The 54,841-nt window shown below is 58.2% G+C and carries 59 protein-coding genes and 1 pseudogene (1 of these 60 running past the window's edge); 36 read left to right on the forward strand and 24 right to left on the reverse strand.

Going from position 1 to position 54,841, the window contains the following annotated elements; translation table 11 throughout:
• The 5 genes and pseudogenes from HMPREF1024_RS20110 to HMPREF1024_RS20100 form a co-directional block, all read left to right on the forward strand.
• Positions 1 to 275 (forward strand): IS1 family transposase (locus tag HMPREF1024_RS20110; RefSeq protein ID WP_009307897.1); only part of this gene is annotated, 275 nt, incomplete at its 5' end.
• Positions 276 to 284: 9 nt separating this feature from the next.
• Positions 285 to 503, forward strand: a complete 219-nt coding sequence (gene iraP, locus HMPREF1024_RS20105) for an anti-adapter protein IraP (protein ID WP_032442389.1) — start codon at positions 285 to 287, stop codon at positions 501 to 503.
• Positions 504 to 598: 95 nt separating this feature from the next.
• Positions 599 to 970, forward strand: coding sequence for an alkaline phosphatase (locus tag HMPREF1024_RS31955; protein ID WP_267195261.1), 372 nt, complete (start codon positions 599 to 601; stop codon positions 968 to 970).
• A gap of 38 nt (positions 971 to 1,008) precedes the next feature.
• Positions 1,009 to 2,021: pseudogene (gene phoA, locus HMPREF1024_RS0125860) on the forward strand (alkaline phosphatase).
• 91 nt (positions 2,022 to 2,112) lie between these two features.
• Complete coding sequence (locus HMPREF1024_RS20100; RefSeq protein ID WP_002890225.1) at positions 2,113 to 2,430, forward strand: PsiF family protein; 318 nt, start codon at positions 2,113 to 2,115, stop codon at positions 2,428 to 2,430.
• Between the two features lie 67 nt (positions 2,431 to 2,497).
• On the opposite strand, the gene proC is transcribed toward HMPREF1024_RS20100, so the two are convergent.
• Positions 2,498 to 3,307, reverse strand: a complete 810-nt coding sequence (gene proC / locus HMPREF1024_RS20095; protein WP_004177276.1) for a pyrroline-5-carboxylate reductase — start codon at positions 3,305 to 3,307, stop codon at positions 2,498 to 2,500.
• A gap of 116 nt (positions 3,308 to 3,423) precedes the next feature.
• Between proC and HMPREF1024_RS20090 the strand changes: the two genes are divergently transcribed.
• Positions 3,424 to 3,882, forward strand: a complete 459-nt coding sequence (locus HMPREF1024_RS20090) for a YaiI/YqxD family protein (protein ID WP_002890230.1) — start codon at positions 3,424 to 3,426, stop codon at positions 3,880 to 3,882.
• On the opposite strand, the gene HMPREF1024_RS20085 is transcribed toward HMPREF1024_RS20090, so the two are convergent.
• On the reverse strand, positions 3,879 to 4,589 hold the full coding sequence (locus tag HMPREF1024_RS20085; protein ID WP_009307902.1) for a DUF2076 domain-containing protein: 711 nt from the start codon (positions 4,587 to 4,589) through the stop codon (positions 3,879 to 3,881). The genes HMPREF1024_RS20090 and HMPREF1024_RS20085 overlap by 4 nt on opposite strands.
• Before the next feature lie 328 nt (positions 4,590 to 4,917).
• On the opposite strand from HMPREF1024_RS20085, the gene aroL reads away from it, so the two are divergent.
• From aroL to ppnP, 4 genes are all read left to right on the forward strand, one after another.
• Entirely contained in the window at positions 4,918 to 5,451 is a 534-nt protein-coding gene (gene aroL, locus HMPREF1024_RS20080; protein WP_002890276.1) for a shikimate kinase AroL, read from the forward strand.
• Between the two features lie 71 nt (positions 5,452 to 5,522).
• On the forward strand, positions 5,523 to 5,714 hold the full coding sequence (locus HMPREF1024_RS20075; RefSeq protein ID WP_002890278.1) for a YaiA family protein: 192 nt from the start codon (positions 5,523 to 5,525) through the stop codon (positions 5,712 to 5,714).
• A gap of 250 nt (positions 5,715 to 5,964) precedes the next feature.
• On the forward strand, positions 5,965 to 6,645 hold the full coding sequence (locus HMPREF1024_RS20070; protein WP_004144619.1) for an AroM family protein: 681 nt from the start codon (positions 5,965 to 5,967) through the stop codon (positions 6,643 to 6,645).
• 77 nt (positions 6,646 to 6,722) lie between these two features.
• Complete coding sequence (ppnP, locus tag HMPREF1024_RS20065) at positions 6,723 to 7,007, forward strand: pyrimidine/purine nucleoside phosphorylase (RefSeq protein WP_009307903.1); 285 nt, start codon at positions 6,723 to 6,725, stop codon at positions 7,005 to 7,007.
• Between the two features lie 71 nt (positions 7,008 to 7,078).
• Here ppnP and rdgC read toward each other — a convergent pair whose 3' ends face one another.
• Complete coding sequence (rdgC, locus tag HMPREF1024_RS20060) at positions 7,079 to 7,990, reverse strand: recombination-associated protein RdgC (protein WP_002890285.1); 912 nt, start codon at positions 7,988 to 7,990, stop codon at positions 7,079 to 7,081.
• 91 nt (positions 7,991 to 8,081) lie between these two features.
• Between rdgC and mak the strand changes: the two genes are divergently transcribed.
• Positions 8,082 to 8,996 (forward strand): fructokinase, encoded by a 915-nt coding sequence (gene mak, locus HMPREF1024_RS20055; protein ID WP_002890286.1) that lies wholly within the window; start codon positions 8,082 to 8,084, stop codon positions 8,994 to 8,996.
• Between the two features lie 73 nt (positions 8,997 to 9,069).
• Here mak and sbcC read toward each other — a convergent pair whose 3' ends face one another.
• Together sbcC and sbcD are read right to left on the reverse strand one after the other, a co-directional pair.
• Entirely contained in the window at positions 9,070 to 12,207 is a 3,138-nt protein-coding gene (gene sbcC / locus HMPREF1024_RS20050) for an exonuclease subunit SbcC (RefSeq protein ID WP_009307904.1), read from the reverse strand.
• Positions 12,204 to 13,409 carry an exonuclease subunit SbcD gene (gene sbcD, locus HMPREF1024_RS20045; RefSeq protein ID WP_009307905.1) on the reverse strand — a complete coding sequence of 402 codons (1,206 nt, stop codon included), beginning with the start codon at positions 13,407 to 13,409 and terminating at the stop codon, positions 12,204 to 12,206. The genes sbcC and sbcD overlap by 4 nt, the downstream gene beginning before the upstream one ends.
• A gap of 182 nt (positions 13,410 to 13,591) precedes the next feature.
• On the opposite strand from sbcD, the gene phoB reads away from it, so the two are divergent.
• The 5 genes from phoB (at position 13,592) to malZ (ending at position 20,760) form a co-directional block, all read left to right on the forward strand.
• Positions 13,592 to 14,281: a phosphate response regulator transcription factor PhoB gene (gene phoB / locus HMPREF1024_RS20040; RefSeq protein WP_002890343.1), complete on the forward strand. Its 690-nt coding sequence runs from the start codon at positions 13,592 to 13,594 to the stop codon at positions 14,279 to 14,281.
• 21 nt (positions 14,282 to 14,302) lie between these two features.
• Entirely contained in the window at positions 14,303 to 15,598 is a 1,296-nt protein-coding gene (phoR, locus tag HMPREF1024_RS20035; RefSeq protein ID WP_002890344.1) for a phosphate regulon sensor histidine kinase PhoR, read from the forward strand.
• A gap of 414 nt (positions 15,599 to 16,012) precedes the next feature.
• Complete coding sequence (gene brnQ, locus HMPREF1024_RS20030; protein WP_004144627.1) at positions 16,013 to 17,332, forward strand: branched-chain amino acid transporter carrier protein BrnQ; 1,320 nt, start codon at positions 16,013 to 16,015, stop codon at positions 17,330 to 17,332.
• Positions 17,333 to 17,417: 85 nt separating this feature from the next.
• Complete coding sequence (proY, locus tag HMPREF1024_RS20025) at positions 17,418 to 18,791, forward strand: proline-specific permease ProY (RefSeq protein WP_002890348.1); 1,374 nt, start codon at positions 17,418 to 17,420, stop codon at positions 18,789 to 18,791.
• A 151-nt stretch (positions 18,792 to 18,942) separates the two neighbouring features.
• Positions 18,943 to 20,760, forward strand: coding sequence for a maltodextrin glucosidase (malZ, locus tag HMPREF1024_RS20020; RefSeq protein WP_009307906.1), 1,818 nt, complete (start codon positions 18,943 to 18,945; stop codon positions 20,758 to 20,760).
• Here malZ and HMPREF1024_RS20015 read toward each other — a convergent pair.
• On the reverse strand, positions 20,757 to 21,659 hold the full coding sequence (locus HMPREF1024_RS20015; RefSeq protein WP_002890353.1) for a LysR substrate-binding domain-containing protein: 903 nt from the start codon (positions 21,657 to 21,659) through the stop codon (positions 20,757 to 20,759). The genes malZ and HMPREF1024_RS20015 overlap by 4 nt on opposite strands.
• A gap of 266 nt (positions 21,660 to 21,925) precedes the next feature.
• Here HMPREF1024_RS20015 and HMPREF1024_RS20010 point away from each other — a divergent pair, with 266 nt between their 5' ends.
• The 3 genes from HMPREF1024_RS20010 (at position 21,926) to HMPREF1024_RS20000 (ending at position 25,192) form a co-directional block, all read left to right on the forward strand.
• The gene (locus HMPREF1024_RS20010; protein WP_002890357.1) at positions 21,926 to 22,567 is read left to right on the forward strand and encodes a hydrolase; all 642 of its coding nucleotides are present in this window, start codon (positions 21,926 to 21,928) and stop codon (positions 22,565 to 22,567) included.
• Between the two features lie 186 nt (positions 22,568 to 22,753).
• The gene (locus tag HMPREF1024_RS20005; protein WP_002890365.1) at positions 22,754 to 23,299 is read left to right on the forward strand and encodes an antibiotic biosynthesis monooxygenase; all 546 of its coding nucleotides are present in this window, start codon (positions 22,754 to 22,756) and stop codon (positions 23,297 to 23,299) included.
• 24 nt (positions 23,300 to 23,323) lie between these two features.
• Positions 23,324 to 25,192 carry an amidohydrolase gene (locus HMPREF1024_RS20000; RefSeq protein WP_009307907.1) on the forward strand — a complete coding sequence of 623 codons (1,869 nt, stop codon included), beginning with the start codon at positions 23,324 to 23,326 and terminating at the stop codon, positions 25,190 to 25,192.
• Positions 25,193 to 25,250: 58 nt separating this feature from the next.
• On the opposite strand, the gene fba is transcribed toward HMPREF1024_RS20000, so the two are convergent.
• From fba to HMPREF1024_RS19975, 5 genes are all read right to left on the reverse strand, one after another.
• Entirely contained in the window at positions 25,251 to 26,105 is an 855-nt protein-coding gene (gene fba / locus HMPREF1024_RS19995) for a class II fructose-1,6-bisphosphate aldolase (protein WP_004218830.1), read from the reverse strand.
• 35 nt (positions 26,106 to 26,140) lie between these two features.
• On the reverse strand, positions 26,141 to 27,103 hold the full coding sequence (locus HMPREF1024_RS19990; protein WP_002890372.1) for a carbohydrate kinase family protein: 963 nt from the start codon (positions 27,101 to 27,103) through the stop codon (positions 26,141 to 26,143).
• Positions 27,104 to 27,168: 65 nt separating this feature from the next.
• Entirely contained in the window at positions 27,169 to 28,560 is a 1,392-nt protein-coding gene (locus HMPREF1024_RS19985; protein ID WP_004151345.1) for a PTS ascorbate transporter subunit IIC, read from the reverse strand.
• Positions 28,561 to 28,580: 20 nt separating this feature from the next.
• Complete coding sequence (locus HMPREF1024_RS19980) at positions 28,581 to 28,868, reverse strand: PTS sugar transporter subunit IIB (RefSeq protein ID WP_002890376.1); 288 nt, start codon at positions 28,866 to 28,868, stop codon at positions 28,581 to 28,583.
• Positions 28,869 to 28,873: 5 nt separating this feature from the next.
• The gene (locus HMPREF1024_RS19975) at positions 28,874 to 29,317 is read right to left on the reverse strand and encodes a PTS sugar transporter subunit IIA (RefSeq protein WP_002890380.1); all 444 of its coding nucleotides are present in this window, start codon (positions 29,315 to 29,317) and stop codon (positions 28,874 to 28,876) included.
• A 55-nt stretch (positions 29,318 to 29,372) separates the two neighbouring features.
• Between HMPREF1024_RS19975 and HMPREF1024_RS31140 the strand changes: the two genes are divergently transcribed.
• A complete protein-coding gene (locus HMPREF1024_RS31140; RefSeq protein ID WP_016946561.1) occupies positions 29,373 to 29,540 on the forward strand; it encodes a hypothetical protein in 168 nt (55 codons plus the stop codon).
• A gap of 123 nt (positions 29,541 to 29,663) precedes the next feature.
• On the opposite strand, the gene HMPREF1024_RS19970 is transcribed toward HMPREF1024_RS31140, so the two are convergent.
• Entirely contained in the window at positions 29,664 to 30,266 is a 603-nt protein-coding gene (locus HMPREF1024_RS19970; RefSeq protein ID WP_002890386.1) for a peroxiredoxin, read from the reverse strand.
• Between the two features lie 127 nt (positions 30,267 to 30,393).
• On the reverse strand, positions 30,394 to 30,975 hold the full coding sequence (gene acpH, locus HMPREF1024_RS19965; RefSeq protein ID WP_009307908.1) for an ACP phosphodiesterase: 582 nt from the start codon (positions 30,973 to 30,975) through the stop codon (positions 30,394 to 30,396).
• 74 nt (positions 30,976 to 31,049) lie between these two features.
• Between acpH and HMPREF1024_RS31145 the strand changes: the two genes are divergently transcribed.
• From HMPREF1024_RS31145 to HMPREF1024_RS19930, 8 genes are all read left to right on the forward strand, one after another.
• Positions 31,050 to 31,166, forward strand: a complete 117-nt coding sequence (locus tag HMPREF1024_RS31145) for a hypothetical protein (RefSeq protein ID WP_004218831.1) — start codon at positions 31,050 to 31,052, stop codon at positions 31,164 to 31,166.
• A gap of 64 nt (positions 31,167 to 31,230) precedes the next feature.
• Positions 31,231 to 32,295: a tRNA preQ1(34) S-adenosylmethionine ribosyltransferase-isomerase QueA gene (gene queA, locus HMPREF1024_RS19960; protein ID WP_002890390.1), complete on the forward strand. Its 1,065-nt coding sequence runs from the start codon at positions 31,231 to 31,233 to the stop codon at positions 32,293 to 32,295.
• A gap of 108 nt (positions 32,296 to 32,403) precedes the next feature.
• Positions 32,404 to 33,531 (forward strand): tRNA guanosine(34) transglycosylase Tgt, encoded by a 1,128-nt coding sequence (tgt, locus tag HMPREF1024_RS19955; protein WP_002890395.1) that lies wholly within the window; start codon positions 32,404 to 32,406, stop codon positions 33,529 to 33,531.
• A gap of 22 nt (positions 33,532 to 33,553) precedes the next feature.
• Complete coding sequence (gene yajC / locus HMPREF1024_RS19950) at positions 33,554 to 33,886, forward strand: preprotein translocase subunit YajC (protein ID WP_009307909.1); 333 nt, start codon at positions 33,554 to 33,556, stop codon at positions 33,884 to 33,886.
• A gap of 26 nt (positions 33,887 to 33,912) precedes the next feature.
• On the forward strand, positions 33,913 to 35,760 hold the full coding sequence (gene secD / locus HMPREF1024_RS19945; RefSeq protein ID WP_002890400.1) for a protein translocase subunit SecD: 1,848 nt from the start codon (positions 33,913 to 33,915) through the stop codon (positions 35,758 to 35,760).
• Positions 35,761 to 35,770: 10 nt separating this feature from the next.
• On the forward strand, positions 35,771 to 36,742 hold the full coding sequence (secF, locus tag HMPREF1024_RS19940; RefSeq protein WP_002890403.1) for a protein translocase subunit SecF: 972 nt from the start codon (positions 35,771 to 35,773) through the stop codon (positions 36,740 to 36,742).
• A 136-nt stretch (positions 36,743 to 36,878) separates the two neighbouring features.
• On the forward strand, positions 36,879 to 37,244 hold the full coding sequence (locus HMPREF1024_RS19935; RefSeq protein ID WP_002890404.1) for a VOC family protein: 366 nt from the start codon (positions 36,879 to 36,881) through the stop codon (positions 37,242 to 37,244).
• A gap of 23 nt (positions 37,245 to 37,267) precedes the next feature.
• Positions 37,268 to 37,963 carry a YafY family protein gene (locus HMPREF1024_RS19930; RefSeq protein WP_009307910.1) on the forward strand — a complete coding sequence of 232 codons (696 nt, stop codon included), beginning with the start codon at positions 37,268 to 37,270 and terminating at the stop codon, positions 37,961 to 37,963.
• A gap of 54 nt (positions 37,964 to 38,017) precedes the next feature.
• On the opposite strand, the gene HMPREF1024_RS19925 is transcribed toward HMPREF1024_RS19930, so the two are convergent.
• Both HMPREF1024_RS19925 and HMPREF1024_RS19920 read right to left on the reverse strand, forming a co-directional pair.
• The gene (locus tag HMPREF1024_RS19925) at positions 38,018 to 38,902 is read right to left on the reverse strand and encodes a nucleoside-specific channel-forming protein Tsx (RefSeq protein WP_002890412.1); all 885 of its coding nucleotides are present in this window, start codon (positions 38,900 to 38,902) and stop codon (positions 38,018 to 38,020) included.
• Positions 38,903 to 39,200: 298 nt separating this feature from the next.
• On the reverse strand, positions 39,201 to 39,740 hold the full coding sequence (locus HMPREF1024_RS19920) for a DUF3251 domain-containing protein (protein WP_009307911.1): 540 nt from the start codon (positions 39,738 to 39,740) through the stop codon (positions 39,201 to 39,203).
• Between the two features lie 147 nt (positions 39,741 to 39,887).
• Between HMPREF1024_RS19920 and nrdR the strand changes: the two genes are divergently transcribed.
• The 6 genes from nrdR (at position 39,888) to pgpA (ending at position 43,980) form a co-directional block, all read left to right on the forward strand.
• A complete protein-coding gene (gene nrdR, locus HMPREF1024_RS19915; RefSeq protein WP_002890417.1) occupies positions 39,888 to 40,337 on the forward strand; it encodes a transcriptional regulator NrdR in 450 nt (149 codons plus the stop codon).
• Positions 40,338 to 40,340: 3 nt separating this feature from the next.
• Complete coding sequence (gene ribD, locus HMPREF1024_RS19910) at positions 40,341 to 41,444, forward strand: bifunctional diaminohydroxyphosphoribosylaminopyrimidine deaminase/5-amino-6-(5-phosphoribosylamino)uracil reductase RibD (RefSeq protein ID WP_009307913.1); 1,104 nt, start codon at positions 40,341 to 40,343, stop codon at positions 41,442 to 41,444.
• Between the two features lie 87 nt (positions 41,445 to 41,531).
• The gene (ribE, locus tag HMPREF1024_RS19905; RefSeq protein ID WP_001021161.1) at positions 41,532 to 42,002 is read left to right on the forward strand and encodes a 6,7-dimethyl-8-ribityllumazine synthase; all 471 of its coding nucleotides are present in this window, start codon (positions 41,532 to 41,534) and stop codon (positions 42,000 to 42,002) included.
• Positions 42,003 to 42,021: 19 nt separating this feature from the next.
• Positions 42,022 to 42,441 (forward strand): transcription antitermination factor NusB, encoded by a 420-nt coding sequence (gene nusB, locus HMPREF1024_RS19900; RefSeq protein ID WP_002891356.1) that lies wholly within the window; start codon positions 42,022 to 42,024, stop codon positions 42,439 to 42,441.
• Positions 42,442 to 42,512: 71 nt separating this feature from the next.
• Complete coding sequence (thiL, locus tag HMPREF1024_RS19895; protein ID WP_004177267.1) at positions 42,513 to 43,484, forward strand: thiamine-phosphate kinase; 972 nt, start codon at positions 42,513 to 42,515, stop codon at positions 43,482 to 43,484.
• Positions 43,477 to 43,980, forward strand: a complete 504-nt coding sequence (gene pgpA / locus HMPREF1024_RS19890) for a phosphatidylglycerophosphatase A (protein ID WP_004178738.1) — start codon at positions 43,477 to 43,479, stop codon at positions 43,978 to 43,980. Before thiL ends, pgpA begins: the two co-directional genes overlap by 8 nt.
• A gap of 45 nt (positions 43,981 to 44,025) precedes the next feature.
• On the opposite strand, the gene HMPREF1024_RS19885 is transcribed toward pgpA, so the two are convergent.
• The 4 genes from HMPREF1024_RS19885 to xseB are packed head-to-tail and all read right to left on the reverse strand — an operon-like array spanning position 44,026 to position 48,084.
• Positions 44,026 to 45,000: an aldo/keto reductase gene (locus HMPREF1024_RS19885; RefSeq protein ID WP_004147313.1), complete on the reverse strand. Its 975-nt coding sequence runs from the start codon at positions 44,998 to 45,000 to the stop codon at positions 44,026 to 44,028.
• Between the two features lie 60 nt (positions 45,001 to 45,060).
• On the reverse strand, positions 45,061 to 46,923 hold the full coding sequence (dxs, locus tag HMPREF1024_RS19880) for a 1-deoxy-D-xylulose-5-phosphate synthase (RefSeq protein WP_009307920.1): 1,863 nt from the start codon (positions 46,921 to 46,923) through the stop codon (positions 45,061 to 45,063).
• An 18-nt stretch (positions 46,924 to 46,941) separates the two neighbouring features.
• The gene (gene ispA, locus HMPREF1024_RS19875) at positions 46,942 to 47,841 is read right to left on the reverse strand and encodes a (2E,6E)-farnesyl diphosphate synthase (protein WP_004144656.1); all 900 of its coding nucleotides are present in this window, start codon (positions 47,839 to 47,841) and stop codon (positions 46,942 to 46,944) included.
• Positions 47,842 to 48,084 carry an exodeoxyribonuclease VII small subunit gene (gene xseB, locus HMPREF1024_RS19870; RefSeq protein ID WP_009307923.1) on the reverse strand — a complete coding sequence of 81 codons (243 nt, stop codon included), beginning with the start codon at positions 48,082 to 48,084 and terminating at the stop codon, positions 47,842 to 47,844. It lies immediately after the preceding gene.
• Between the two features lie 181 nt (positions 48,085 to 48,265).
• Between xseB and thiI the strand changes: the two genes are divergently transcribed.
• Positions 48,266 to 49,714 carry a tRNA uracil 4-sulfurtransferase ThiI gene (gene thiI, locus HMPREF1024_RS19865; RefSeq protein WP_004144657.1) on the forward strand — a complete coding sequence of 483 codons (1,449 nt, stop codon included), beginning with the start codon at positions 48,266 to 48,268 and terminating at the stop codon, positions 49,712 to 49,714.
• Between the two features lie 66 nt (positions 49,715 to 49,780).
• Here the strand turns inward: thiI and HMPREF1024_RS19860 are convergent, their stop codons facing one another.
• Genes HMPREF1024_RS19860 through panE form a run of 3 tightly spaced genes read right to left on the reverse strand, consistent with a single transcriptional unit; the run spans position 49,781 to position 51,775 of the window.
• The gene (locus HMPREF1024_RS19860; protein ID WP_009307926.1) at positions 49,781 to 50,257 is read right to left on the reverse strand and encodes an SRPBCC family protein; all 477 of its coding nucleotides are present in this window, start codon (positions 50,255 to 50,257) and stop codon (positions 49,781 to 49,783) included.
• Positions 50,258 to 50,307: 50 nt separating this feature from the next.
• A complete protein-coding gene (gene yajL / locus HMPREF1024_RS19855) occupies positions 50,308 to 50,901 on the reverse strand; it encodes a protein deglycase YajL (protein WP_009307928.1) in 594 nt (197 codons plus the stop codon).
• Positions 50,864 to 51,775 carry a 2-dehydropantoate 2-reductase gene (gene panE, locus HMPREF1024_RS19850; protein ID WP_004183164.1) on the reverse strand — a complete coding sequence of 304 codons (912 nt, stop codon included), beginning with the start codon at positions 51,773 to 51,775 and terminating at the stop codon, positions 50,864 to 50,866. Before panE ends, yajL begins: the two co-directional genes overlap by 38 nt.
• A 191-nt stretch (positions 51,776 to 51,966) precedes the next feature.
• Between panE and HMPREF1024_RS19845 the strand changes: the two genes are divergently transcribed.
• Entirely contained in the window at positions 51,967 to 52,458 is a 492-nt protein-coding gene (locus HMPREF1024_RS19845) for a YajQ family cyclic di-GMP-binding protein (RefSeq protein WP_002891465.1), read from the forward strand.
• Between the two features lie 43 nt (positions 52,459 to 52,501).
• On the opposite strand, the gene HMPREF1024_RS19840 is transcribed toward HMPREF1024_RS19845, so the two are convergent.
• Positions 52,502 to 53,866, reverse strand: a complete 1,365-nt coding sequence (locus HMPREF1024_RS19840; protein WP_009307931.1) for an MFS transporter — start codon at positions 53,864 to 53,866, stop codon at positions 52,502 to 52,504.
• A gap of 159 nt (positions 53,867 to 54,025) precedes the next feature.
• Positions 54,026 to 54,841 carry the 3' portion of a Gfo/Idh/MocA family protein gene (locus HMPREF1024_RS19835; protein ID WP_009307933.1) on the reverse strand. The gene runs 363 nt beyond the window's last position, so 816 of the gene's 1,179 nt are visible here — the last part of the coding sequence; the start codon falls outside the window, past its right edge — the gene reads right to left on this strand; the stop codon is at positions 54,026 to 54,028.

A 54,841-nucleotide genomic window follows, 5' to 3' on the forward strand; every position in this document is an offset into this window, starting at 1 on the left:
AACGCACTCTGGCCACACTGGAGCGACTTCTGAGCCTGCTGTCGGCCTTTGAGGTCGTGGTATGGATGACGGATGGCTGGCCGCTGTATGAATCCCGCCTGAAGGGAAAGCTGCACGTTATCAGCAAGCGTTACACTCAGCGCATTGAGCGACATAACCTGAATCTGAGACAACATCTGGCAAGGCTGGGACGGAAGTCACTGTCGTTCTCAAAATCGGTGGAGCTGCATGACAAGGTCATCGGGCATTATCTGAACATAAAACACTATCAGTAAGTTGGAGTCATTACCGAAGAAGCAAAGGAACTGACGGTGCAGGTTGAAGCGCTGGAGATCGTGGTCACCGCATTATTGCGCCATATGGAGCATGATGCCCAGCAGGCATTGATTCAGGATATAGAACAGGCGATTGACCAGGTGACGCCCTGTCCGCCGGTCAACGACCATGATGCGATGCTGCTGCAGCAATATCTAAAGAAGCTGTTGCGGCATCCTCGTAGCTAGTCTTTGTGACACGACAAGGATGCCGTCATTTTTCTGTCATCTCCCTTTTATAAAGTCTCCCTCGTTTTGTTTTTTTAAGTATTTTTTACATGGAGATGACAAAAGTGAAATTAAGCGCCCTGTTTATTGCCCTGATTCCTCTACTGGGCTCGCCGGTTATTCATGCAGAAACTACTGCTGCGCCGGTTCTGGAAAATCGCGCTGCGCAGGGAGATATCACCACTCCTGGCGGCGCGCGTCGTTTAACAGGCGATCAAACCGAAGCGCTGCGCGCCTCGTTAATCAATAAGCCAGCTAAAAACGTTATTCTGCTGATTGGCGATGGCATGGGTGATTCGGAAATTACCGCTGCGCGAAACTATGCCGAGGGGGCGGGCGGTTTCTTTAAAGGAATTGATGCTCTGCCGTTAACCGGGCAGTACACGCATTATTCGCTGGATAAAAAACCGGGAAACCGGACTACGTGACCGACTCGGCGGCCTCCGCCACCGCCTGGACCACCGGCGTGAAGACTTATAACGGCGCGCTGGGCGTCGATATTCATGAGAATGCGCATCAGACCATCCTCGAGCTGGCGAAAGCGGCGGGGCTGGCCACCGGCAACGTTTCCACCGCCGAGCTGCAGGACGCCACCCCCGCGGCGTTGGTAGCGCATGTGACATCGCGTAAATGCTACGGCCCGACGGTCACCAGCGAAAAATGCCCCAGCAATGCGCTGGAAAAAGGGGGCAAAGGCTCCATTACCGAACAGCTGCTGAACGCCCGACCGGATGTCACCCTGGGCGGCGGCGCGAAGACCTTTGCCGAAACGGCGACGGCGGGCGAGTGGCAGGGCAAAACCCTGCGCGAGCAGGCGCAAGCGCGCGGCTACCAGATTGTGACCGACGCGGCTTCTCTTGCCGCCGCGACGGAAGCCAGTCAGGTAAACCGCTGCTGGGACTCTTTGCCGATGGCAATATGCCGGTACGCTGGGAAGGACCGAAGGCGTCTTATCACGGTAATATCGATAAGCCGCCGGTGACCTGTACGCCAAACCCGAAGCGTGACGCCTCGGTGCCGACGCTGGCGCAGATGACCGAGAAAGCGATTGACCTGCTGAGTCGCAACGAGAAAGGTTTCTTCCTGCAAGTCGAAGGCGCGTCAATCGATAAGCAGGACCATGCGGCCAATCCGTGCGGCCAGATCGGCGAAACGGTTGATCTTGACGAAGCGGTGCAGAAGGCGCTGGAATTCGCGCGAAAAGACGGTAATACCCTGGTGATCGTCACCGCCGACCATGCGCATGCCAGCCAGATCATCCCGGCGGATAGCAAAGCCCCGGGGCTGACCCAGGCTCTGAACACGCACGATGGCGCGGTGATGGTGATGAGCTACGGCAACTCTGAGGAAGAGTCGATGGAGCACACCGGCACCCAACTGCGCATTGCGGCCTACGGTCCGCATGCGGCTAACGTCGTCGGCCTGACCGATCAGACCGACCTGTTCACGACCATGAAAGCTGCCCTGAGTCTCAAATAAGTCGCAGCCGGTGGCGAAATTGCGTCACCGGCTGGTTTTTTTTCTATCTGCGTCCAGACTTACAACGTTCCACTCACAGAAGGATGGTGCGATGAAAATAACTTTATTGATGACCCTACTGTTTGGCTTGATCTTTATCAGCGCGGTTGGCGCGGCAGAAAAAACGCCCACTCCTCAGCAGCAAAGGATGACGGACTGCAATCAGCAAGCGTCAGCCAAAATGCTGAAAGGTGAGGAGCGCAAAACCTTTATGAGCCAGTGTCTGAAAAAAGAGACCACGACCTCGCAGGGAAAGGCGCTCACCCCTCAGCAGCAGAAAATGAGCGACTGCAGCAAAGCGGCCACGGCGAAATCACTGAAGGGCGATGAACGCAGTACCTTCATGAGTAGCTGCCTGAAGAAAGCCTGAAAAAAAGGGAGCGCTCGCGCTCCCTTGTTCTTTAACCTCTCAGGGCTTGAAGCCCGCCGGCTCAGCTTCAGGAGCGGCTCAGTTTCTCTGATTTTTCCATACACTGGGTGATGGCTTCGATTACCGCCGAGCGGAACCCTTTCTCTTCCAGCACGCGCACGGCTTCGATGGTGGTCCCGCCAGGGGAACAGACCATATCTTTCAGCGCCCCTGGGTGTTCTCCGCTCTCCAGCACCATTTTGGCGGAGCCCATCACCGCCTGGGCGGCGAATTTATAGGCCTGAGCGCGCGGCATTCCGCCGAGGACGGCGGCATCGGCCATCGCTTCGATAAACATAAAGACATAGGCCGGCGCCGAACCGCTTACCCCCACCACCGGATGGATCATCGGCTCGGCAATTTGCTCCGCCTGGCCAAAGCAACGGAAAATAGTCAGCACTTCGGCAACATCTTCGCTGCTCACCAGGGCGTTAGGCGTGACGGAGGTCATACCGGCGTTAACCAGCGACGGCGTATTCGGCATCGCGCGAATGATTTTGCGATCGTGGCCAAGGGCGCGCGCCAGCTGCTCAAGCGTAACGCCGGCGGCGATAGAGACCACCAGCGACTCTTTATTCAGGCTGGAGGCGATATCGCCCAGCACTTTGGTCATGATCCCCGGTTTAACCGCGCCGAAGACGATATCGGCAATCTGCGCCACTTCCTGGGCGCTGTCGGCGGCGTTGATGCCATACTGGTCGCGCAGAGCTGCAACCTTGTCCGGCGACGGGGTGTAGACCCAGATTTGTCCCGGCTGTACCTGACCGCTGGCGATCAGCCCGCCCAGAATGGCCTTACCCATATTGCCGCAGCCGATAAAGCCAATTTTCTTATCCATCACCATTCCCCTCTGCTTTTTTCGTTACGATCTGATTAGCTTACCATCCTGGCGCTTTCCTGGGGGAGAAAAGCAGGTAACATTGGCGTCACTTATTGCAGGTAACAGGAGCTGGCATGGCCATTTGGGTGGATGCGGACGCGTGTCCGAACGTGATTAAAGAGATTTTGTTCCGCGCGGCAGAGCGGACCCAGACTCCGCTGACGCTGGTGGCGAACCAGCCGCTGCGCGTGCCGCCGTCGCGTTTCATCCGCACCCTGCGGGTTGAGCAGGGTTTTGACGTGGCGGATAATGAAATCGTTCGCCAGTGCGCGGCGGGAGATTTAGTGATCACCGCCGACATCCCGCTGGCGGCGGAGGTGCTGGCGAAGGGCGGGGCGGCGCTGAATCCGCGCGGGGAACGTTACAGCGAGGCGACGATCCGCGAGCGGCTGACAATGCGGGATTTTATGGAGACATTACGGGCCAGCGGCGTTCAGACCGGCGGCCCGGATAGTTTATCGCAGCGCGATCGGCAACAGTTTGCCGCCGAGCTGGAGAAGTGGTTGCTGGCGGTTAAGCGTCGCCAGGGTTAAACCCAGCTATCGTCATCGCTGCCAAAATCATCGTCGCCAAAGCCGGTGTCGAAGTCGTCGTTCCAGGTATTGTCGGCAAGGAACTGATCGTCTCCCTGGCGGAACGGATCGTCACCTGCGGTGGTGTCCTGCGCGATGCTGTCCTGCGCGGAGGCGGCATCAGGCTGCGGCTTCTCTTCGATGATATTGACTATCTCCTGCGGGTGCGAGCCGCTGAACATATTGGTCAGCATATTGCCCAGCACCACGCCGCCTGCCACGCCAGCGGCCGTTTGCAGCGCGCCCGCCATAAAGCCGCCGCCGCGTGCGGCAGCCTGCGGGGCATAGTTCTGCTGCGGTGGTGGCGTATACTGCGGCTGAGCGCTGGCCTGCGGGCGACCATATTGCTCCGCGCCCGGGATAGGGTCAGAACCGCGTGACGAGCCGCCACCGCCAAACAGGCCGGAGAGGAAGCCGCCGCTGCTGGGCTTTGCCGCCTGCAGTTGGCTGACCTGACTCTCCAGCGCCTGGATGCGATCGTTAAGCTGTTTAATCGCGGCTTCCTGGATAAGAATGGTTTGCGCCATATAGTAGGGGGCCGCCGGCTGCGCGCTCACGTGTTGGGCAATCCGCTCCTCGGCGCTGGCATCGCGCGATGCGCTGTGCGCCTCAGCCTCTTTCAGCCGGGAAAACAGTCCATCAATAAGGCGTTGTTCTTCAGATTGCATGTTACATTCCTCTGTCACACTGTCGAATAGGCATCAGGGTGCTTCTGAAACATGATGTTGTAAATATGTTGCTTCGTAAAGCTATGCATAAATGTGTTACCGTTTACGCCAGCGGTGGATAAAAAATAACGCCAAGCGGAAAGTAAAGCTGGTTAAACACTAAATGCAATGATAAGTTTACATTAATAGCCCCTCTTCTCACCGTGGTAATGGGGTGTAAAGAAGTTGTGTAATTTTTTCTTTACGTATGCATTGCGGGACAGACAGCGATAATACGTGCTTTCGTTTTCATTTTTTTGCGACAGACGGAACCAGGGGGTCTTCGGTTATGACACAGCCTATCTTTCTTATTGGGCCACGCGGCTGCGGTAAAACCACCGTCGGCCATGCGCTGGCGCGAGCGCGGCATTTTCAGTTCTCCGATACCGATCATCGGCTACAGGCCCATGAGCAGCGGACGGTGGCTGAGATCGTGCAGGCGGAAGGGTGGGCGCGTTTTCGCGAACTGGAGACCCTGTCGCTGAAGGCCGTGACCCTGCCGAATACGGTAATCGCCACCGGCGGCGGCATTGTGCTGGCGGAAGGTAACCGTCAGTTTATGCGGGAGAATGGCGTGGTGATTTATCTGCAGGCCTCGGTGTCGGCGCTGATTGACCGTCTGGAAGCCTACCCGAAAGCTGAACAGCGGCCGACGCTGACCGGAAAACCGGTGCGCGAGGAAGTGGGCGAGGTGCTGGCGCAGCGCGAAGCGTTATACCGGGACGCTGCCCACCATATTGTGGATGCCACGGCCTCGCCGGATCGGGTGGTGGAGCAGATTATGTCCATGCTATGCAGCGCGACGGCAACCCCGGTAAGTTAAGAATTTACTTACATTAAGGCGGCGAGGGGCGCCTATACTTAATAGTTCTGCTACCAGAAGAAGGAAGAACTATGCCAAACAGGCCCCCATATCCGAGAGAAGCGCGCGTGGTTGCGGTAGAGAAAGGTCCTCAGGGTCAGACGGTGACCTGGTATCAGCTCCGTGCGGATTATCCTGAGCCTGATTCGCTTATCAGCGAACATCCTACCGAGCAGGAAGCCGTGGATGCCAAACGGCGTTATGAAGATCCTGACAAGTCGTAACCCCCTGAGCCCGAATTGCCCGCCATGCTGGCAATATCGGGCGTATCTCACATTTTTTATTTATCAGTCGTACTAATGAATATCTAACACACGGATTTTTCAGGCACGGCGCCGCCGCCCGGCAATCTTTACATTCAACCGCGGCGTGGAGCTGCTACGCTTCTCGACGGTTGATTTTTACTCACCAGGGGGGCGGATGCTGTGTGTGGAAAGCCTGTGTTGAAGCAGTGGTTGTGAAAAGGTACATGATATGAGTAGTGCAACGATGGCAATTTTGACCATCGGCGTTGTGCCGCTGGCGGGAGTATTGCCGCTCCTGACCGAACATATCAGGGAAGAACAGATCGCCCACATCAGCCTGCTGGGCGAGATGACGCCTGACGAGGTAATGGCCGAGTACGCCGTAGGTGACGGCGAGAAAGGACTCCTGACCTTGCTCAGTAATAACCAGTTGGTGATGGTGTCGCGACAGAAAATTGAACGCGATGTCCGCAGCGCGATCGCGATGCTGGATCGACAACATTATGATGTGATCCTGCTGCTCAGTTCCGAACAGCTGACCGGTTTTACCACCCACCACGCGATCCTCCTCGAGCCGCAGCGGATCATCCCGCCGCTGGTGGCATCGATCGTCGATGGGCACCAGGTAGGGGTGATCGTGCCGGTGGAAGAGATCATGCCCATGCAGCGGCAAAAGTGGCTCTCGCTGGAAAAGTCGCCATACTACGCGCTGGCCAATCCGTTTACCGGCAGCGACAGCGAGCTATTAACCGCCGGCAAAACGTTGCTGGAGCAGGGCGCCGACGTGCTGGTCCTCGACTGTCTCGGTTACTATCAGCATCATCGCGATGTGTTACAAAAAGCCCTCGATGTTCCGGTTTTGCTGTCGAATGTGCTGGTTTCCCGACTGGCGGCAGAACTATTGGTCTAATGTGTTAATTTCGCGTGACAGGGGCAAGGAGCGCCCCCTATATTGAGCCTTTAACCGACGATCAGAAGGGCTTGTTTATGCTTCAAAGCAATGAATACTTTGACGGAAAAGTGAAATCCATTGGCTTCACCAGCAGCAGTACCGGTCGCGCCAGCGTTGGCGTGATGGCGGAAGGGGAATACACCTTTGGTACGGCGCAGCCGGAAGAGATGACGGTAGTCAGCGGGGCGCTGAATGTCCTGCTGCCGGGTGAGACTGAGTGGAAAGTTTACGCTGCCGGCGAAGTTTTCAATGTGCCAGGCAACAGCGAATTTCATCTACAGGTGGCTGAGCCAGCCTCTTATCTGTGCCGCTATCTGTAAGCCAGCGTGACGCCCGGCGCCTGCCGCCGGGTTGTTTTTTCCTTCCTGCCCGGCAGGAAGGAAAGCGGCGCTTAGCGCTGCGCTTCGCCGCCGAGCCCTTCCACCAGGCTTTGGATCAGGGCAGCCAGCTCGCCGGTCATTAAGATAAAGTCGGCGTCAAAGCGCTGGGCGAAATCTTCCCGATCGATATCTTCGTTTTGGTCGCGCAGTTCATCACAGAACTTGAGGCGCTTAATTGACGCGTCGTCGCAGATCACAAACTGAATACGCTGCTGCCAGTCCAGCGCCAGCTTGGTGACGACCTTCCCGGCCTCAATGTGTACAGCGATTTCGTCGCTAACCAGATCCTGCTTCTTGGCGCGGATCACGCCGCCATCTTCCAGCATCGCTTTCAGCTCGGCTTCGTCCAGCAGCTGGAAGCCCTGCGCCACGGTGCCGGAGCGAACCCACTCGGTCAGCGTTAGCTCAATCGGATTCTCCAGGGTCAGCGGCACCACCGGCAGCGAGCCGAGGGTTTTACGCAGCAGGGCCAGAGTATCTTCCGCTTTCTTCGCGCTGGCGCAGTCGACCATGATCAGGCCGTTGACGGTGTCGATCCACATCATTGTCTGGCTGAAGCGGCTGAAGGCGCGCGGCAGTAGCGAGTGCAGCACTTCATCTTTCAGGGAATCTTTCTCGGTCTTCTTCAGCTTGCGCCCCTGATCGGCTTCCAGCTTCTGGATCTTTGCCTCCAGCGCCTGCTTAATCACCGGCGACGGCAGGATCTTCTCTTCTTTACGCGCGCAGATAATGATCTGGCCGTTTGCCGTATGCGTCAGCGCGTCGCTGTGCGATCCCATCGGCGACACCCAACCGGTTTTCGCCATATCCTGGCTGCCACAAGGGGTAAATGTCAGCTCGGCCAGCTGTTTTTCCATCTCCTCGGCGCGCAATTCGATATCGCGGCTGAGACGGTAAACCATTAAATTTTTGAACCACAGCATGATAATTTCCACGGCTTTGTCGTTAAATCAGGCGGGCATGATAGCGAATTGTCGCTATGCTTGCATTGTTAATCGGGGTGAGGAGCTGAGCGTGCGTATTGGTATTGATTTAGGTGGAACAAAAACCGAAGTGATAGCCCTGAGCGACCAGGGAGAGCAGCTGTTTCGCCACCGGTTACCCACGCCGCGGGAGGACTACCGGCAAACCATCGAGACCATCGCCACTCTGGTGGCGATGGCCGAGCAGGCGACCGGACAGCAGGGTACCGTGGGGATGGGCATTCCTGGCTCAATTTCGCCTTATACCGGGGTGGTGAAAAACGCCAACTCGACCTGGCTCAACGGCCAGCCCTTTGATAAGGACCTCAGCCTGCGCCTTGAGCGGGAAGTCCGGCTGGCTAACGATGCCAACTGTCTGGCGGTGTCGGAAGCGGTGGACGGCGCGGCGGCGGGGGCGCAAACGGTATTCGCGGTGATTATCGGCACCGGCTGCGGCGCCGGGGTGGCGCTCAACGGGCGGGCGCATATCGGCGGCAATGGTAACGCTGGCGAATGGGGACATAACCCATTGCCGTGGATGAACGACGATGAGCTACGCTACCGTGCGGAAGTCCCTTGCTACTGCGGCAAACAGGGGTGTATCGAAACCTTTATCTCCGGCACCGGTTTCGCCACCGACTATCAGCGGCTGAGCGGCAAAGGGTTAACCGGCAGCGAGATTATGCGCCTGGTGGGAGAAGGTGACGAAAAGGCTGAACTGGCGCTGAGCCGCTATGAACAGCGGCTGGCGAAATCGCTGGCCCACGTGGTGAATATCCTCGACCCGGACGTTATCGTGCTGGGCGGCGGGATGAGCAACGTCGAACGACTGTATCAGACGGTGCCGGACCTGGTGAAGCAGTGGGTCTTCGGCGGCGAGTGTGAAACGCCGATCCGCAAAGCGATGCACGGCGACTCCAGCGGGGTACGCGGCGCGGCCTGGCTGTGGCCGCTCCAGGGGACCTGAACCGCTTCCCCGCACCCGGACCCTCTCCCTCGGGAGAGGGTTAGGGGGCGGGGACATCGCCATAATTCAGACCTCACTCCACCGCAAACGCTTTGTCCAGCCGGCTATAGCCCAGGCCGTTAATCTTCTTCACTTTGATCTGCACCGGAATGCGGTCTTTCATCGCCTCCACGTGGCTGATCACCCCGATAATCTTACCGCTGGCGTTAAGGGCATCCAGGGCGTCCAAGGCCGTGTCCAGCGTTTCGCTGTCGAGGGTGCCGAAGCCTTCATCAAGAAACAGGGAGTCAATCCGCGTCTTATGGCTCACCAGGTCTGACAGCGCCAGGGCCAGCGCCAGGCTGACGAGGAAACTTTCGCCGCCGGAGAGGGTGCGGGTGTCGCGCACGGCGTCGGCCTGCCAGGTATCGACAACCTCCAGCTCCAGCGCCTCGCTGGCCTTGCGCTGTAGCAGATAGCGGCCATGCAGGCGGTTGAGCTGCTGGTTTGCCAGCCAGACCAGATTATCCAGCGTCAGCCCCTGGGCGAATTTGCGGAACCGGTCGCCGGTGCTGGAGCCGATCAGCGAATTGAGATAGCCCCAGTCGTCCGCCAGCTGCGCCGCCTCTGCAATCTGCTGCCCCAGCGCCTGCTGCTGTTGACGGCTCTCTGCGTCCTGCCTGAGCTGCTGGCGGATCTCACCCTGGCGGGTAGTGTTATCCCGCAGCCGCTGGGCCAGGGCGTGCAGCTGGGTTTGCAGGGTGGGGACGTCAGCGTCCACCCCTTGCGGACGCAGCGCCAGGTGCGCCTCATGTTGCCGGGTCGCCTGCTCGCAGAGCGCGACCGCCTGCTGAAGCTGCTGCTCCAGCGTCTGTTTTAACTGCGTCAGCCGCTGGGCGGTCTCGTCATCCAGCAGCGCGGCGAGGAACGCCTCCCGATCGCTAAAGCGGCTGGCGGCCAGGGCGGAGGTGAATTGCGCCTGCGACTGGTCCAGACGCGCCTTTTCCTGGGTTTCCTGCTGCTGCTGGGCGACAAGCTGGCTGTGCAGCGACAGGCATTCCTCGTGGATTTCGCGCCAGTTGTCCGGGATGGCCGACTCAGCTTCAACCTCTGTCTCGTCGCTGGTCGGCAGTGTCTCCAGCAGTGGCCGCAGAGCAGCGATTTGCTGCTGAATGGCATCATGTTGGGTCTGTTGCGCCTGCCACTGGGCAAATTCGCTTTCGCGAGCGTGCAGCCAGGCGGCTTCTGTCCCTTCTACCGGCAGGCTCAGGGCCAGGGCCTGCAGGGCGCTCTCCAGTCCCTGGCGCGTGGCCGCCAGCTGCTGCTCGGCCTGGCGCTCCAGCGCCTGCTGATCGTTAAGCTGACTCTGCAACATCAGGCGCTGGCTGAGCTGATAGAGCTGCTGCTCGTAGCGCTCCTGCTCCTGCATCCAGTCGTTTATCTCTTGCGCAATATCCCGCGCGATGTGCAGAGAGGCGCAGGTCTCCTGCCACGCTTTAGTAAGCGCTTGCTCTTCCTCTGCGAGCCGCCCGGCCGCTTCGGTGTCACGCTGAAGCTGTTGCGTCAGGGCCTTGACCTGCCCGAGGATCAGTAGGCCTTCTTCTTTCAGCGCGGCGACCTCCTTTTCCAGCGCATCGCGGCGGCGCTGATTATCCGTGAGCGTCAACGAGGCGTATTGTTCAATCGCCGGGTGTTCACAGGCGCCGCACAGCGGACAGGGCTTACCCGCCTCGAGCCGGTCGCGGTAGCTTTCCAGGTCTTTAATCGTTTCTTCCCGCTGGCAGAGCGCCTTCAGGTCGAGATAGTGCTGGTTTTTGTCTTTATATTGTTCCCGGCGCAGCGTCAGGGTGGCGTTAAGTTTTACCTGCTCCGCCTGCGCCTGCTGGACGCTCTCGGCGTTCTGGCGCAGACGCTTGCGCAGCAGCTGATGCTGCTCATGCAGGGAGATCAGGCGCTGGCGCAGCGGCCGCGATTGGGTTTGCTGTTCTATCGCTGCGGCAACGTCATCCGCGCTCAGGGTGATAGGGCTGGCTGGCAGCGTGGCCAGCTTCTGGCGTAGCGCGTCCAGGCGGGTGCTCTGAGCCGTTAGCTGTTGTTTATCCCGCGTCAGTTGCGAGAATTGCGCTCGCCAGCCGGCGATCTCCTGACCCCATAAGCGGAAACGCTCATGGGCGGCCAGCCACTGCGCCAGATCGGCCAGTTCAGCCTGACGCTGCTGCTGAGCGCGCAAGGCGCCCTGGCGGATGCGCGCGCGCAGCGCCGTGCTGGCAAGTAAGCGAGCATTTACTTCACTGATCCGCTGCCGGGTTTGCGCCAGGCCTGCCGTCTGCTCCTGCTGGCGCTCCCACAGGGGACGCAGTTGGGCGGCGGGCTGGGCCAGCTCAAGCTTCGCCAGCGCCGGGGCGGCGTCCGCCAGCGCCTGGCGGGCCTGCTGCTGCCGGGTGGCGGCCTGCTGCTGCTGCTGCGCCAGCTCGTCGCGGCGGGTCAGCCACTGGAGCTGCTGCTGCTGGCTCTGCTGCTGGGCCAGCAGGGCTTTTTCTTCGTCAGTAAGTACCTGCAAACTTTCCTGCAGCGCCTGCTGCTGGGCCTCCGTCAACAGGACGATGCCCGCCGCCTGGGCTTCGAACTTCTCCAGCGCATGGCGAGCGGCTTTGTGCTGTTCGTAGACCATGGCAGAAATCTGGCCGTAGATTTCCGTGCCGGTCAGCTCCTCCAGCAGCTCCGCGCGATCGCTCGGCTTCGCGTTCAGGAAGGCGGCAAATTGCCCCTGGGAAAGCAGCATCGAGCGGGTGAAGCGGCCATAGTCGAGGCCGGTAAGCGTCGCGGTTTGCTCCAGCTTGTCCGAGACTTTATCGGCGAGGATTTTGCCGTCAGCGCAGCGCGCCAGCTCGACGCGGGGCGCCTGCAGATTGCCATCCGGCTGGTTACGGGCCCGGTTCTGGCTCCAGAAAGCGCGGTAGGCGATGCCTTTTACTTCAAACTCGACTTCCGCCAGACACTCGGCGGTATCGCGGGTCATCAGGTCGTTTTGCGACTGGGAGACTTTATTCAGGCGCGGCGTCTCATGATAGAGCGCCAGGCAAATGGCATCGAGCAGCGTGGTTTTCCCGGCCCCGGTGGCGCCGGTAATGGCGAACAGGCCATTGCTGGCGAACGGCTCGGCGGTAAAGTCTATCTTCCATTCCCCTTTCAGGGAGTTGAGGTTTTTCAGACGCAGACTGAGGATTTTCATGCGTTTTCGTCCTCCGCGGTGAGCGTATGCACCGTATGGGCGAACAGCTCATGCAGCCGGGCGCGCTTCATCTCGTCAATTTCGGTCAGCGCCAGCCGGCGCTCGAATACCTCCTCCACCTTCAGTTCACTGAGCGTCTCCCGCTGGGCGTTGAGCAGTATTTTCTCGCGCTGCTCGCGGCTGCGGCGCACCAGCAGCACTTCCACCGGCAGATCCTCCGTTAGCGCCTGAATATGCCGTTGAATATCGTGCAGATAGTCCTCGGTGGTGATTTCGATATCCAGCCACACCGGCGGGTCCTGCTCGACGCCGCGCCACTGCTCCAGCTGGGCGGTGATGGCGGCCAGATCGCATTTGATTACCGCCAGAGGCTGGGTCACGGGCACCTCCAGGGTTTCCACGGCGCTAAGTCGCCCCTCGCTAAAGCTCACCAGATGCACCGATTTCGCTTTGCCGGTTTCATCGAAGCTCAGCGGCAGCGGCGAGCCGCTGTAGCGGATATGCTCGCAGCCGCCGACCATCTGCGCCCGGTGAATATGGCCCAGCGCAATGTAGTCGGCAGGGGGGAAGTGTTGCGCCGGAAAGGCATCCAGTGTGCCGATGTAAATGTCGCGGACGGCATCGCTTTTGCTGGCGCCGACGGTGGTCAGATGGCCGCTGGCAATGATGGGCAGCGGCCGATCGCCGCGCAGCGCGCAGGCCTGCTGATACTGCTCCTGATAATAGTCGCTGATGGCGTGCAGCAGCAGCTGCTGTTTTTCCCGACCGGAGTGACCGGCCTGGCTGGTCACCAGCTCGCGCGGGCGTAAAAACGGCACCGGACAGAAGATGGCGCCCGGCGTGCCGTCGCGCAGCGGCAGCTCAATCGGCGCGTAGCCGGCGTTCGCCACCACGGTGGTGTGTAAAAAGGCGAGGATATCGCGGGATTCATTGAGCATCGCCACCGAGTCGTGGTTGCCCGCCAGCACCACCAGGCGACAGCCGGTCTGCTGCAACTGGACGACGAAACGGTTATACAGTTCGCGGGCGTAGCTCGGCGGCGAGCCGGTATCAAAAATATCGCCAGCCACGATAATGGCGTCGACTTCATGCTCCTGCGCGCGGTCCAGTAGCCAGGTAAGAAAAGCGTCGTGTTCGGCCGCGCGGCTTTTGCTGTAAAAATTCTGGCCCAGGTGCCAGTCGGAGGTGTGAAGGAGGCGCATAAATCTTCCCTAGCGAAAAAAGCATGGGCGGCAGTATACCACTTGTTAGTGAGGGGTAAGTCCGCGTCGTGCTTCAAAATACCCGATCATCAGACGGTCATTTTTTTCATAAATCTGTCACAAAAGTGACGCATAATGACGCCGCACTTCTATACTGATGGCTAAAAAACACAGGGTAAATAATGGCGAGAAGAATTCTGGTCGTTGAAGATGAAGCTCCAATCCGCGAAATGGTCTGCTTTGTTCTGGAGCAAAATGGCTTTCAGCCTGTCGAAGCGGAAGATTATGACAGCGCGGTGAATCAACTCAATGAACCCTGGCCTGATTTGATTCTCCTGGACTGGATGCTGCCGGGCGGTTCGGGGCTGCAGTTTATTAAACTGCTCAAGCGCGAGGCGATGACGCGGGATATTCCGGTAGTGATGCTGACCGCGCGTGGAGAAGAAGAGGATCGCGTTCGCGGCCTGGAGACCGGCGCGGATGACTACATCACCAAGCCTTTCTCTCCGAAAGAGCTGGTGGCGCGAATCAAAGCGGTGATGCGCCGTATTTCACCGATGGCGGTGGAAGAGGTGATCGAAATGCAGGGGCTGAGCCTCGACCCTTCATCGCACCGGGTAATGACCGGCGACAGTCCGCTGGATATGGGACCGACGGAATTTAAATTATTGCACTTCTTTATGACCCATCCGGAGCGGGTGTACAGCCGCGAACAGCTGCTGAACCACGTCTGGGGGACCAACGTTTATGTGGAAGACCGCACGGTGGACGTCCATATTCGCCGCCTGCGCAAAGCGCTGGAACACAGTGGCCATGATCGTATGGTGCAAACGGTTCGCGGCACGGGGTATCGTTTCTCCGCCCGTTTCTGAATTTTGACAGGAGTGTGACCCGTGCTGGAACGGCTGTCATGGAAAAGGCTGGCGCTGGAGCTCTTTTTAGCGTGTATTCCGGCCCTGATTCTGGGGGCGTTTGTGGGTCATCTGCCGTGGTTTTTACTGGCGGCAGTGACCGGTTTGCTGATCTGGCATTTCTGGAATTTGATGCGCCTGTCGTGGTGGCTGTGGGTGGACCGGAGCATGACTCCTCCGCCTGGCCGCGGCAGTTGGGAGCCGCTGCTGTATGGTCTGCACCAGATGCAGATGCGTAATAAAAAGCGTCGGCGCGAGCTGGGAAGCCTGATTAAACGCTTTCGCAGCGGGGCGGAATCGCTGCCGGATGCGGTCGTCCTGACCACGGAAGAGGGGGCTATTTTCTGGTGTAATGGCCTGGCGCAGCAGATTCTAAACCTGCGCTGGCCGGACGACAGTGGCCAAAACATTCTTAACCTTCTGCGCTATCCTGAGTTCGCCAACTATCTGAAACAGCGCGATTTTTCAAAGCCGCTCAATCTGGTGCTGAATAACGCCCGTCATCTGGAAATTCGCGTGATGCCCTACAGCGACAAGCAGTGGCTGATGGTGGCGCGCGACGTGACGCAGATGCATCAGCTGGAAGGGGCGCGGCGGAACTTTTTCGCCAACGTCAGCCATGAGTTGCGCACCCCACTGACGGTGCTGCAGGGCTATCTGGAGATGATGCAGGAGCAGGTGCTGGAGGGGGCGACCCGAGAAAAAGCCCTGCACACCATGCGGGAGCAAACTCAACGTATGGAAGGCCTGGTGAAGCAGCTGCTGACGCTGTCGCGTATTGAAGCCGCGCCGGCGCTGGCGATGAATGATCGCATCGACGTGCCGATGATGCTGCGGGTGGTGGAGCGCGAGGCGCAAACTCTCAGCCAGGAGAAACAGACGCTGATCTTCACCGTCGATGAGCAGCTCAAGGTGCTGGGTAATGAGGAGCAGCTGCGCAGCGCCATCTCCAACCTGGTCTATAACGCGGTGAACCACACCCCGCCGGGGACCGAAATTCGCGTCAGCTGGCAGCGAACCCCGCAGGGAGCGCTGTTCAGCGTCGAGGATAACGGGCCAGGCATTGCGCCGGAGCATATTCCCCGTCTGACCGAGCGTTTTTATCGGGTGGATAAAGCCCGTTCCCGGCAAACGGGGGGCAGTGGCCTGGGACTGGCGATCGTCAAACACGCGGTTAACCATCATGACAGCCGGCTGGAAATCGACAGCACGGTGGGCAAGGGAACCCGCTTTAGCTTCCTGCTCCCGGAACGATTAATTGCCAAAAATGACGCCTGATCGACGCGCTGTCAGTTTATCTTGCCAATGACCAGCTTCAGCTGGTCATTTTCATTGGCAGTCGTTTTTTCTCGCCTATTTAATGAGCGCGCGCTGCTTTTTTGTTCGCATGATAAGCCACGGGTTTTCTATCAATATGGTAAATGATTCTGGTGTGAAAGACATAACCAGCATAATCATCTGCTTTTGCGATCGTGCCTTGCTTTAAAACGTTATAAGCGTTTAAATTGCGCCTGCGCAGTCGATGACAGACTGCTTTTGCGTGGTAATACCAAAAACAATTCTTTCCCACGCCGCTTCGGGAGCATATCTCGCTGAGTTTACCGGCAATGGCCGCTGTATCGTCCCTGAGAGGGGAGCGCGGTATTTTTCCATTTTTTTTACAACACCACATCCACAGGCAGTAATGAATTTATGACCCATCAGTTAAAATCTCGCGACATCATAGCGTTGGGCTTTATGACCTTCGCGTTGTTCGTTGGCGCAGGCAACATTATTTTCCCTCCGATGGTTGGCTTACAGGCGGGCGAGCACGTCTGGACGGCGGCGATCGGCTTCCTGATCACTGCGGTGGGTCTGCCGGTGCTGACGGTGGTGGCGCTGGCGAAAGTCGGCGGCGGCGTTGAAAGCCTGAGCACCCCGATTGGTAAAGTGGCCGGTATCCTGCTAGCGGTGGTGTGCTATCTCGCGGTAGGACCGCTGTTCGCGACGCCGCGTACCGCGACCGTCTCCTTTGAGGTCGGTATTGCGCCGCTGACCGGCGACGGCCCGCTGCCGCTGCTGATCTACAGCGTTATTTACTTCGCGCTGGTGATTCTGGTCTCCCTCTATCCGGGCAAACTGCTGGACACCGTGGGCAATTTCCTTGCGCCGCTGAAAATTATCGCCCTGATTGTGCTGGCGGTCGCCGCCATCATCTGGCCAGCGGGCCCGATCAGCGACGCGCTGGAAGCGTATCGTACGGCGCCATTCTCCAATGGCTTCGTCAACGGCTACCTGACCATGGATACCCTCGGCGCGATGGTATTTGGCATCGTGATTGTTAATGCCGCTCGCTCACGCGGCGTCAGCGAAGCGCGTCTGTTGACCCGTTATACCGTCTGGGCTGGCCTGATGGCGGGCGTCGGCCTGACCCTGCTGTATCTGGCGCTGTTCCGTCTGGGCTCTGACAGCGCTACTCTCGTGGATCAGTCCGCCAACGGCGCGGCGATCCTCCATGCCTACGTGCAGCACACCTTCGGCGGGGCGGGCAGTTTCCTGCTGGCGGCGCTGATCTTCATCGCTTGCCTGGTGACGGCGGTGGGCCTGACCTGCGCCTGCGCTGAGTTCTTTGCCCAGTATCTGCCGTTCTCCTATCGCACGCTGGTCTTTGTTCTCGGCCTGTTCTCCATGGCGGTCTCCAATTTGGGCCTTAGCCATCTGATCCAGGTATCGATTCCGGTGCTGACCGCTATCTATCCGCCGTGTATCGCACTGGTTGTATTAAGCTTTACCCGCAGTTGGTGGCATAATTCGTCCCGCGTTATCGCGCCGGCCATGTTTATCAGCCTGATGTTTGGTATCATTGACGGGATTAAGTCATCAGCATTTGCCGCGATTCTGCCGGACTGGACCGCGCGTCTGCCGCTGGCGGAGCAGGGCCTGGCCTGGCTGATGCCCACCGCCGTGATGACCATTCTCGCGGTGATCTGGGATCGCGCAGCCGGACGTCAGGTGACTTCCAGCGCGCATTAACCGGCGGTGAGGACAAGCGTTTAACCACGGGACTTCGGGTTCCGTGGTTTTTTATTTTTGTGTTAAACGGCATTGAAAAACCACGATGGAAAGTAGTAACAAGCTTAAGCGCGGGCTAAGCACCCGGCACATTCGCTTTATGGCCCTGGGTTCCGCCATCGGCACCGGGCTTTTTTACGGCTCGGCCGACGCCATTAAAATGGCCGGACCCAGCGTACTGTTGGCCTACATTATCGGCGGCGTCGCGGCATATATCATTATGCGGGCGCTCGGTGAGATGTCGGTGCATAACCCTGCCGCCAGCTCATTCTCCCGCTATGCCCAGGAAAACCTCGGCGGACTGGCGGGCTATATCACCGGCTGGACCTACTGCTTTGAAATCCTGATCGTCGCCATCGCCGACGTTACCGCCTTCGGCATCTACATGGGCGTCTGGTTCCCGACGGTGCCGCACTGGATCTGGGTGCTCAGCGTGGTGCTGATCATCTGCGCCGTCAACCTGATGAGCGTCAAGGTGTTTGGCGAGCTGGAGTTCTGGTTCTCGTTCTTCAAAGTGGCCACCATTATCATCATGATCCTCGCCGGGTTCGGCATCATTATCTGGGGGATCGGCAACGGCGGCCAGCCGACGGGGATTCATAACCTGTGGAGTAACGGCGGCTTCTTCAGCAACGGCTGGCTGGGAATGGTGATGTCGCTGCAGATGGTGATGTTCGCTTACGGCGGCATCGAAATCATCGGCATTACCGCCGGTGAGGCGAAGGACCCGGAGAAATCCATTCCGCGCGCCATCAACTCGGTGCCGATGCGCATTCTGGTGTTCTACGTCGGCACGCTGTTCGTCATTATGTCCATCTACCCGTGGAATCAGGTGGGAACCGACGGCAGCCCCTTCGTCCTGACCTTCCAGCATCTGGGCATTACCTTCGCGGCCAGTATTCTTAACTTCGTGGTCCTGACGGCTTCGCTGTCGGCGATTAACTCCGACGTGTTCGGCGTGGGCCGTATGCTGCACGGCATGGCTGAGCAGGGCAGCGCGCCGAAGGTGTTCGCTAAAACGTCGCGTCGCGGTATTCCGTGGGTGACGGTGATGGTGATGACCATTGCGCTGCTGTTTGCGGTATACCTAAATTACATCATGCCGGAGAACGTTTTCCTGGTGATCGCCTCCCTGGCCACCTTCGCCACGGTGTGGGTGTGGATTATGATCCTGCTGTCACAGATAGCCTTCCGCCGCCGTCTGTCGCCCGAAGAGGTTAAGGCGCTGAAATTCAAAGTCCCTGGCGGGGTGGTGACCACGGTGATCGGCCTGCTGTTCCTGGCCTTTATTATCGCCCTTATCGGCTATCATCCGGACACCCGCATCTCGCTGTACGTCGGTATGGCGTGGATTGCGCTGTTGCTGCTCGGCTGGGTCTTTAAGACCCGCCGTGAGCGCCGCCTGGCGCAGGCTCAGTAATCGACATCGCCCCGGTCAGCATCGCGCGGCCGGGGCGGCTTGCGGTCCCGCGTCCTCCCCCGTTATCCTCCCCCAAAAAGTTCTGAGATGATGAGTTCTGCGCCCGGCGGCTATGGCAAGGTGTGCCCATTCTGCACAATGAGGATTCACGATGTTGAAGGCATGGCACCTTCCGGTTGCACCCTTTATCAAGGTGCAACAGGACCGACTGTTTATTACTCTGTGGTTAAGCGGTGAGTCGCTGCCGCAGCGGATCACGCTGCGCGCGGAAGAGGATAACGAAGAGCTGTCGCTGCCGATGCAGCGGCTCCGCCAGGCGCCGCAGCCAGGCGTGGTGGCATGGCGCGGCGAAATCTCTCTCGCCAGCGGCCAGCCGCGCCGCCGCTACAGCTTTAAGCTGCTGTGGGCCGACCATCAGCGCTGGTTTACGCCACAAGGCTTCACCCGATTCCCGCCGGCCCGACTGGAGCAGTTCGCCATTGACCTGCCGGACGCCGGCCCGCAGTGGGTGGCCGATCAGGTGTTCTATCAAATTTTCCCCGATCGCTTTGCCCGCAGCGCCGCGCGTGACGCCGACCAGGATGCGGTCTATTACCATCACGCGGCGGGACGGGAGATTGTGCGCAAGGCGTGGGACGACCCGCTTACCGGCGAGGCGGGCGGGTCGACGTTCTACGGCGGGGATCTCGACGGCATCAGCGAAAAACTTCCCTACCTGAAGCAGCTCGGCGTAACCGCTCTGTATCTGAACCCGGTTTTCGCCGCCCCCAGCGTGCATAAATACGATACCGAGGATTATCGGCGCGTCGATCCGCAGTTTGGCGGCGACGCGGCGCTGCTCCGGCTGCGCCACAACACCCAGCGGGCGGGAATGCGCATGATCCTCGACGGCGTGTTCAACCATACCGGCGATTCCCATCCCTGGTTCGATCGTCACCAGCAGGGCAGCGGCGGCGCCGGCCACGATCCGGACTCCCCGTGGCGCGACTGGTTTACCTTCTCAGAGGAGGGGCAGGCGCACAACTGGCTGGGCTATGCCAGTCTGCCGAAGCTCGACTATCGGTCGACCAGCCTGGTCAACGAGATCTATGCCGGTGAAGACAGTATCGTACGCCACTGGCTGAAGGCGCCATGGAGCATGGACGGCTGGCGTCTGGACGTGGTGCATATGCTGGGCGAAGGCGGCGGGGCGCGGAATAACCTGCAGCATATCGCCGGCATTACCCAGGCAGCGAAGCAAGCGCAGCCGGAAGCTTTTGTCTTTGGCGAACATTTTGGCGACGCGCGCCAGTGGCTGCAGGCGGATGCCGAAGACGCGGCGATGAACTATCGTGGCTTCACCTTCCCGATCTGGGGATTCCTCGCCAATACCGATATCTCTTACGATCCGCAGAAAATAGACGCCCAGACCTGTATGGCGTGGATGGATAATTATCGCGCCGGGCTGTCGCATCAGCAGCAGCTGCGGATGTTCAACCAGCTCGACAGCCATGATACGGCGCGTTTTAAATCTCTTCTTGGCAAAGACGTAGCGCGCCTGCCGCTGGCGGTGGTGTGGCTGTTCAGCTGGCCGGGGGTACCGTGCATCTACTATGGCGACGAGGTGGGCGTGGATGGCAATAACGATCCGTTCTGCCGCAAACCGTTCCCGTGGGATCCGGCGCTGCAGGATACCCAGCTGCTGGCGCTGTATCAGCGGATGGCGAAACTGCGTAAGACCCACCAGGCGCTGCGCTACGGCGGCTGTCAGGTGATTTACGCCGAGGATAACGTGGTGGTGTTTGTCCGCGTCTACAAACAGCAGCGGGTGCTGGTGGCGATTAACCGCGGGGAAGCCTGCGAGGTGGTTATTGAAGATTCCCCGCTGCTGAACGTGGCCGGGTGGACGCTGCAGGAGGGCGCCGGCGCCTTCCAGGACGGGGTGCTGACCCTCCCGGCCATCTCCGCCAACGTCTGGTCCGGCCGTTAATGGTAGAGCTGGCTCAGCAGGTCGCCGCGGAGGAGCGCCTCCCGCCACCAGCGCTGAGCCAGCCCATCATTCCCGCTGCGCCAGGCCATATAGGTAATATCCTTTTCCCGCCAGCAGGCGACGCTTTTCTCCACCAGACTGCCTTTTACCAGCCACGGGCGAGCGATATGGCGCGGCAGAAAGCCGCAGCCCAGCCCGGCGCACAATAGTTCGACTTTACTGGCGAAATCATCGACGCCGATTTGCGGCTGCTCGTCGAGGAGATTGCTGTTGAGCGGATGGCAATAGCGGGCGCTGTCGCGGATCACGATGGCCCGATGCTGGCTGAGCTGTTTATTGGCCAGTGGCTCCTTCGCCTGAGCCAGCGGGTGATGGGGGGCGACGACGAAGATGTTATCCAACGCGCCGAGGGTTTGCCATGACCACTCCGCGGAGGTGGGCGGCTCATTGATGGCGCCGAGGATAATATCCGCCCCATGATGGGTCAGCTCTTCCCACGAACCGGCGAGGGTGTGATGGCTGAAGTTCAGTCGCGTCTGTGGGTTTTGCGCGTAAAACTCGGCGATCAGCGGCAGCAGAGCCGAAAAGGGAAATGAGGCGTCAAGGGCGATGGCTAGCTCTCGCTCCCAGCCCGCGCTCAGCTGCTGGGCCTGCTTTTCCAGATCTCTGGCGGCACTTAAAAGCTGTCGCCCCTTCTCCAGCATCAGCCGGCCGGTATCGGTAAATTTTGCCCGATGGCCGGAACGATCCAACAGCACGATGTTCAGATCGCTCTCCAGCTTCTGGATCATATAGCTCAGAGCGGCGGGGGTTTTATACAGCGACTCCGCGGCGGTGGCGAAGGAGCCGTGGCGGTCAAGGGCATCAAGGATCATCAAAACATCAAAGTTTACGCGCATATGAAGCTATCCATTAATTTGTTTTCTCTGTTGTACCTAAGCGCAATAATCAAAGCCAGTGAATAAATCAGAACAGTTTGGCGTAAAAATTTGATTAAAACAGGCGTGAATAAATCCTGGTCGCGGCAAAAAATATAAACCATAAAAAATCCTTAATAACTTGTTAGAAATAACTGGCTATACTCACCATGCTTTATCAGTCAGGATCCACACGACGCATTAATCATCATGTCATCTTTTTAACTAATTGATTAAGAAGGTATTTAATGTCTATTCGTGAACTGCTCGATCCCACTAATTCCGCGCTTATCTTTATTGACCATCAGCCGCAAATGTCCTTTGGCGTGGCGAATATCGATCGCCAGACCCTGAAAAATAACACCGTGGCGCTGGCGAAAGCGGGCAAAATTTTTAATGTACCGGTGATTTATACCTCCGTAGAGACCAAAAGCTTTAGCGGCTATATCTGGCCGGAATTATTGGCCGTGCATCCTGACGTCAAGCCGATTGAACGTACCTCCATGAACTCCTGGGAAGACGATGCGTTTGTGGCAGCGGTGAAAGCGACCGGCCGTAAAAAGCTGGTGATCTCCGCTCTGTGGACCGAAGTCTGCCTGACTTTCCCGGCGTTGATGGCGCTGGAGGCGGGGTACGAGGTCTATGTGGTGACGGATACCTCCGGCGGCACCTCTGTCGACGCCCATGAGCGGTCTATTGACCGGATGGTGCAGGCGGGGGCGGTGCCGGTGACCTGGCAGCAGGTGCTGCTGGAGTACCAGCGCGACTGGTCGCGCAAAGCGACCTACGATGCGGTAATGGACCTAGTGCGCGAACACAGCGGCGCCTACGGGATGGGCGTCGATTACGCTTATACCATGGTGCATGGCGCGCCGGAGCGTAAAGCGTAAATCACTCCATCCTTCAGGCTGCTGCGTTGTTGGCTGCGTTTGTCCGTCCCCAGCTACTGAATTTATTCAAGTTCACGGGGACGTGCCCGCCTGCCGCTTCAACGCAGCATGAAGGATGTTGTGTCAGATCATTTATGGAGAGTGGCAGGAGAAAACCGGCCATTTCCCTGAAGCAAGGAACTCGTCATGGCGCAGCAAAAATCGGTGACCCTGGTTATCAGCCATCTGCTCGATCCGCAACACAGCCAGCGCTACGAAGAGTGGCTCGGTAAAATTATGCCCATTGCGGCAGAATTTCCCGGCCATCTTGGGGCGAATGTGATCCGGCCCGCCGCAGGGCAGAATCTGTGGAGCGTCATAATCCGCTTCGATACCCTGGAGCACCTCTACGCCTGGACGCAGTCGGAAACCCGTCGGCAACTGGTGGCTGAGATTGCGCCGCTGCTGACGGAAGGCGATCGGACTGAGGTGCGGACTGAACCGGCCTTCTGGTTTACCCCGCCGACGGTGAACGTACGCCAGCCGCGGCGCTGGAAACAGTTTCTGATCACCCTGCTGGTGATTTTCCCCAGCACCAACCTGGTGCCTGCGGTGACCGGCATGCTGCTGCCGTCGCTTAAGGGGAGCCTGCTGCTGCACCTCATCAATGATGCCTGCGTGGTTGCGCTGGTGGTCTGGTTCTGGATGCCCATCGTGACCCGCCTGTTTGCTGGCTGGTTGAAGAAAAACTGAGTCAGCCTCCTCAAGGAGTGCGTTATGTCGCAAACTGCCACACTGATTCTGACCCACGGTCAGATTCATACCCTCGATCGTGCGAATCCCCTGGCGGAAGCCGTGGCCATCGCCGACGGAAAAATTGTTGCCACCGGAAGTAACGATCGGATCATGAGCTTTGCCGCTGAGGGGACGCAAATCGTCGATCTCAAAGGGCATACGGTGATCCCGGGCCTCAACGATTCTCACCTGCACCTGATCCGCGGTGGGTTGAACTACAACCTTGAGCTCCGCTGGGAGGGCGTCCCCTCGCTGGCGGATGCCCTGCGAATGCTGAAGGATCAGGCGGATCGCACGCCGTCCCCGCAGTGGGTGCGGGTGGTCGGCGGCTGGAGCGAATTTCAGTTCGCCGAGCGGCGGATGCCGACCCTGGAAGAGCTGAACGAGGCGGCGCCTGATACGCCGGTGTTTGTGCTCCATCTCTACGATCGCGCGCTGTTGAACCGTGCGGCGCTGAAAGCCGTGGGGTATAGCAAAGAGACGCCGGATCCGGCGGGCGGCGAGATCGTCCGCGATAGCCACGGCAACCCGACCGGGATGCTGATCGCCAAACCGAACGCCATGATCCTTTACGCTACGCTGGCCAAGGGGCCGAAGCTGCCGCTGGATCTGCAGGTGAACTCCACCCGTCAATTTATGCGCGAGCTGAACCGACTGGGGCTGACCAGCGCCATCGACGCCGGCGGCGGCTTCCAGAACTATCCGGAAGATTACGAAATTATCGAACAGCTGCACGCGAAAGATCAGATGACCGTGCGCATCGCCTACAACCTGTTTACTCAGCGGCCGAAGCAGGAGCTGGAGGATTTCGAACGCTGGACCGACATGCTGAAGCCGGGGCAGGGGACTGACTTCTATCGCGCCAACGGCGCCGGCGAGATGCTGGTATTTTCGGCGGCGGATTTTGAAGATTTCCTGCAGCCGCGGCCGGATCTGCCGCAAGGCATGGAGGATGAGCTGGAGCGGGTGGTACGCCATCTGGTGGAGCATCGCTGGCCGTTCCGCCTGCATGCCACCTACGATGAGTCCATCAGCCGGATGCTGGACGTGTTTGAGAAGGTGAACCGCGATATCCCGTTTAATGGCCTGCACTGGTTCTTCGATCATGCCGAGACCATTACCGAGCGTAACATTGAGCGGGTGAAGGCGCTGGGGGGCGGTATTGCGGTGCAGCATCGGATGGCCTTCCAGGGCGAATATTTTGTCGATCGCTACGGCAAAGAGGCGGTGAAACATACCCCGCCGGTAGCAAAGATGCTGGCGCTGGACGTGCCGGTGGGGCTGGGCACCGATGCGACCCGCGTCGCCAGCTATAACCCGTGGACCGCGCTGTACTGGCTGGTCTCCGGGCGCACCGTTGGCGGGATGGCGATGTATGACGACGCCAACCGCCTGTCGCGCGATGTCGCGCTGGAGCTATGGACGGCGGGCAGCGCCTGGTTCTCCAGCGAGCAGGGCAAGAAAGGCCGTCTGGCCGCCGGTCAGCTTGCCGATCTGGTGGTGCTGTCGAAAGACTACTTCAGCGTCGCGGAAGAGGAGATCAAAGGCATTGAGTCGGTGCTGACGATGGTTGACGGCAAAGTGGTCTATGCCGCCGGTCACTTCTCGCCGCTGGCGCCGCCGCCGATCCCGGTGCTGCCGGAGTGGTCGCCGGTGGTGAAGGTCCCGGGCCATTACCGTTCCGCTCCGCCGGCGACGGCTAAAATCGGCGCCATGGTGCAGATGCACCAGTGCTGCGGTAGCTGTGGCGTCCACGGCCATCAGCATGATATTGCGCGTAAGTCGTCGATTCCGGTCTCTGACGAGCAGGCCTTCTGGGGCGTGCTGGGCTGTTCCTGCTTTGCCTTTTGATACCTGAAACCACCGCCCCGGCAGCGTCGGGGCGGTGGTTTCAGCCGCAGGCCCGGCGTCAATAGCGCTGCTCTGAGCCAAAGAGCGCCATGCGGCGGGCAATCATCTCGCGTACCGGCTGCAGTCCCTGGGCGATGACTTTCCGCGGATCGTTCACATCGTGCCCGGTGTCGGCGGCGAAAATTGCTTTCACCTGTTGGCACCAGGCGTACATATTTTCGGTATTAACGTTAATCTTGGCGGTGCCGCAGGCAATCGCCCGGCGCATATCCTCATCGGCAATTCCGGTGCCGCCATGCAGCACCAGCGGAACCTTCACCTGCTCGGCAATGGCTTTCATCTCGGTAAATCCCAGCCGGGCTTTACCTTTATACAGACCATGGGTGGAGCCCAGCGCGGCGGCGAGGCAATCCACCTGGGTTTCTGTCACCAGGGTGTAGCACTCCTGCGGATCGGCGTAGATGACTTCGGAATTGACAATGCCGTCTTCACTGCCGGCGATGGTCCCCAGTTCGGCCTCCACAGAGATACCTTTGCTGTGGGCCAGCGTCACCAGGTGGCGGGTAATGGCCAGGTTTTCCCTGAACGGCAGATGCGAGCCATCAAACATAATGGAACTGAAGCCGGCGGCGATCGCCGCTTCGCAGGCCTCCCGGGAGGTGCCATGATCCAGATGCAGCGCCACCGGAACATCAATATGCAAATACTCCATGGCGTTAACCACAATGTCATGAATACATTTTAACCCGAGCATATGCTTAACCGTGCCGCCGGACACCCCCAAAATAACCGGTGAGCGGCACTGCTGGGCGGTGCTTAATACGGCGCCGACCCATTCCAGATTATTAATGTTGAACTGACCGACGGCGTAGCCGTCCCGCAGGGCATGCTGAAGCATGTCCTTCATCGACACTAACATATTCACCTCTTGATATTTATTAAATGCAGTTATTCTTCAAAATATTGCGTTAAGTTTCTCTCGTAGCTATTTAACGAGTGGTGGACGACCGCCAGGTCCGGCATCGATTCCCGAACCCCTTTTTTCTCAATAGAAATGGCGGCGGTCAGGCTGGCAAATAAAATAATGTTATCGATATGCCATGAGTAATGGACGCCATAGGTGAAGGCGCCGTGAAATACATCCCCGGCGCCGGTGGTATCAACGGCATTGCACAGCCAGGACGGGACGATCTGCAGCATACCGCTTTTTAAAAAAGCGCAGCCTTTTTCGCCAAGGGTAATAAATGCTTCACCGCGGCAAATTTTATTCAACTCAATCAGGGCCGCTTTAATTTCTGCTTCGGTGCTCAGCGAGCGATAGCTCATATAATCGCGGGCGAAATGTTCGCTCACTACAAAATAGTCAGTCCAGGCCGCCAGTTTAATATTGCTGGCGCGCAGTGACCCGCCGTCCATCACGACCCTGGCGTTGGGCAGTTTCTTAATTAAATATTCACTGATTTCCGCCTCATGGCCGTCAATTAAAATGGTGACCGGCTCCTCGCTGGCAATCAGTCGCTCGGCGAGGTCGTCCAGTTTGAGCTTTTGCTCGTAGGTCAGGGAAGGCGGCGTTTGCATCTTGCGGGTAATAATCGTCCGCGAACCCGTTAAGCGATTGACCAGCACCGAGGCCAGCGGGGTGATCATGTCATCGGAGAAAACCACCTGGCTGGTATCCACCCCCGCCTCGGCAAACTCATCGATAATGCGCTGACCGTAAAGGTCCTGCTGCAGATGACCAATGTAATAAACCTCCTCGCCCCATAATCCCAGCAGCCAGGCCGCATTGGCCGCCGGACCGCCGCCGCTTTCAATAAAATCATGACAAAAGTTTTTGGTATTCTCCTGGGGCCATTCATTGAGAAAGAAAAACTGATCGAAACAAGCAAATCCAATGGACAAAATAGCCATAACCACTCCTGATTATTTGTCAGCGGCGGAAAGCGTGGCCCTCCCGCCGGGAAAAATGACCTCGCTTATTCATTTTTCTGCTTCGCCGTCAGCTCCTCATAGCTGAGCGTGTTGCCCACCACCTGGACGTGACGGAAGCAGAAAGGCGCCAGCAGCGCGACGAGCAGCGCCAGACAAATCAGATAGATAGTGATCTGACCAAACTGGGTGAAAGCATTCCCGATAATGATGCCCCATACCGCGAAGTCGAAATCGGCGAAGGTGCTGTTTTCAAACCCGAGGTTGCCGAGCGCCGGCAGCAGCATCGCCGGCAGGAAGGCGAGGAAGATCCCGCCGATAAAGGAGGCGATGATACATCCGCGCTTACCGCCCAGTTTGTCGGCGAAGACGCCGGACGTGCCGCCGCAGAAGAAGTGCGGCACCATGCCGGGAATAATCAGCGCCATGCCCAGCCCGCCGAGCAAGAGCATCCCGACCAGCCCGCCCACAAAGGAGCTGATGAATCCCACTACCACCGCGGTGGGGCTAAAGGTGAAGAACACCGCGCAGTCAACGGCCGGGATGGAGTCCGGGATCAGCTTCTGGCTGATGCCCTGGAACGCCGGCACCAGATCGCCGAGGATCAGCCGCACGCCGTTATAGACAATGGCTACGCCAACGGCGAACTGCAGACCGGTCAGCACCGAGAAGATCAGCATGTTTTGGTCGGTGATGGTGCTCAGGTACGCCGACCCGGCGACAGCGCTGCAGACAAAGTAGATAACAAACATCACGATACCGGTGGTGACCGTGGTATCGCGCAGAAAGCCCCACTTTTCTGAAATTTCGGTATCGGCGAAGGAATTTGCCGGATTGCCGGTCCGGCTGGCGATCCATGCCGAGAGGTAGTAGCCGAGAGAGCCGAAATGGCCCATGGCGATCCCGCCGTCTTCGGTTACCTGCCTGGTGTAACGCTGACCGATGGCCGGGGAGATGGCCGACCATGAGCCCAACAGGAATCCACCGATCAGGATCAACATCCAGCCCTGGAACTCCGCCGCCTGCAGAACGGCGGAGAACAGGCAGGCGAGAAAGAACGAATGATGGCCGGTCAGAAAGATATACTTATACTTGGTACAGCGGGCGATAATCAGGTTGAAAATAAAGCCTAACAGCAAAATACTCATGGTTTCCACGCCCAGCATTTTCTGGGCGACGGAGACAATGGCTTCATTGTTCGGAATAACGCCGCGGATATTAAATCCGGCCTCGATAATACCGCCCAGCGGATTGAGATTGGCAACGATAACGCCTGCCCCAGCGCTCAACATCAAATAGCCTAAAATCGGCTTTAATGTGCCGGTAAGCAGTTTATTGCCAGGGGAGCGCAGCGCCACTAAACCAACGAAGGCGATAAGCCCCATTAAAAAGGCGGGTTGACTGAATATTTCCGTTAAGAAACTAAGAATAGCCTGCATGGTCGTTCCCTCTATGCTGATTAAGAGTGAGTCGCAGCAATTTTCATCAGCGCATCGGTAATATCCTCGGCGATCTTCGCTTTATGGACGTAGCTGCGAATGATGGCGACATGACAGTGGGCCGGAAATTGATTTGCCAGTTCTTTTATCGTGACGTAAAGGTCGGCTTTTTCCCCGACGGCGTTAGCAAAATCGACCGAGGCGACGTCCGCTTTGATGCCTAATTCGTCACAGATCTTTTTCACATTATTCGCAGCCATCAGTGAGCTGCCAATACCGTTACCACAAACCGTTCTGATAACTAACATAATGACTACTCCATTTGTTTTTGAATGAAATGTAAGACTGAATTAACGTCATTTTCCTGCTGAAGAAAGGTCACAATATCTGACTCGATCAGCGAGGCTATCAGTTGGATCATTTTGATATGACTGTCAGCATCGGCGCCGGCGATCGCGATGACCACGGAAACCGGATCGAACTCATCGTGGCCGAAGGAGATTGGCGTGGCGGTGGTGACAAGTGAGAACCCGGTCTGTAATGCCCCTTTTTCCGGCCGGGCATGCGGCATGGCAATCCCGTCATCTATCACGATGGCGGCGCCAAAATCTTCATATACCGTCAGCATCTCGTTGACATATTCGGCGCTGCAAATCTGGCGCCTGGCAAGTAATGAACCCGCCAGTTCGATGGCCTCTTCCGCACGGGAAATATTCTGCTTAAGGGCGATTAACGACGGGTCAAAAATAATTTCCATCCTCAGCTCCTGAACGTATTCCTGTTCCTGAGTTAAATCATGACCAAATACATTGATGAAAATGATGGATGAGATCACATCCGCGGTTTTAAATATTGATGGGGATCACATCGACGGCAAAGTACTGGCAGAAAACGATATAAATAATTTATATGTTTTTCAGTCTGTTATGAAGGCTTTGTATTTTGACGCTGAAATTTGGCAGAGAAAAAGTGAGAGGTAGAGCGAATTTTTTCGGCAGAAGTGTATCGCTGGTCACAAATATCGGCGGGTCATTTTCTTAAATTTTGACGCCGCTAACAAAAAAGGCCCGCCTGAGCGAGCCTTTTATTAAAACGCGTGCCGATTACAGGCTGGAAACGTTTTCGGTCAGGTATTTTGCAACGCCTTCCGGAGAGGCGGCCATACCTTCTTTTCCTTTTTCCCACTGCGCCGGGCAGACTTCGCCGTGCTCTTCGTGGAACTGCAGGGCGTCTACCATACGCAGCATTTCGTCGATGTTACGGCCCAGCGGCAGGTCGTTAACCACCTGATGACGAACGATGCCGTTGGCGTCGATCAGGAAGGAGCCGCGCAGCGCTACGCCTTCGTCCGGATGCTCAATACCGTAAGCTTTCTGGATTTCACGTTTGATGTCAGCAACCATCGCGTATTTAACCGGGCCGATACCGCCCTGGTCTACCGGGGTGTTACGCCATGCGTTGTGCACGAACTCGGAGTCGAAGGAAACGCCAACCACTTCCACGCCGCGTTTCTGGAATTCTTCGTAACGTTTGTCGAACGCGATCAGCTCAGACGGGCACACGAAGGTGAAGTCCATCGGCCAGAAGAACAGAACGGTAGGTTTACCGTTGGTGTGCTGTTTGAAATTGAATTTCTCAACGATCTCACCATTACCCAGCACAGCGGCTGCAGTAAAATCCGGCGCTTGACGAGTGACCAGAACCATTTGATTCTCCTGTAATTACTAAGGTTATTTGGAACGCAACGCGGGCAAGTATAGAGCCTGCCCGGCAATAACACAAAGAGGCGCTAACAATCGTTCAGCCAGCTTTTACCTATCAATGACGTGGCTATTACAGCTGTTTGTTTTCTGCCAGGCGCATCATCTGCGGATAAAAGCGCCAGAACTGCGTCTCCAGACGGTCGTAATGGGTATCCAGATCCTGCCAGGAGTCGCGTAGCGCCTCGAGACGTGGACGGCGGCTGGCCATGCCGTTCAGCACGCGCTGAATAAAATCCATTTCCCGATAGCGCTCCAGCCAGCGCTCCGACCACAGATATTGATTGAGATTGACGAAGCGGGGCGGCGAGTCGGGCAGGATGGGGACGATCTGCCGCTCGGCGTAGCGTACGAACTCGTCCAGCGGCAGGTCAGGGGAGAGCTGCGCCCAGTGCTGGGACAGGAAATGATCCCACATAACGTCGAGGGTGATGGGGGCGACGCGGCGGGTCTGCGGGCGAAACCACTCCCGCGCCTCTTTGACTTCCGCCAGGTTGTCAGTCATCACGTCAATCCGCCGATGCATATAGATGCCGTCGATGATCTCCGCCGGATAGTCGCCCTGCGGGTTGCCGCGCACGAAGTCGGCCATCAGGTTGCCGGGCAGCGAACTGTCGGCGAGATGGGCCAGGTGCAGGTGGGCGAGAAAATTCATAAAACGACATCCTTTAAATACGAGCGGGCAGGTGGAAACACCGATGTTGCGCTGAACGGCGCCTCGGTGGCCGAATGGCATGCTGTCTGGCCGCGCGCGGCACCTTTGCCACCGGTAAGGCATTCGGCTGCCGCATGGCGGCATTCGGAATGATTTGGAATATAGATTATGTCATTCATCCGGAGGGGTAAAGGTTGCAGCCAGACCGCCCCGGCACTAGACTACCCGCCTCTTTATTCAGTCTGAGTTACCGTCATGCGCGTTACCGATTTTGCTTTTGAACTACCCGAATCTCTGATCGCCCACTATCCGATGCCTGAGCGCAGTAGCTGTCGCTTGCTCTCCTTGGACGGGCCGACGGGCGCGCTGACGCATGGCACCTTCACCGACATTCTCGATAAGCTTAATCCAGGCGATCTGCTGGTGTTTAACAACACCCGGGTGATCCCGGCGCGTCTGTTCGGCCGCAAGGCCAGCGGCGGCAAGATTGAAGTGCTGGTGGAGAGGATGCTGGATGATAAGCGCATCCTGGCCCATATTCGCGCCTCAAAAGCGCCGAAGCCGGGCGCCGAGCTGCTGCTGGGCGATGACGAGAGCATTAAGGCCACGATGCTGGCGCGTCATGGCGCGCTGTTTGAAGTGGAGTTTAACGACGAGCGCCCGGTGCTGGAGATCCTTAACGGGATCGGCCATATGCCGCTGCCGCCCTATATTGACCGCCCGGACGAAGACGCCGACCGCGAGCTCTATCAAACCGTCTATGGCACCAGGCCGGGCGCGGTAGCCGCCCCGACCGCCGGTTTGCATTTCGACGAACCGCTGCTGGACAAACTGCGCGCCAAAGGCGTTGAGATGGCGTTTGTCACCCTGCATGTGGGCGCGGGCACCTTCCAGCCGGTGCGCGTCGACAGCATTGAAGAGCACACCATGCACTCCGAATATGCCGAAGTGCCGCAGGAGGTGGTCGATGCGGTGCTGGCGGCGAAAGCGCGCGGCAACCGCGTGATCGCGGTGGGCACCACCTCGGTACGTTCGCTGGAGAGCGCGGCGCAGGCGGCGAAAGACGCGCTGATCGCGCCGTTCTTCGACGATACGCAGATTTTCATCTACCCGGGTTATCAGTACCAGGTGATCGATGCGCTGGTGACTAACTTCCATCTCCCTGAATCCACACTGATTATGCTGGTGTCGGCGTTTGCGGGTTATCAGCACACCATGAACGCCTATAAGGTGGCGGTTGAGCAGAAATATCGCTTTTTTAGCTACGGGGATGCGATGTTTATCACGTACAATCCGCAGGCTATTTCTGAGCGTCCCTGAAAAGGCCGGTACGCCGGCTTGTAGACGCCATAACGCATTTTTTAGCTACGGAATCATTCCGTGGCGAGTATGAAAACGTCGGACTGTTTTTCTGACGCAGGAGCAAGCATGAAATTTGAACTGGATACCACCGACGGTCGCGCCCGCCGCGGTCGCCTGGTGTTTGAGCGCGGCGTGGTGGAAACACCGGCCTTTATGCCCGTTGGCACCTACGGCACCGTCAAAGGGATGACGCCGGAAGAGGTGGAAGCCACCGGCGCGCAGATTATTCTCGGCAACACCTTCCACCTGTGGCTGCGCCCGGGTCAGGAGATCATGAAGCTGCACGGCGATCTGCACGATTTTATGCAGTGGAAAGGACCGATCCTGACCGACTCCGGCGGTTTCCAGGTGTTCAGCCTTGGCGATATCCGTAAGATCACCGAGCAGGGCGTCCACTTCCGCAATCCGATCAACGGCGATCCGATTTTCCTCGATCCGGAAAAATCGATGGAGATTCAGTACGATCTCGGCTCTGACATCGTGATGATCTTCGACGAATGTACGCCGTACCCGGCGGACTGGGATTACGCCAAGCGCTCAATGGAGATGTCTCTGCGCTGGGCGAAGCGCAGCCGCGACCGTTTCGATAGCCTTGGCAATAAAAATGCGCTGTTCGGCATTATTCAGGGTAGCGTTTACGAAGATTTACGCGATATCTCGGTGAAAGGTCTGGTAGAGATTGGCTTTGATGGCTACGCTGTCGGCGGTTTGGCGGTTGGTGAGCCGAAGGAAGACATGCACCGTATTCTGGAGCACGTCTGCCCGCAGATCCCGGCCGATAAACCACGATACCTGATGGGCGTCGGGAAGCCGGAAGATCTGGTGGAAGGGGTACGTCGCGGTATCGATATGTTCGACTGCGTCATGCCGACGCGCAACGCGCGTAACGGCCACCTGTTCGTCACCGACGGCGTGGTGAAAATCCGCAACGCGAAGCACAAAAGCGATACCGCGCCGCTGGACGCCGAGTGTGATTGCTATACATGTCGCAATTATTCACGCGCTTACTTGCATCACCTCGACCGTTGCAACGAAATATTGGGCGCGCGTCTCAATACCATTCATAACCTGCGCTACTATCAGCGTTTAATGGCTGGTTTACGCAAGGCTATCGAAGAGGGTAAATTAGAGAGCTTCGTGACCGATTTTTACCAACGTCAGGGGCGCACCGTGCCTCCTTTGAACGTTGATTAATTTTAATAATGAGGGAATTTCAATGAGCTTTTTTATTTCTGATGCGGTAGCGGCAACGGGTGCACCGGCGCAGAGCAGCCCGATGTCTCTGATTCTGATGCTGGTGGTGTTCGGTCTGATTTTTTACTTCATGATCCTGCGTCCACAGCAGAAGCGCACCAAGGAACATAAGAACCTGATGAACTCCATCGCCAAAGGTGATGAAGTGCTGACCAACGGCGGTCTGGTCGGTCGCGTGACCAAAGTAGCGGAAACTGGCTACATTGCTATCGCGCTGAACGATACCACTGAAGTGGTTATCAAACGTGACTTCGTTGCTGCCGTTCTGCCGAAAGGCACCATGAAGGCGCTGTAATCTAACTTTTCCCAAAGGGAACTGCCGTGTTAAACCGTTATCCTTTGTGGAAGTACGTCATGCTGGTCGTCGTCATTGTCGTCGGCCTGATCTATGCGCTTCCCAACCTGTATGGTGAGGATCCGGCTGTTCAAATCACTGGCGCGCGCGGCGTCGCCGCCAGTGAGCAAACGCTGATCCAGGTCCAGAAAACTTTACAAGAAGAAAAAATAACCGCGAAGTCTGTGGCACTGGAAGAGGGCGCTATTCTTGCGCGCTTCGACACCACTGATACCCAGCTGCGCGCGCGCGAAGCGCTGCTTAACGTGCTGGGTGACAAATACGTCGTGGCGCTGAACCTTGCTCCGGCAACCCCACGCTGGCTGGCGGCGCTCTATGCCGAGCCGATGAAGCTGGGTCTTGATCTGCGCGGCGGCGTGCACTTCCTGATGGAAGTCGACATGGACACCGCGTTAGGCAAACTGCAGGAACAGAACATCGATAGCCTGCGCAGCGAGCTGCGCGACAAAGGCATTCCTTACGCGACCGTGCGTAAAGAAGACAACTACGGTCTGAGCATCGTCTTCCGCGACAGCGCGGCGCGCGACCAGGCTATCTCTTATCTCAGCCCTCGCCATCGCGATCTGGTTATTTCCTCTCAGGGTGACAACAGCCTGAAAGCGGTGATGACCGATGAGCGCCTGAAAGAAGCTCGTGAGTACGCGGTTCAGCAGAACATTAATATCCTGCGTAACCGTGTGAACCAGCTGGGCGTCGCCGAGCCGCTGGTTCAGCGTCAGGGCGCTGACCGCATCGTGGTTGAGCTGCCGGGTATCCAGGATACCGCGCGTGCGAAGGAAATCCTTGGCGCGACCGCGACCCTCGAGTTCCGTCTGGTCAATACTAACGTGGACCAGTCCGCCGCCGCCTCTGGCCGCGTGCCGGGCGACTCGGAAGTGAAGCAGACGCGTGAAGGCCAGCCGGTAGTGCTGTACAAGCGGGTGATCCTGACCGGGGACCATATCACCGACTCGACCTCCAGCATGGATGAGTACAACCAGCCGCAGGTCAACATCTCGCTGGACAGCGCGGGCGGTAACATCATGTCTAACTTCACTAAGGACAACATCGGCAAGCCGATGGCGACCCTGTTCGTGGAGTATAAAGACAGCGGTAAGAAAGACGCTAACGGTCGCGCTATCCTGGCGAAAGAGGAAGAGGTGATTAACATCGCCAACATCCAGTCGCGTCTGGGTAACAGCTTCCGTATCACCGGTATCAGCAATCCGAACGAAGCGCGTCAGCTGTCGCTGCTGCTGCGTGCCGGCGCGCTGATTGCGCCGATTCAGATCGTCGAAGAGCGGACTATCGGCCCAACCCTGGGAATGCAGAACATCAAGCAGGGTCTGGAAGCCTGTCTGGCCGGTCTGGTGGTCTCTATCCTGTTCATGATCCTCTTCTATAAGAAGTTCGGCCTGATTGCGACCTCGGCGCTGATTGCCAACCTGATACTGATTGTCGGCATTATGTCCCTGATCCCGGGGGCGACGCTGACCATGCCGGGCATCGCGGGTATCGTGTTAACCCTTGCGGTGGCGGTCGATGCTAACGTTCTGATCAACGAGCGTATCAAAGAAGAGCTGAGCAACGGGCGTACCGTTCAGCAGGCGATTGACGAAGGTTATCGCGGCGCGTTCAGCTCGATCTTCGACGCCAACGTGACGACGCTTATCAAAGTGATCATCCTGTACGCGGTCGGTACCGGTGCCATTAAAGGGTTTGCGATTACCACCGGTATCGGTATCGCGACCTCAATGTTTACCGCTATCGTCGGCACCCGTGCCATCGTGAACCTGCTGTACGGCGGCAAGCGCGTTAAAAAGCTGTCTATCTGAGGAGTGCGTTGTGGCACAGGAATATACTGTTGAACAATTGAACCACGGCCGTAAAGTCTGGGACTTTATGCGCTGGGACTACTGGGCCTTCGGCATTTCAGGTTTTCTGCTGATTGTGTCGATCGCCATCATCGGCGTTCGCGGGTTTAACTGGGGGCTCGATTTCACCGGCGGTACGGTGATTGAAATTACCCTTGAGAAACCGGTCGATCTGGACCAGATGCGCGATTCCCTGCAGAAAGCGGGCTTTGAAGAGCCGCAGGTGCAGAACTTTGGCAGCAGCCGCGACATCATGGTACGTATGCCGCCGGTGCATGACGCCAACGGCAGCCAGGAGCTGGGCAGCAAGGTCGTGACGGTGATTAACGAATCGACCAGCCAGAATGCGGCAGTGAAGCGTATTGAGTTTGTCGGCCCGAGCGTCGGCGCGGACCTCGCGCAAACCGGCGCCCTGGCGCTGATTGCGGCGCTGGTCTGTATCCTGATCTACGTCGGCTTCCGCTTCGAATGGCGTCTGGCCGCCGGGGTGGTTATCGCCCTGGCGCACGACGTGGTGATCACCATGGGCGTGCTGTCGCTGTTCCATATCGAGATCGACCTGACCATCGTGGCCTCGTTGATGTCGGTTATCGGCTACTCGCTGAACGACAGTATCGTGGTATCGGACCGTATCCGTGAAAACTTCCGTAAGATCCGCCGCGGTACGCCGTACGAGATCTTTAACGTGTCGTTGACCCAGACGCTGCACCGTACCTTGATCACCTCTGGTACCACTTTGATGGTGATCCTGATGCTGTTCCTGTTCGGCGGCCCGATTCTGGAAGGCTTCTCGCTGACCATGCTGATCGGTGTTTCCATCGGTACGGCTTCCTCTATCTACGTCGCCTCCGCGCTGGCGTTGAAGCTGGGCATGAAGCGCGAGCATCTGATCCAGCAGAAGGTTGAGAAAGAAGGGGCGGATCAGCCGTCTATTCTGCCGTAATCCGGTTCAGTTGAGATAAAGCTATCCCGGCCCTTGCGGCCGGGATTTTTTTGCCCGCGACAAAACCTGCTGACAGTATGCTGTCAGGAGCCCTCCCATACACTGCCTCTGAACTCACTAACGAGCAGGAGGAAGTATGAACAACGTGATTAACTGGTTTGAAATTCCGGTCGCCGATATGGATCGCGCCGTCGCGTTTTATGAGCCGGTGATGCAAGTGTCGCTGCGTCGCGAAACCATGGACTGCGCCGAGCTGGCGGTGTTCCCGCATCAGGATCCGGCCCCCGGCGGCGCGCTGGCCAAATTTGAAGGTATCGCGCCCTCGGCGCAGGGCGCTATTATTTATCTGCATACTGATCATCTTGCCGCCACGCTGGAGCGCGTTGCCTCGGCGGGTGGGGCCTGTGTCTTCGGCCCGCTGACGCTGCCGAATGATATTGGCACCATCGCCCTGTTTACCGACAGCGAGGGCAACCGCGTCGGCCTGCACCAGCCGGCTTAACCTTAACTTTTGTGAAGTGAGACATGACCCGACGCGCCGACCGTTTATTTCAGATTGTGCAGATCCTGCGCGGCAGGCGGCTCACTACCGCCGCGCTGCTGGCGGAGCGGTTGGGCGTGTCGGAGCGTACCGTCTATCGCGATATTCGCGATCTCTCCCTCTCCGGCGTACCGGTGGAGGGCGAAGCGGGCAGCGGCTACCGGCTGCTGGCGGGCTACGATCTGCCGCCGCTGATGCTGACCACCAAAGAGTCCGAGGCGCTGATCGCTGCGATTCGGCTGCTAAAAACCTGGGGCGGTGAGGCGCTGTCGCAGTCGCTGGAGTCCGCCCAGGAAAAAATGCTGGCGATCCTGCCGGAGGCGCGTCGGCGCCAGGCGGAGCAGACTCGCCTGTTTGCCCCTGACCTTGGCGCGCATCGCTATGCTAAAACCCATTTTGACGTCATTCATCAGGCGGTCTCCGGCCAGCAGGTGCTGCAGCTGCGCTATCAGGATGAGACAGGCCGGGTGACCGAGCGCGACGTGCTGCCCCTGGGGCTGTTTTTCTGGGGCGAACGCTGGCTGCTGGTGGCCTGGTGCGAGCTGCGCAATGATTACCGCAATTTTCGCCTCGACCGTTGTCTGGAGGTCAGAAGGACCGAACGTCGATTCAGCGAGTGCGCCGACCGCTCGTTAAGCGATTTTCTGCGCAAGGTCCGGTGCGAGGTGCGGGAGAAATAAAAAAGCCCGGGCAGCAGGAGCTGCGGCCCGGGCGCTGTCTTGCTGTATCAGCAATCAGAAGTTGTAGCCGACCACGAAGTAACCACCCCAGCCGGTCGAGCGAACGCTGAACGGACCATCGCCGAAGTTCAGCTTCGCATCATCAGCCCACTGGCCGCCGTTATGGAAGTAACGGGCGACGATAGAGTAGTGCCAGTGCGCGTAGTTCAGCGCCAGGATGTGGCTGGAGGCGATAGAGTTGCTGGTGCGCGCGTGCTTCCCGTTCAGATCGTAGAAGTTGTCATCGCCGAGGTCAGAACCCCAGTCGAAGTTGGTGAAGCCGATGTAGCTCAGCGAACCGCCCCACAGGTCGGTCAGCGGCACAAAGTATTTCACTTTGAAGCGATAGCCGTCCCATTCGTTTTCGTTGGACGCGCCGTAGTTCTGCCACTGGTACTTGGCGTAGACGTTCAGCGACAGGCTCATTGGCAAGCCGGTATCGATATCGGTACCCAGACCCATATACCAGGTGCTCTGCTCCTGGGAGTCGTTGCGGCCCATATCGTAGATATAGTTGTTGGCGAAATACCATTCTTTGAACGGCCCGAAGCTCAGGTCGGTATTGGTCAGCTTATCGATAGAGAAACGCGGTTCGATCTCCATAAACAGCGGGGAACCTTTGTTCCAGATACCTTTTGCCGTGCTGTTGCCGCCGAAGAATACCGGGGCATCAATATAGCCGTAGAAATCAAACCAGTCTTTTTTGGCGAACGCTTCGTATTCCAGGTAGGTATCGTTACGGATCTGCGGTCCAAAACGGGTGTGGTAGCTGCCCACCACGTTAACACTCTGGTGCCACCAGTCAGACAGATACTGCGGTTTGTCGTTTTCTGCCGCGCCCGCGGCAAAAGTAGTGGAGAGCGCCACAACCGCACCCGCTGCCAGTAATGTTTTTTTCATAGTAATGCCACTGTTTAAATTGAGCCTGAAGGCGTTAAAAGAAGTGCCGAAGCGTTTCTAAATATTTCGTCTTTCTGTGGGGGTCTATTATAGGAATCATTGCTCACAAAAATACGTGTTGTTTCACATAACCAGAACATGCGTAATCGATTGCGTTCACGATTCTATGCATTTCTTGACAAAATGCTACTGAAAATCGCGCTGCAGAACGATTTCTAATGAACTCTTGCGAAAAGTTGTAAGTGGATAAGAACGACGGGGCAGGACGTAGCCGGGCGGGGCAGGCCCGGCTGAAGGCTTACTGGGCGGCGGCGGGCTGGATATCGTGTACGAGAATAAAACCGACTTTATCTGGCGTTACATTGAGGCGCAACGGGATATCGACATCGCTGGGGGCGAGGGTGCTGGCCGGCGCGCTAATCAGCTGATCCTGAACATTGACTTCCTGATAGCTATGGGTGGTGCCTGTGATCTGTCCGGAAGCGACGGTGGCGGTAAAGGCCGGCAGCGGATCGTTGGATTCGCCCTGAATGCGTAAGGTCAGGCGTGACCCATCGCCATCCGGGGTAATACTGCCCACCGACATGCGCAGGGTGCCGATCTGGCTCTCCAGCCGCGCCGGGGTCTTGGCCTCCGGCAGCAGATAGACGCCGCGGGTGGATTTGGCGTTCAGCGCGTTTTGCTGGGTGATTTTGATCGTTTGCTGGTTGAGCTGGGTCATCTCCTGGCTCAGCGTACTCACGCTCTGGTGCATCTGGCGGATTTCGCTTTGCTGGGCGCAGGCGGTCAGGGTGAACAGGCAGCCCGCGATGGCGAGCTTCAGGTAACGTCTTGTCATGGTCAGGATTCCGTTTACAGAGGATGCTTAATGGTAGCCAAACCGGCCTCATCTCCCATAGATCCTTTGTCTCAAAAGCTCTTTCTTTGTAGTCCGGTCACTTCGCGGTAAACTACTCTTCAGTTTAACTACCTGTCAGGACGCGCTATGCATTGCCCTTTCTGTTTCGCCGTGGATACCAAAGTGATCGACTCTCGTCTGGTGGGGGAAGGCTCTTCCGTGCGTCGCCGTCGGCAGTGCCTGGTCTGTAACGAACGCTTTACCACCTTCGAAGTGGCGGAGCTGGTGATGCCGCGGGTGGTGAAGAGTAACGATGTGCGCGAACCCTTCAACGAAGACAAGCTGCGCAGCGGGATGCTGAAAGCGCTGGAGAAACGTCCGGTTAGCGCCGACGACGTGGAAATGGCGGTCAACCATATCAAGACTCATCTGCGCGGCACCGGCGAGCGCGAAGTGGCCAGCAAAATGATCGGCAACCTGGTGATGGAGCAGCTGAAAAAGCTGGATAAAGTCGCCTATATTCGCTTCGCGTCGGTCTATCGCAGCTTCGAAGATATTAAAGAATTCGGCGAAGAGATCGCCCGCTTACAGGACTAAGCCATGCAGGACGAAATGTACATGGCGCGTGCGCTGAAGCTTGCCGCGCGCGGTCGCTTTACTACCCATCCTAACCCTAACGTCGGCTGCGTCATTGTGAAAGACGGCGAGATCGTCGGCGAGGGGTTTCACTATCGCGCCGGCGAGCCGCATGCTGAAGTGCACGCCCTGCGCATGGCTGGCGAAAAGGCGCGCGGCGCCACCGCCTACGTCACTCTTGAGCCCTGCAGCCACCATGGCCGTACGCCGCCATGCTGCGATGCGCTGATTGCCGCCGGCGTCAGCCGCGTGGTCGCCGCGATGCAGGATCCGAACCCGCAGGTGGCGGGGCGCGGTTTGTATCGCCTGCAGCAGGCCGGCATTGAGGTCAGCCATGGGCTGATGATGAACGAAGCGGAAGCGCTGAATAAGGGCTTTCTGAAGCGGATGCGCACCGGTTTTCCCTGGGTGCAGCTGAAGCTGGGCGCCTCGCTGGACGGCCGCACGGCGATGGCCAGCGGCGAAAGCCAGTGGATCACCTCCCCGCAGGCGCGACGCGACGTGCAGCGTCTGCGCGCCCAGAGCCATGCCATCCTGACCAGCAGCGCCACCGTGCTGGCGGACGATCCGGCGCTGACCGTGCGCTGGCAGGAGCTGAGCGCCGATACCCAGGCGCTTTATCCCGAAGAGAATTTGCGCCAGCCGCTGCGCGTCGTTATCGACAGCCAGAACCGCGTCACGCCTGAGCATCGTATTGTGCAGCAGGCGGGGGAAACGCTGTTTGCCCGCCTGCGCGCCGATGAACGGCAGTGGCCGGAAAGCGTCCGCACGCTGCTGGTTCCGGAGCATAACGGCCATCTCGATCTGGTGCTGCTGATGATGCTGCTTGGCAAACAGCAGATCAACAGCGTCTGGGTTGAGGCAGGGGCTACGCTTGCCGGGGCGCTGCTGCAGGCGGGCCTGGTCGACGAGCTTATCGTCTATATTGCGCCTAAACTGTTAGGCAATACGGCGCGTGGATTATGCGCGCTGCCGGGGCTTGAAGAGCTGAGCCAGGCCCCCCATTTTAAATTCAATGAGATACGTCAGGTTGGCCCGGATGTCTGCCTGCATTTAACCACTGCGTGAGGCTTTCCTGATTATTAGGAAGCAGCGCTCAGAATAATATGATAAAATCCGCCCCCCTTGCGGGGCACATGAACCCGAAGGAAGAGTATGAACATTATTGAAGCTAACGTTGCTACCCCGGACGCTCGCGTCGCCATCACCATTGCGCGTTTCAACAACTTTATCAATGACAGCCTGCTGGAAGGCGCGATTGACGCCCTGAAACGCATTGGTCAGGTAAAAGATGAAAACATCACCGTCGTTTGGGTTCCAGGCGCGTATGAGCTGCCGCTGGCGGCTGGCGCACTGGCGAAAACCGGTAAATATGACGCGGTGATCGCGCTGGGGACGGTGATTCGCGGCGGTACCGCCCACTTTGAATATGTGGCAGGCGGTGCCAGCAATGGCCTGGCGCATGTCGCTCAGGACAGCGAAATCCCGGTAGCCTTTGGTGTTCTGACCACTGAAAGTATTGAACAAGCCATTGAGCGCGCTGGCACCAAAGCCGGTAACAAAGGTGCAGAAGCTGCGCTGACCGCGCTGGAAATGATTAACGTATTGAAAGCCATCAAGGCCTGATTTTTGTAAGGGGAATTCCGTGAAACCTGCTGCTCGTCGCCGCGCCCGTGAGTGTGCCGTTCAGGCGCTCTACTCCTGGCAGTTGTCCCACAACGACATCGCTGATGTCGAATACCAGTTCCTGGCGGAACAGGACGTAAAAGATGTTGATGTTCTGTATTTCCGCGAACTGCTGTCCGGAGTGGCGACTAACAGCGCGTACCTCGACGGCCTGATGAAGCCCTACCTGTCCCGCCAGCTGGAAGAGCTGGGCCAGGTTGAAAAAGCGGTGCTGCGTATCGCGCTGTTTGAGCTGTCCAAACGTGATGACGTACCGTATAAAGTGGCCATCAATGAAGCTATCGAACTGGCGAAAACCTTCGGCGCTGAAGATAGCCACAAGTTCGTTAACGGCGTGCTGGACAAAGCGGCTCCGGTAATTCGTCCCCACAAGAAGTAAACTGCAGGCCGGGTTTTGCGAGGGTCGCCTCGCAGCCCGGCCTTATTTATTATTTTGCTGAGGCATAACGTATGGCATGCGGCGAATTCTCCCTGATTGCCCGTTATTTTGATCGCGTTAAAAGCGCCCGCCTTGATGTTGAAACCGGCATCGGCGATGACTGCGCGCTCCTGCATATTCCCGAGAAAAAAACGCTGGCAATCAGCACCGACACCCTGGTGGCGGGCAATCACTTCTTACCCGATATCGACCCTGCCGACCTCGCTTATAAAGCGCTGGCGGTGAACCTGAGCGACCTCGCGGCGATGGGCGCGGAGCCGGCGTGGCTCACGCTGGCGCTGACCTTGCCGGAGGTGGATGAAACCTGGCTGGAAGCCTTCAGCGACAGCCTGTTTGTCCAGCTGGACTATTACGATATGCAACTGATTGGCGGCGACACTACCCGTGGCCCGCTCTCCATGACGCTGGGTATCCACGGCTTTGTGCCGCCGGGACGCGCCATGAAACGCGCTGGCGCGAAGCCGGGGGACTGGATCTATGTTACCGGCACTCCGGGAGATAGCGCCGCCGGTCTGGCGGTACTGCAGAATCGTCTAACGGTGGATGAACCGTCTGACGCCGACTACCTGCTGGCCCGTCATCTGCGGCCGATGCCGCGCGTGCTGCAGGGCCAGGCGCTGCGTGACCTGGCGACATCGGCTATCGATCTCTCCGACGGCCTGATCTCCGATCTGGGCCATATTCTCAAAGCCAGCGGCTGCGGCGCACGTATCGATCTCGATGCCATGCCGTACTCCGATGCGATGCTGCGCCAGGTTGATTCTGAGCAGGCGCTGCGCTGGGCGCTCGCCGGCGGGGAAGATTACGAGCTGTGCTTTACCGTACCGGAACTGAACCGCGGGGCGCTGGACGTGGCTCTTGGCCATCTTGGCGCGCGTTTTACCTGTATCGGACAGATTGCGCCGGAGAGCGAAGGGCTGCAGTTTATCCGCGACGGTAAGCCGGTCGCGCTTGATTTAAAGGGATACGATCACTTTGCGTAGTCGAGACGAGGCGCTTAGCCGCCTGAGTATGCGTAATCCGTGGCATCTGCTGGCGACCGGCTTTGGTAGCGGCTTAAGCCCGGTGGTGCCGGGGACGATGGGCTCGCTGGCGGCGATCCCGTTCTGGTATCTGATGACCTTTCTCCCCTGGCAGCTTTACTCGCTGGTGGTGATGATGAGCATCTGTATCGGCGTCTATCTGTGCCATCGCACGGCCAAAGATATGGGCACCCATGACCACGGCAGCATCGTCTGGGACGAGTTCGTCGGGATGTGGATCACCCTGATGGCGCTGCCGACCATGGACTGGCAGTGGGTGGCCGCCGGCTTCGTGATTTTCCGTATCTTCGATATGTGGAAGCCGTGGCCAATTCGCTGGTTTGATCGCAATATCCACGGCGGAATGGGGATTATGGTCGACGACATCGTCGCCGGCGTGATCTCCGCTGGCGTGCTGTACGTCATTGGCCATCACTGGCCCATCGGTCTGCTTTAACCGCCTCTCCCCGGCAACGCTACGCTGCCGGGGAAACCACGCCCTTCACTTAAATCCCACCACCGGATGCGGCTGATACGGCGCCTCCAGCTTGTCGATCTGTTCCGGGGAGAGCGTCAAATCCACCGCCTGCAGCAGATCATCAAGCTGTTCCTGACGCGACGGGCCGATAATCGGCGCGGCGACGCCGGGTTTGCTTAACAGCCAGGCGAGGGCGACCTGGGCGCGGCTGGCGTCGAGTTCTTCCGCCACGTCCGCGAGATTCCCGGCGATCTGCGCATCGTTTTCTTCACTGGCGCTGTACAGCGATTTGCCGAACTCATCTGAGACCAGCCGGGCGGTGGTCTCACCCCAGGGGCGGGTTAGCCTGCCGCGCGCCAGCGGACTCCATGGGATCACCGCTACGCCGTTACGTTGGCACAGGGGCAGCATCTCATTCTCTTCTTCCCGGTAAATCAGGTTGTAGTGATCCTGCATGGTGACGAAGCGCGCCCAGCCGTTCTGCTGCTGGAGCGCCAGCGCCTGGGCAAACTGTCGGGCATGCATGGACGAGGCGCCGATATAGCGCGCTTTGCCGGCTTTCACCACCTCGTCCAGCGCTTCGAGCGTCTCTTCAATCGGGGTGGTATAGTCCCAGCGGTGGATCTGCAGCAGGTCGACATAGTCCATCCCGAGACGGCGCAGGCTGTCGTCGATGGAGCGCAGGATCTGCGCCCGGGAAAGTCCTTCCGCCAGATCGCCGACCTGGTGATACACCTTGGTGGCGACAACCACCTCGTCACGGCGGGCAAAGTCGCGCAGGGCGCGGCCAACGATCTCTTCGCTGCTGCCGTCGGAGTAGCTATTTGCGGTATCGAAGAAGTTGATGCCGCCTTCAATGGCGTGCTGGATAAGCGGGCGGCTGCTCTCTTCCGGAAGCGTCCAGGCGTGTCTGCCGCGGTCCGGCTCGCCGAAGGTCATGCAGCCGAGGCAGAGTCGAGAAACACGTAAGGCAGTATCACCGAGGGGGATATAGTGCATAGTGCGCTCCTGCTATTCATCAAGGGTATCCCTTAAGCATAGCAGGAGCGGAAGGGGCAATTATGCCAGCCAGTCGCGGATTTTGGCTTCAATACCGGCGGCATCAAGGCCGAGGTCGGCGCGGATCTCTTCCTGAGTGCCCTGAGGAATAAAATAATCCGGCAGGCCAATATTGAGCACCGGTACCGCCCGGCGATGGGCCATCAGCACTTCGTTCACGCCGCTGCCGGCGCCGCCCATGATGGCGTTCTCTTCCAGCGTCACCAGCGTGTCGTGCTCGCCGGCCAGCTGGAGGATCAGCGCGGTATCCAGCGGCTTCACAAAGCGCATATCCACCAGGGTGGCGTTGAGTTTGTCCGCTACCGCCGCGGCTTCCGGCAGCAGGGTGCCAAAGTTGAGGATCGCTATTTTCTCGCCCTGACGTTTCACCACCCCTTTGCCGATCGGCAGCGATGCCAGCGGCTCGAGCGTCGCGCCGGTGCCGCTACCGCGCGGATAGCGCACCGCGCAGGGGCCGTCGCTGTAGTGGTAGCCGGTGTACAGCATCTGGCGACATTCATTTTCATCGCTCGGGGTCATTACCACCATATCCGGAATACAGCGCAGGAAGGAGAGATCGAACGCTCCCTGATGCGTCTGGCCGTCTGCGCCGACGATCCCGGCGCGGTCGATAGCAAACAGCACCGGCAGCTTCTGGATAGCCACATCATGGATCACCTGATCGTAGGCTCGCTGCAGGAAGGTGGAGTAGATCGCCACCACCGGCTTGTAGTCGCCAATCGCCAGCCCGGCGGCGAAGGTGACCGCATGCTGCTCGGCAATGGCGACGTCAAAGTACCGATCGGGGAATTTCTTCGAAAACTCCACCATCCCTGAACCTTCGCGCATCGCCGGCGTGATCGCCATCAGCTTGTTGTCTTTGGCCGCCGTTTCACACAGCCAGTCGCCGAAGATTTTCGAGTAGGAAGGGAGGCCGCCGCTGCTTTTGGGCAGTACGCCGCTGGTATGGTCGAATTTTGGCACCGCATGGAAGGTGATCGGGTCTTTCTCGGCGGGCTCATAGCCGCGGCCTTTTTTGGTCATAATATGCAGGAACTGCGGGCCTTTCAGGTCGCGCATGTTCTTCAGCGTGCTGACCAGACCGAGCACGTCATGGCCATCCACCGGGCCAATGTAGTTAAAGCCCAGCTCTTCAAACAGCGTGCCCGGCACCACCATCCCTTTGATATGCTCTTCGGTACGCTTAAGCAGCTCTTTAATCGGCGGCACCCCGGAGAAGACCTTTTTGCCCCCTTCGCGCAGGGTGGAGTAGAGCTTACCGGAGAGCAGCTGCGCCAGATGATTGTTCAGCGCGCCGACGTTCTCGGAAATCGACATTTCATTGTCATTCAGCACCACCAGCAGGTCGGGTTTGATATCCCCGGCGTGGTTCATCGCCTCAAACGCCATGCCGGCGGTGATCGCCCCGTCGCCAATGACGCACACCGCGCGCCGCTGCTTATCCTCTTTCGCGGCGGCGATAGCCACCCCGATACCCGCGGAAATGGAAGTGGAGGAGTGACCGACGCTCAGCACGTCATACTCGCTTTCACCGCGCCACGGGAAGGGATGCAGGCCGCCTTTCTGACGAATGGTGCCGATTTTGTCCCGGCGACCGGTCAGAATTTTATGCGGGTAGGCCTGATGGCCGACGTCCCAGATCAGGCGATCGAACGGCGTGTTATACACGTAGTGCAGCGCCACGGTCAGTTCCACCGTGCCGAGGCCAGAGGCAAAGTGACCGCTGGAACGGCTGACGCTGTCCAGTAGATAGCGCCGCAGCTCATCACATAGCTTCGGCAGGCTCTCTTTTGGCAACAGGCGCAACTCCTGGGTGGAATCTACCAGCGCCAGGGTCGGGTATTTGGCAATATCAAAACTCATCAGAGACTCATTTTTTGTTTATTTATCGCGCTGAATAATGTAATTCGCGAGCGCTTCCAGTGCCGAAGTATCCAGAGATTGTGCGGCCAGCTCATCTAACGACCGGCGGGCATCAGCGATCAGGTCGTGCGCTTTCTTCCGGGCTTGCTCAAGACCCAGGAGGGCGGGATAGGTGCTTTTACCCAATTGCTGGTCGGCACCCTGACGTTTGCCAAGGGTCGCAGTATCCCCTACCACGTCGAGAATGTCATCCTGGACCTGGAAGGCAAGACCGATATTTTCCGCATAGCGATCCAGCGCCGGCAGGGCAGCGCGGCCGCGTTCGCCGGCGCTCAGGGCTCCCATCCGGACGGCGGCGCGGATCAGGGCGCCCGTTTTATGGCGATGGATACGCTCCAGCGCCTGTAAATCAACCTGCTGTCCCTCGGCCTGCAGATCCAGCGCCTGGCCGCCGCACATGCCCGCCACGCCGCTGGCCTGCGCCAGTTCGGAAACCATCGCCAGCCGGTCCCGGTCAGGAACGTCGACCATCGGCGCATCACTCAGTATAGAGAACGCCAGCGTTTGCAGGGCATCTCCCGCAAGAATTGCGTTGGCTTCGCCAAATTTAATATGGCAGGTCGGCAGGCCGCGGCGCAGATCGTCATCATCCATCGCCGGCAAATCATCATGCATCAGGGAGTAGGCATGAATGCATTCGACCGCCGCGGCAGGAGCATCCAGCGTGGTACGGCACACGCCGAACATCTCGCCGGTGGCGTAGACAAGGAAGGGACGCAGGCGTTTACCGCCTAACAATGCGCCATAATGCATCGCTTCCACCAGCGGAGTGTTCTGAAAGGGCTGCGGGGCGATGAAACGGCGCAGCGCTTCGTTTGCCTGTTCCACACAGGCCTGCAATTGTTGCGGGAAATCCATTTATTCAGCGTCCGGCGTAAAAGGCGTGGTCGGGGAATCTTCACTATTCGCCAGCAGGATCTGCACGCGCTGTTCGGCCTTCTGCAGCTGACTTTGCCCCTGGCGCGCCAGCTGTACGCCGCGCTCAAATTCGCTTAGCGCTTCCTCTAACGGCAAATCGCCGCTTTCCAGACGGTTAACGATCTGCTCCAGTTCGCCCAGAGCAGTTTCAAAGCTGGCCGGGGCCTCATTTTTCTTTGGCATAGTGAATGTAGACTCTTGTTATGTCGCGACGGCAATACCGGGTATGGTAACGAAGTCACGCGTGTAAGCAAATAACGCGCAATGGTGATATACTCCGCGCCCAGGATGCAGGCACCGGTGTGCGCTGCTTTACAACTTTTGCTTATAGCCCCGTCGGGCTTGCCAACGAACTATTGTCGCTATGAAGTTTATCATTAAATTGTTCCCGGAAATCACCATCAAAAGCCAATCTGTGCGGTTGCGCTTCATTAAAATCTTAACCGGGAACATTCGTAACGTTCTCAAAAACTATGATGAGACGCTGGCCGTCGTCCGTCATTGGGATCATATCGAAGTTCGCGCGAAAGATGAAAATCAGCGCCCGGCTATTCGCGATGCGCTGACCCGTATCCCCGGCATCCACCATATTCTGGAAGTCGAAGACGTGCCGTTCACCTCGCTGCACGATATTTTCGAGCAGACGCTGCCGCTGTGGCGCGAGGCGCTGGAAGGCAAAACCTTCTGCGTGCGAGTGAAGCGTCGCGGCAAACATGAATTCACCTCAATTGAAGTGGAACGCTACGTCGGCGGCGGCCTGAATCAGCATATTGAAACGGCGCGCGTGAAGCTGACCGACCCGGACGTCACCGTCAATCTCGAGATTGAAAACGATCGCCTGCTGCTGGTGAAAGGCCGCTATGAAGGCATCGGCGGTTTCCCGATCGGCACCCAGGAAGATGTGCTGTCGCTGATCTCCGGCGGCTTTGACTCCGGCGTCTCAAGCTACATGCTGATGCGCCGCGGCTGCCGCGTTCATTACTGCTTCTTTAACCTTGGCGGCGCCGCCCATGAGATTGGCGTCCGTCAGGTCGCGCATTATCTGTGGAACCGCTTCGGCAGCTCACACCGCGTTCGCTTTGTGGCGATTAACTTTGAGCCAGTAGTCGGCGAAATCCTTGAAAAAGTGGACGACGGCCAGATGGGCGTCGTGCTCAAGCGCATGATGGTCCGCGCCGCGTCAAAAGTCGCGGAACGCTATGGCGTGCAGGCGCTGGTCACCGGCGAAGCGCTCGGCCAGGTCTCCAGTCAGACCCTCACTAACCTGCGCCTGATCGATAATGTCTCCGATACTCTGATCCTGCGCCCGCTGATTTCGCACGATAAAGAGCACATCATCGACCTGGCGCGTGAGATCGGCACGGAAGATTTTGCCCGCACCATGCCGGAATATTGCGGCGTGATCTCCAAGAGCCCGACCGTGAAGGCGGTGAAGGCGAAGATTGAAGCGGAAGAAGAACACTTCGATTTCAGCATCCTTGATAAAGTGGTGGAAGAGGCGAGCAATATCGATATCCGCGAGATCGCCCAGCAGACGGAAGAGACGGTGGTGGAAGTGGAAACCGTGACCGGCTTTGGCGCCAATGACGCGATCCTCGACATTCGCTCCATCGACGAGCAGGAAGACAAGCCGCTGAAGGTCGAGGGGGTTGAGGTTGTTTCCCTGCCGTTCTACAAGCTAAGCACCAAATTTGGCGATCTCGATCAGAGCAAAACCTGGCTGCTGTGGTGCGAGCGCGGGGTGATGAGCCGTCTGCAGGCGCTTTATTTGCGCGAGCAGGGCTTCAACAACGTGAAAGTTTATCGCCCGTAACAGGTTGTTATGATGCAAAAGGCCTTCCCTAATGGAAGGCCTTTTTACTATTGGCAGGGGAGTGTATTAGCGCAGGGTCAGCGCCAGGTCATTGAGCTGATCGATGACAATATTCCAGCCCTCGAAAAATCCCATCTGCTCATGCTGCTCGCGGGTTTCATCATCGGCATGCAGCACCGTAGCCGTATAGCGACACCCGACCTGTTCATCGGCAAAGGTGATGATGGCCGTCATCGCGAAGGGGGAAACGGCGGGGCGATAATCCGCCGTCAGCATCGAGGTCATGACGATTTTTTGTTGCGGGATAACCTCAAGAAAACAGCCGGGGTTATCGCTGCGTTCACCGTCAGACCCGTGCATCACGGTGTGAAAGGCCCCGCCGGCGCGAAAATCAAAGGCCAGAACCTCGGTTTGCCAGGGCTTCGGGCACCACCAGGTTCGGAGTAATGCCGGGTCGGCCCACGCGCGCCACAGGGCTGGGGCGGGCGCGCTGAGCAGGCGGCTGATTACAAGATCGCGAGAATCGGTTGCGCTCCGGGACATGCTGCGACTCCTCAGGAAAAGGGGAGCCAGCCCGCGGCGCGGACCGGCTATCAGGCTTCGTAGTAATTATAGATGCCAGCGGCCATCACCAGCTGTGAGGCGACCTCATACGCTTTCTCGCGCCCCACCAGCAGATCGATCATTTTCAGGGCGAAATCAATCGAAGTCCCCGGACCCTGGCTGGTTAACAGATTCACCCGCGGATCCCAGGCCACTCTTTTATCCTGCCACTGCTCGGCGGGGATATGTTCCTTCAGCGCCGGAAAACCGGTCATGTTGCCGATCGGGAACAGATTATGGGGTACCAGCACGGTCGCCGGGGCGGCGCAGATGGCGGCCACAATGCGCCCAGAGAGATGAAACTGGCGGACGGTTTCCACCAGTAGCGTGCTGTCGCGGAAGCACTCTGCGCCCTTGATACCGCCCGGGAGGACGATGATATCGAAATCACCATCGGCCACCTCGACCAGCGGCGCATCCGCCAGCAGTTTGACGCCGCGCGAACAGACGATGGTCAGGCTGCCGTCGCTGGCGACGCTGGCGGTGGTCACCTTTACTCCGCCGCGGACCAGCAGGTCGATAGTGGTGACCGCTTCGGTCTCTTCGCTACCAGGGGCGAGGCAAATCAGTGCCGACGCGCTCATATTCATTCTCCTTACGCTTGATCAATTCAAATAAGCGGGCGTTTTCCGGTACGGCGACGCCGTGGGCGCGGGCGCGGTTGAGCAGAAAACCGGTGATGTAGTCGATCTCTGTATGCCGCTGGGCGCGAACGTCCTGCAGCATGGAAGAGATATTTTCTGCCGTACTTTCAATTACCTGTTCGACATAAAATAGCAGGTTTTCCGCCGAGGTATGAATACCTTCGCGCTCCATCACCGCCGCCACCTCGCGACAAATGGCCGCAACTTCCTGCGTATAGTCGCGCAGATCGCCGTTTTTACACCCTTTGAGCGCGGTCAGAGGGTTAATCACGCAGTTAACCGCCAGCTTGCGCCAGATGGCCGAGTGGATATTGTTATGCCAGGCGACATCCGGCAGCACGCTCTGCAGAACTTCTGCGAGATAGCTGTAGTCCCCCTCGTAGCTTTTTGCCGGTCCGATATGCGTGGTGCCCTGGGCAACGTGGATGATGACATTCCCATCGCGCCGCGCCGCCTGGGTCGTGGAGGCCAGCAGCAACGGCTGTTTCACGCCGCGCAGCTCCTCGACGGTGCCCATGCCGTTATGTACCAGCACAATTGGCGTGGTGTCCGGCAGGATCCCGGCCAGGTGCTTTACCGCATTCGACACCTGCCAGGCCTTTAAGGTGACGATCAGCAGCTCGCTGCTGGCGAGAAAATCGGGGTCGTTGGCCGTCAGCGATTCGTTGAACACTGAGCCATCGGTTTCAATGACGTTGACGCTACAGAATGGCTGCGGTACGCGCAGCCAGCCCTGGACTTCATGTCCCTGTTTGTACAACGCGGTCAGCCATAGTTGTCCCAGCGCACCGCATCCCAGTACGGTTACTTTCATTGTTCCTCCTCATCTGCCGCTATCCCAGGCGCTGATGGCTAAAGTCTATCTCGTCGCTTTTCGCATCGTCGGACATCACGGGGAAAATAGCGCGAGCGTTGCGTAATCAGCTAAGCTTCCGGGATAACAAGTTGAGTTATGCCGCGTTGCAGGTATTATGCAACGCAAAAGAAACGGAAGGAGAGGAAAAGATGCCATCTTTCGATATTGTCTCTGAAGTTGATCTTCAGGAAGCCCGTAACGCGGTGGACAACGCGAGCCGCGAAGTCGAGTCGCGTTTTGATTTTCGTGGCGTTGAAGCCACTTTTGAATTAAACGACGCCAACAAGACCATTAAAGTGCTGAGTGAGTCTGACTTCCAGGTGAACCAGCTGCTGGATATCCTTCGCGCCAAGCTGCTCAAGCGCGGCATTGAAGGCACCTCCCTCGACGTACCGGAAGATATCGTGCACAGCGGTAAAACCTGGTTTGTTGAAGCGAAGCTGAAGCAGGGCATTGAAAGCGCGGTGCAGAAGAAGATCGTTAAACTGATCAAAGACAGCAAGCTGAAAGTGCAGGCCCAGATTCAGGGTGAAGAGATCCGCGTGACCGGTAAGTCCCGCGACGATCTGCAGTCGGTGATGGCGCTGGTGCGCGGTGGCGATCTGGGACAGCCGTTCCAGTTCAAAAACTTCCGCGACTAAGGCGGCGGGCAGACAGCAAAAAGCGGGGAATTCCCCGCTTTTTTTATACTCCTTTGATGAGCTGCTCTATCTCGAAGCGGTTGGTGACCTTGCTGTCGATTTTGATATACACCGAACGCTCCTCGGGTACCACCAGCGCCTGATGAACCCCACTGGCGCTCAGCAGACGCGCCTGCAGCGCGCTGTCGACCACCACGCCTTCCGGCACCTCCACCCGCAGGCTGCTGACGTACGGCGGCTCGCTCATGGTGCTGGCCACCAGCAGCCACAGCATCGCCAGCAGGGCGCCCAGCAGAAACACGGTTTGCGAATCAAAGAAACCATCGACCCAGCCGCCAAGCGCGCCGCCAATCGCCACGCCGAGAAACTGGCTGGTGGAGTAGACGCCCATCGCGGTGCCTTTGTAGCCCGCCGGAGACTCCTTGCTAATTAGCGACGGCAGCAGCGCTTCCAGCAGGTTAAACGCCAGGAAGAAGAGCTGAACGCCCGCCACCAGCTCCCAGAAGTAGCCTCCGGCGCCCCAGAGGACAATTTCCGCAATCAGCAGGATGGCGACGCAGAGCAGGAAGACGCGCTTCATCTTGCGCTTCACTTCGGCGTAGATGATAAACGGCACCACCGAGATGAACGAGATAACCATGGTGACCAGGTAAATCTTCCAGTGCTCGGCGGCCGGGAAGCCGGCGGCCTCCAGTTGTCCGGGCAGGGCGACAAAAGTGGACATCAGCATAATGTGCAGGCACATGATGCCAAAGTTAAGCTTCAGCAGGCGCGGCTCCGCCAGCACCTTGCTAAAGCAGCCCTTCACCATCCCGGATTCGCGGTTAAGGACATGGTTATGGCTGTTGGGCACCACCCACAGGGTGAGCAGGATGCCGACGGTCGCCAGGATGGCGATCATCCAGAACAGCGCGTGCAGACCCAGCTGGTGGGTGACAATCGGCCCCAGCACCATGGCGATGGCGAAGGTGACGCCGAAGCTGACGCCGATAAAGGCCATCGCTTTGGTGCGGTTCTGTTCGCGGGTGAGATCGGACAGCAGGGCCATAACCGCGGCGGCGATGGCGCCGGAGCCCTGCAGGGCGCGGCCAAGAATGATGCCCCAGATGGAGTCGGTGAGCGCGGCGATGACGCTGCCGAGCACGAAGATAAGCAGGCCGCCGACGATCAATGGCTTACGGCCAATACGGTCAGATAACAGTCCGAAGGGGATCTGGAACACCGCCTGCGCCAGGCCGTAGATACCGATCGCCAGGCCAATCAGCGCTTCACTGGCACCCTGCAACGCCATGCCATACGTGGTCAGAACCGGCAGGACCATAAACATGCCAAGCATGCGCAGGGAGAATACTGTCCCCAAACCCCAGGTCGCGCGCAGTTCCCCTGGCGTCATTTTGTTATCGTTCATTACCACCTCAATATAAAAACTGCGCCTAGTGTAGCGGCGGGGGGTAAGAAGCGTAAATAAATGTTTGTTTAACAGATATTACGGGGCTGTTGCGCGATGCGACAAGTTGGTAAAAATCAATAAACCAGTGGAGGGGGACTCCACTGGCGAGGGGGAAAATTAAGGTAAAGTAAAGTCAACCCACTGGCTGCCAGCGTCAGCCGATTTGACGCACTGCTCTACCCAATAGACGCCGTGCAGCCCGGCTTCGACGTCCGGATACCAGAAGTCTTGCAGGAAGGCGCGATCGTCGCGGTCCGTGGCGTCAATCGCCTGCGCATAGCGGCGATAGAGGTTGGCCCAGGCTTCGAACAGCCCTTCCGGATGGCCGCCGCCAATGCGGTCATCCGCCAGCGCATTCGGCGACAGGTAGGGCATCCCACGTTCCAGAATGCGCGCCGGCTCGCCCTGCACCTCATAGCTGAGCTGGTTAGGATGCTCATCCCACCATTCGATGCTTGCTTTTTCGCCGACGATGCGCACTTTTTGCGAGTGCATGGCGCCGCTGTTGACCGCGCTGGTCCACATCGAGCCAACCGCGCCGTTGTCATATTCCATCAGGACAAAGGCGTTATCTTCCAGCGGCGCGCGGGAGGAAACAAAGCTCTGACGGGAGCACATCAGCCGTTTGATATTGAGCTGCGGCGCCATGGTCTCGGCGACAAACAGCGGATGGGTGGCCAGATCCCCAAGCACATAGCTGGGCCCGGCAAACTTCGGCGTTACTCGCCAGCGGGTGGATTCTGCCTGCAGCTCGACGGCCTGGTTATGGAAGCCGTGGGCGAATTGCATGTTAACGATGCGGATCTCGCCGAGCAGTCCATCGGCAATCATCTGCCGCGCCTGCTGGATCATCTGATAGCCGGCATAGCCGTAGGTGACGCCGACGATTTTGTTCTGTTTTTTGCTCAGTTCCACCAGCTCGCGTGCCTCTTC

This window comes from Klebsiella sp. 4_1_44FAA, assembly GCF_000238715.1.
Taxonomy (GTDB): Bacteria; Pseudomonadota; Gammaproteobacteria; order Enterobacterales; family Enterobacteriaceae; genus Klebsiella; species Klebsiella pneumoniae.

Bases quoted from the DNA above. Each gene is read 5' to 3' on its own strand.
- HMPREF1024_RS31955 (WP_267195261.1), top strand. From the start codon at position 599: ATGACAAAAGTGAAATTAAGCGCCCTGTTTATTGCCCTGATTCCTCTA.
- HMPREF1024_RS20100 (WP_002890225.1), top strand. From the start codon at position 2,113: ATGAAAATAACTTTATTGATGACCCTACTGTTTGGCTTGATCTTTATC.
- proC (WP_004177276.1), bottom strand. From the start codon at position 3,307: ATGGATAAGAAAATTGGCTTTATCGGCTGCGGCAATATGGGTAAGGCC.
- HMPREF1024_RS20090 (WP_002890230.1), top strand. From the start codon at position 3,424: ATGGCCATTTGGGTGGATGCGGACGCGTGTCCGAACGTGATTAAAGAG.
- HMPREF1024_RS20085 (WP_009307902.1), bottom strand. From the start codon at position 4,589: ATGCAATCTGAAGAACAACGCCTTATTGATGGACTGTTTTCCCGGCTG.
- aroL (WP_002890276.1), top strand. From the start codon at position 4,918: ATGACACAGCCTATCTTTCTTATTGGGCCACGCGGCTGCGGTAAAACC.
- HMPREF1024_RS20075 (WP_002890278.1), top strand. From the start codon at position 5,523: ATGCCAAACAGGCCCCCATATCCGAGAGAAGCGCGCGTGGTTGCGGTA.
- HMPREF1024_RS20070 (WP_004144619.1), top strand. From the start codon at position 5,965: ATGAGTAGTGCAACGATGGCAATTTTGACCATCGGCGTTGTGCCGCTG.
- ppnP (WP_009307903.1), top strand. From the start codon at position 6,723: ATGCTTCAAAGCAATGAATACTTTGACGGAAAAGTGAAATCCATTGGC.
- rdgC (WP_002890285.1), bottom strand. From the start codon at position 7,990: ATGCTGTGGTTCAAAAATTTAATGGTTTACCGTCTCAGCCGCGATATC.
- sbcC (WP_009307904.1), bottom strand. From the start codon at position 12,207: ATGAAAATCCTCAGTCTGCGTCTGAAAAACCTCAACTCCCTGAAAGGG.
- sbcD (WP_009307905.1), bottom strand. From the start codon at position 13,409: ATGCGCCTCCTTCACACCTCCGACTGGCACCTGGGCCAGAATTTTTAC.
- phoB (WP_002890343.1), top strand. From the start codon at position 13,592: ATGGCGAGAAGAATTCTGGTCGTTGAAGATGAAGCTCCAATCCGCGAA.
- brnQ (WP_004144627.1), top strand. From the start codon at position 16,013: ATGACCCATCAGTTAAAATCTCGCGACATCATAGCGTTGGGCTTTATG.
- proY (WP_002890348.1), top strand. From the start codon at position 17,418: ATGGAAAGTAGTAACAAGCTTAAGCGCGGGCTAAGCACCCGGCACATT.
- malZ (WP_009307906.1), top strand. From the start codon at position 18,943: ATGTTGAAGGCATGGCACCTTCCGGTTGCACCCTTTATCAAGGTGCAA.
- HMPREF1024_RS20015 (WP_002890353.1), bottom strand. From the start codon at position 21,659: ATGCGCGTAAACTTTGATGTTTTGATGATCCTTGATGCCCTTGACCGC.
- HMPREF1024_RS20010 (WP_002890357.1), top strand. From the start codon at position 21,926: ATGTCTATTCGTGAACTGCTCGATCCCACTAATTCCGCGCTTATCTTT.
- HMPREF1024_RS20005 (WP_002890365.1), top strand. From the start codon at position 22,754: ATGGCGCAGCAAAAATCGGTGACCCTGGTTATCAGCCATCTGCTCGAT.
- HMPREF1024_RS20000 (WP_009307907.1), top strand. From the start codon at position 23,324: ATGTCGCAAACTGCCACACTGATTCTGACCCACGGTCAGATTCATACC.
- HMPREF1024_RS19990 (WP_002890372.1), bottom strand. From the start codon at position 27,103: ATGGCTATTTTGTCCATTGGATTTGCTTGTTTCGATCAGTTTTTCTTT.
- HMPREF1024_RS19985 (WP_004151345.1), bottom strand. From the start codon at position 28,560: ATGCAGGCTATTCTTAGTTTCTTAACGGAAATATTCAGTCAACCCGCC.
- HMPREF1024_RS19980 (WP_002890376.1), bottom strand. From the start codon at position 28,868: ATGTTAGTTATCAGAACGGTTTGTGGTAACGGTATTGGCAGCTCACTG.
- HMPREF1024_RS19975 (WP_002890380.1), bottom strand. From the start codon at position 29,317: ATGGAAATTATTTTTGACCCGTCGTTAATCGCCCTTAAGCAGAATATT.
- HMPREF1024_RS31140 (WP_016946561.1), top strand. From the start codon at position 29,373: ATGAAAATGATGGATGAGATCACATCCGCGGTTTTAAATATTGATGGG.
- HMPREF1024_RS19970 (WP_002890386.1), bottom strand. From the start codon at position 30,266: ATGGTTCTGGTCACTCGTCAAGCGCCGGATTTTACTGCAGCCGCTGTG.
- acpH (WP_009307908.1), bottom strand. From the start codon at position 30,975: ATGAATTTTCTCGCCCACCTGCACCTGGCCCATCTCGCCGACAGTTCG.
- HMPREF1024_RS31145 (WP_004218831.1), top strand. From the start codon at position 31,050: ATGGCATGCTGTCTGGCCGCGCGCGGCACCTTTGCCACCGGTAAGGCA.
- queA (WP_002890390.1), top strand. From the start codon at position 31,231: ATGCGCGTTACCGATTTTGCTTTTGAACTACCCGAATCTCTGATCGCC.
- tgt (WP_002890395.1), top strand. From the start codon at position 32,404: ATGAAATTTGAACTGGATACCACCGACGGTCGCGCCCGCCGCGGTCGC.
- yajC (WP_009307909.1), top strand. From the start codon at position 33,554: ATGAGCTTTTTTATTTCTGATGCGGTAGCGGCAACGGGTGCACCGGCG.
- HMPREF1024_RS19935 (WP_002890404.1), top strand. From the start codon at position 36,879: ATGAACAACGTGATTAACTGGTTTGAAATTCCGGTCGCCGATATGGAT.
- HMPREF1024_RS19930 (WP_009307910.1), top strand. From the start codon at position 37,268: ATGACCCGACGCGCCGACCGTTTATTTCAGATTGTGCAGATCCTGCGC.
- HMPREF1024_RS19925 (WP_002890412.1), bottom strand. From the start codon at position 38,902: ATGAAAAAAACATTACTGGCAGCGGGTGCGGTTGTGGCGCTCTCCACT.
- HMPREF1024_RS19920 (WP_009307911.1), bottom strand. From the start codon at position 39,740: ATGACAAGACGTTACCTGAAGCTCGCCATCGCGGGCTGCCTGTTCACC.
- nrdR (WP_002890417.1), top strand. From the start codon at position 39,888: ATGCATTGCCCTTTCTGTTTCGCCGTGGATACCAAAGTGATCGACTCT.
- ribD (WP_009307913.1), top strand. From the start codon at position 40,341: ATGCAGGACGAAATGTACATGGCGCGTGCGCTGAAGCTTGCCGCGCGC.
- ribE (WP_001021161.1), top strand. From the start codon at position 41,532: ATGAACATTATTGAAGCTAACGTTGCTACCCCGGACGCTCGCGTCGCC.
- thiL (WP_004177267.1), top strand. From the start codon at position 42,513: ATGGCATGCGGCGAATTCTCCCTGATTGCCCGTTATTTTGATCGCGTT.
- HMPREF1024_RS19885 (WP_004147313.1), bottom strand. From the start codon at position 45,000: ATGCACTATATCCCCCTCGGTGATACTGCCTTACGTGTTTCTCGACTC.
- dxs (WP_009307920.1), bottom strand. From the start codon at position 46,923: ATGAGTTTTGATATTGCCAAATACCCGACCCTGGCGCTGGTAGATTCC.
- ispA (WP_004144656.1), bottom strand. From the start codon at position 47,841: ATGGATTTCCCGCAACAATTGCAGGCCTGTGTGGAACAGGCAAACGAA.
- xseB (WP_009307923.1), bottom strand. From the start codon at position 48,084: ATGCCAAAGAAAAATGAGGCCCCGGCCAGCTTTGAAACTGCTCTGGGC.
- thiI (WP_004144657.1), top strand. From the start codon at position 48,266: ATGAAGTTTATCATTAAATTGTTCCCGGAAATCACCATCAAAAGCCAA.
- HMPREF1024_RS19860 (WP_009307926.1), bottom strand. From the start codon at position 50,257: ATGTCCCGGAGCGCAACCGATTCTCGCGATCTTGTAATCAGCCGCCTG.
- yajL (WP_009307928.1), bottom strand. From the start codon at position 50,901: ATGAGCGCGTCGGCACTGATTTGCCTCGCCCCTGGTAGCGAAGAGACC.
- panE (WP_004183164.1), bottom strand. From the start codon at position 51,775: ATGAAAGTAACCGTACTGGGATGCGGTGCGCTGGGACAACTATGGCTG.
- HMPREF1024_RS19845 (WP_002891465.1), top strand. From the start codon at position 51,967: ATGCCATCTTTCGATATTGTCTCTGAAGTTGATCTTCAGGAAGCCCGT.
- HMPREF1024_RS19840 (WP_009307931.1), bottom strand. From the start codon at position 53,866: ATGAACGATAACAAAATGACGCCAGGGGAACTGCGCGCGACCTGGGGT.